The organism is Streptomyces sp. NPDC050997, assembly GCF_040660135.1.
Classification (GTDB): domain Bacteria; phylum Actinomycetota; class Actinomycetes; order Streptomycetales; family Streptomycetaceae; genus Streptomyces.
This window is the reverse complement of sequence record NZ_JBFAGK010000019.1, coordinates 114,376-171,922: the sequence shown is the minus strand read 5'-3', so window position 1 is coordinate 171,922 and position 57,547 is coordinate 114,376. Positions and strand designations below refer to the sequence as shown.

General features: G+C 71.3%; 49 protein-coding genes and 3 pseudogenes (2 of these 52 running past the window's edge). 38 read left to right on the top strand and 14 right to left on the bottom strand.

Annotation, left to right across the window (positions count from 1 at the left end; genetic code table 11):
• Both AB0H86_RS33685 and AB0H86_RS33680 read right to left on the bottom strand, forming a co-directional pair.
• Positions 1-280 carry the 5' portion of a YciI family protein gene (locus AB0H86_RS33685; protein WP_362447558.1) on the bottom strand. The gene continues 269 nt to the left of window position 1, outside the view, so only the first 280 of its 549 coding nucleotides appear in the window; its start codon is at positions 278-280; the stop codon falls past the left edge of the window.
• A gap of 85 nt (positions 281-365) precedes the next feature.
• Positions 366-552, bottom strand: a pseudogene (locus tag AB0H86_RS33680) (DUF397 domain-containing protein).
• 42 nt (positions 553-594) lie between these two features.
• Between AB0H86_RS33680 and AB0H86_RS33675 the strand changes: the two are divergent.
• A pseudogene (locus AB0H86_RS33675) lies at positions 595-690 on the top strand (ATP-binding protein); the annotation flags it as partial.
• Between the two features lie 17 nt (positions 691-707).
• Here the strand turns inward: AB0H86_RS33675 and AB0H86_RS33670 are convergent.
• A complete protein-coding gene (locus tag AB0H86_RS33670; protein WP_362447555.1) occupies positions 708-917 on the bottom strand; it encodes a hypothetical protein in 210 nt (69 codons plus the stop codon).
• Positions 918-1,475: 558 nt separating this feature from the next.
• Between AB0H86_RS33670 and AB0H86_RS33665 the strand changes: the two genes are divergently transcribed.
• The 8 genes from AB0H86_RS33665 to AB0H86_RS33630 all read left to right on the top strand — a co-directional run bounded on the left by AB0H86_RS33665 (position 1,476) and on the right by AB0H86_RS33630 (position 8,036).
• A complete protein-coding gene (locus AB0H86_RS33665) occupies positions 1,476-1,703 on the top strand; it encodes a hypothetical protein (protein ID WP_362447631.1) in 228 nt (75 codons plus the stop codon).
• On the top strand, positions 1,675-2,118 hold the full coding sequence (locus tag AB0H86_RS33660) for a hypothetical protein (RefSeq protein ID WP_362447552.1): 444 nt from the start codon (positions 1,675-1,677) through the stop codon (positions 2,116-2,118). Before AB0H86_RS33665 ends, AB0H86_RS33660 begins: the two co-directional genes overlap by 29 nt.
• A gap of 3 nt (positions 2,119-2,121) precedes the next feature.
• Complete coding sequence (locus AB0H86_RS33655; protein WP_362447549.1) at positions 2,122-2,601, top strand: hypothetical protein; 480 nt, start codon at positions 2,122-2,124, stop codon at positions 2,599-2,601.
• 231 nt (positions 2,602-2,832) lie between these two features.
• Entirely contained in the window at positions 2,833-4,272 is a 1,440-nt protein-coding gene (locus AB0H86_RS33650) for an NAD(P)H-hydrate dehydratase (protein WP_362447546.1), read from the top strand.
• A 316-nt stretch (positions 4,273-4,588) separates the two neighbouring features.
• Positions 4,589-5,752 carry an alanine racemase gene (alr, locus tag AB0H86_RS33645; protein WP_362447543.1) on the top strand — a complete coding sequence of 388 codons (1,164 nt, stop codon included), beginning with the start codon at positions 4,589-4,591 and terminating at the stop codon, positions 5,750-5,752.
• A gap of 159 nt (positions 5,753-5,911) precedes the next feature.
• Positions 5,912-7,165: an alpha/beta hydrolase gene (locus AB0H86_RS33640; protein ID WP_362447540.1), complete on the top strand. Its 1,254-nt coding sequence runs from the start codon at positions 5,912-5,914 to the stop codon at positions 7,163-7,165.
• Positions 7,131-7,676: a tRNA (adenosine(37)-N6)-threonylcarbamoyltransferase complex ATPase subunit type 1 TsaE gene (gene tsaE, locus AB0H86_RS33635; RefSeq protein ID WP_362447537.1), complete on the top strand. Its 546-nt coding sequence runs from the start codon at positions 7,131-7,133 to the stop codon at positions 7,674-7,676. Before AB0H86_RS33640 ends, tsaE begins: the two co-directional genes overlap by 35 nt.
• Before the next feature lie 186 nt (positions 7,677-7,862).
• Positions 7,863-8,036 (top strand): hypothetical protein, encoded by a 174-nt coding sequence (locus AB0H86_RS33630; RefSeq protein WP_362447534.1) that lies wholly within the window; start codon positions 7,863-7,865, stop codon positions 8,034-8,036.
• A gap of 14 nt (positions 8,037-8,050) precedes the next feature.
• Here AB0H86_RS33630 and AB0H86_RS33625 read toward each other — a convergent pair whose 3' ends face one another.
• On the bottom strand, positions 8,051-8,599 hold the full coding sequence (locus AB0H86_RS33625; RefSeq protein WP_362447531.1) for a hypothetical protein: 549 nt from the start codon (positions 8,597-8,599) through the stop codon (positions 8,051-8,053).
• A gap of 107 nt (positions 8,600-8,706) precedes the next feature.
• Here AB0H86_RS33625 and tsaB point away from each other — a divergent pair, with 107 nt between their 5' ends.
• The 4 genes from tsaB to AB0H86_RS33605 are packed head-to-tail and all read left to right on the top strand — an operon-like array spanning position 8,707 to position 11,228.
• The gene (tsaB, locus tag AB0H86_RS33620) at positions 8,707-9,363 is read left to right on the top strand and encodes a tRNA (adenosine(37)-N6)-threonylcarbamoyltransferase complex dimerization subunit type 1 TsaB (protein WP_362447528.1); all 657 of its coding nucleotides are present in this window, start codon (positions 8,707-8,709) and stop codon (positions 9,361-9,363) included.
• 32 nt (positions 9,364-9,395) lie between these two features.
• The gene (gene rimI, locus AB0H86_RS33615; RefSeq protein ID WP_362447628.1) at positions 9,396-9,896 is read left to right on the top strand and encodes a ribosomal protein S18-alanine N-acetyltransferase; all 501 of its coding nucleotides are present in this window, start codon (positions 9,396-9,398) and stop codon (positions 9,894-9,896) included.
• The gene (gene tsaD / locus AB0H86_RS33610; RefSeq protein WP_362447525.1) at positions 9,889-10,974 is read left to right on the top strand and encodes a tRNA (adenosine(37)-N6)-threonylcarbamoyltransferase complex transferase subunit TsaD; all 1,086 of its coding nucleotides are present in this window, start codon (positions 9,889-9,891) and stop codon (positions 10,972-10,974) included. Before rimI ends, tsaD begins: the two co-directional genes overlap by 8 nt.
• Positions 10,971-11,228 (top strand): hypothetical protein, encoded by a 258-nt coding sequence (locus AB0H86_RS33605; RefSeq protein ID WP_362447522.1) that lies wholly within the window; start codon positions 10,971-10,973, stop codon positions 11,226-11,228. Before tsaD ends, AB0H86_RS33605 begins: the two co-directional genes overlap by 4 nt.
• Here AB0H86_RS33605 and AB0H86_RS33600 read toward each other — a convergent pair.
• Entirely contained in the window at positions 11,179-11,745 is a 567-nt protein-coding gene (locus tag AB0H86_RS33600; RefSeq protein WP_362447519.1) for a hypothetical protein, read from the bottom strand. The genes AB0H86_RS33605 and AB0H86_RS33600 overlap by 50 nt on opposite strands.
• Positions 11,742-14,063, bottom strand: a complete 2,322-nt coding sequence (locus tag AB0H86_RS33595) for a glycoside hydrolase family 3 N-terminal domain-containing protein (protein WP_362447516.1) — start codon at positions 14,061-14,063, stop codon at positions 11,742-11,744. Before AB0H86_RS33595 ends, AB0H86_RS33600 begins: the two co-directional genes overlap by 4 nt.
• 122 nt (positions 14,064-14,185) lie before the next feature.
• Between AB0H86_RS33595 and AB0H86_RS33590 the strand changes: the two genes are divergently transcribed.
• From AB0H86_RS33590 to AB0H86_RS33575, 4 genes are all read left to right on the top strand, one after another.
• Entirely contained in the window at positions 14,186-15,250 is a 1,065-nt protein-coding gene (locus tag AB0H86_RS33590) for a LacI family DNA-binding transcriptional regulator (protein ID WP_362447513.1), read from the top strand.
• 158 nt (positions 15,251-15,408) lie between these two features.
• The gene (locus tag AB0H86_RS33585; RefSeq protein ID WP_362447510.1) at positions 15,409-16,470 is read left to right on the top strand and encodes an LCP family protein; all 1,062 of its coding nucleotides are present in this window, start codon (positions 15,409-15,411) and stop codon (positions 16,468-16,470) included.
• A gap of 113 nt (positions 16,471-16,583) precedes the next feature.
• A complete protein-coding gene (locus tag AB0H86_RS33580; protein ID WP_362447507.1) occupies positions 16,584-16,940 on the top strand; it encodes a YciI family protein in 357 nt (118 codons plus the stop codon).
• Between the two features lie 112 nt (positions 16,941-17,052).
• Positions 17,053-18,255 (top strand): RNA polymerase sigma factor, encoded by a 1,203-nt coding sequence (locus tag AB0H86_RS33575; protein WP_362447625.1) that lies wholly within the window; start codon positions 17,053-17,055, stop codon positions 18,253-18,255.
• Between the two features lie 6 nt (positions 18,256-18,261).
• Here AB0H86_RS33575 and AB0H86_RS33570 read toward each other — a convergent pair whose 3' ends face one another.
• Complete coding sequence (locus AB0H86_RS33570) at positions 18,262-19,428, bottom strand: methyltransferase domain-containing protein (protein ID WP_362447505.1); 1,167 nt, start codon at positions 19,426-19,428, stop codon at positions 18,262-18,264.
• Positions 19,429-19,635: 207 nt separating this feature from the next.
• On the opposite strand from AB0H86_RS33570, the gene AB0H86_RS33565 reads away from it, so the two are divergent.
• From AB0H86_RS33565 to groL, 4 genes are all read left to right on the top strand, one after another.
• Positions 19,636-20,493: a polysaccharide deacetylase family protein gene (locus AB0H86_RS33565; protein WP_362447502.1), complete on the top strand. Its 858-nt coding sequence runs from the start codon at positions 19,636-19,638 to the stop codon at positions 20,491-20,493.
• Positions 20,490-21,305, top strand: a complete 816-nt coding sequence (locus AB0H86_RS33560; protein WP_362447499.1) for a polysaccharide deacetylase family protein — start codon at positions 20,490-20,492, stop codon at positions 21,303-21,305. Before AB0H86_RS33565 ends, AB0H86_RS33560 begins: the two co-directional genes overlap by 4 nt.
• 566 nt (positions 21,306-21,871) lie before the next feature.
• Positions 21,872-22,180 (top strand): co-chaperone GroES, encoded by a 309-nt coding sequence (gene groES / locus AB0H86_RS33555; protein ID WP_003998759.1) that lies wholly within the window; start codon positions 21,872-21,874, stop codon positions 22,178-22,180.
• 131 nt (positions 22,181-22,311) lie between these two features.
• Positions 22,312-23,931 (top strand): chaperonin GroEL, encoded by a 1,620-nt coding sequence (gene groL / locus AB0H86_RS33550; protein ID WP_362447496.1) that lies wholly within the window; start codon positions 22,312-22,314, stop codon positions 23,929-23,931.
• A gap of 147 nt (positions 23,932-24,078) precedes the next feature.
• Here the strand turns inward: groL and AB0H86_RS33545 are convergent, their stop codons facing one another.
• The 3 genes from AB0H86_RS33545 to AB0H86_RS33535 form a co-directional block, all read right to left on the bottom strand.
• Positions 24,079-24,786 (bottom strand): ester cyclase, encoded by a 708-nt coding sequence (locus AB0H86_RS33545; RefSeq protein WP_362447493.1) that lies wholly within the window; start codon positions 24,784-24,786, stop codon positions 24,079-24,081.
• 77 nt (positions 24,787-24,863) lie between these two features.
• Positions 24,864-25,637, bottom strand: a complete 774-nt coding sequence (locus tag AB0H86_RS33540) for an SDR family oxidoreductase (protein ID WP_362447490.1) — start codon at positions 25,635-25,637, stop codon at positions 24,864-24,866.
• Between the two features lie 134 nt (positions 25,638-25,771).
• Positions 25,772-26,440 carry an MOSC domain-containing protein gene (locus AB0H86_RS33535; RefSeq protein ID WP_362447487.1) on the bottom strand — a complete coding sequence of 223 codons (669 nt, stop codon included), beginning with the start codon at positions 26,438-26,440 and terminating at the stop codon, positions 25,772-25,774.
• Positions 26,441-26,521: 81 nt separating this feature from the next.
• Between AB0H86_RS33535 and AB0H86_RS33530 the strand changes: the two genes are divergently transcribed.
• Positions 26,522-27,460 carry a LysR family transcriptional regulator gene (locus AB0H86_RS33530; protein ID WP_362447484.1) on the top strand — a complete coding sequence of 313 codons (939 nt, stop codon included), beginning with the start codon at positions 26,522-26,524 and terminating at the stop codon, positions 27,458-27,460.
• Positions 27,461-27,503: 43 nt separating this feature from the next.
• Here AB0H86_RS33530 and AB0H86_RS33525 read toward each other — a convergent pair whose 3' ends face one another.
• Positions 27,504-27,833, bottom strand: coding sequence for a WhiB family transcriptional regulator (locus tag AB0H86_RS33525; protein ID WP_362447481.1), 330 nt, complete (start codon positions 27,831-27,833; stop codon positions 27,504-27,506).
• Positions 27,834-28,224: 391 nt separating this feature from the next.
• Here AB0H86_RS33525 and AB0H86_RS33520 point away from each other — a divergent pair, with 391 nt between their 5' ends.
• From AB0H86_RS33520 to AB0H86_RS33505, 4 genes are all read left to right on the top strand, one after another.
• Complete coding sequence (locus tag AB0H86_RS33520; protein ID WP_003948568.1) at positions 28,225-28,836, top strand: response regulator transcription factor; 612 nt, start codon at positions 28,225-28,227, stop codon at positions 28,834-28,836.
• A 294-nt stretch (positions 28,837-29,130) separates the two neighbouring features.
• The gene (locus AB0H86_RS33515) at positions 29,131-29,718 is read left to right on the top strand and encodes a sigma-70 family RNA polymerase sigma factor (protein ID WP_362447478.1); all 588 of its coding nucleotides are present in this window, start codon (positions 29,131-29,133) and stop codon (positions 29,716-29,718) included.
• Positions 29,719-29,903: 185 nt separating this feature from the next.
• Entirely contained in the window at positions 29,904-31,409 is a 1,506-nt protein-coding gene (guaB, locus tag AB0H86_RS33510; protein WP_362447475.1) for an IMP dehydrogenase, read from the top strand.
• A 104-nt stretch (positions 31,410-31,513) separates the two neighbouring features.
• The gene (locus AB0H86_RS33505) at positions 31,514-32,638 is read left to right on the top strand and encodes a GuaB3 family IMP dehydrogenase-related protein (protein ID WP_362447472.1); all 1,125 of its coding nucleotides are present in this window, start codon (positions 31,514-31,516) and stop codon (positions 32,636-32,638) included.
• A 575-nt stretch (positions 32,639-33,213) separates the two neighbouring features.
• On the opposite strand, the gene AB0H86_RS33500 is transcribed toward AB0H86_RS33505, so the two are convergent.
• The gene (locus AB0H86_RS33500) at positions 33,214-34,425 is read right to left on the bottom strand and encodes a nucleotide sugar dehydrogenase (RefSeq protein WP_362447470.1); all 1,212 of its coding nucleotides are present in this window, start codon (positions 34,423-34,425) and stop codon (positions 33,214-33,216) included.
• Between the two features lie 293 nt (positions 34,426-34,718).
• Between AB0H86_RS33500 and AB0H86_RS33495 the strand changes: the two genes are divergently transcribed.
• The 10 genes and pseudogenes from AB0H86_RS33495 (at position 34,719) to AB0H86_RS33450 (ending at position 52,942) form a co-directional block, all read left to right on the top strand.
• Positions 34,719-36,425 carry a glycerol-3-phosphate dehydrogenase/oxidase gene (locus AB0H86_RS33495; protein ID WP_362447467.1) on the top strand — a complete coding sequence of 569 codons (1,707 nt, stop codon included), beginning with the start codon at positions 34,719-34,721 and terminating at the stop codon, positions 36,423-36,425.
• A 286-nt stretch (positions 36,426-36,711) separates the two neighbouring features.
• A complete protein-coding gene (locus AB0H86_RS33490; RefSeq protein WP_362447464.1) occupies positions 36,712-38,928 on the top strand; it encodes a serine/threonine-protein kinase in 2,217 nt (738 codons plus the stop codon).
• A gap of 187 nt (positions 38,929-39,115) precedes the next feature.
• Positions 39,116-42,100: a protein kinase gene (locus AB0H86_RS33485; protein WP_362447461.1), complete on the top strand. Its 2,985-nt coding sequence runs from the start codon at positions 39,116-39,118 to the stop codon at positions 42,098-42,100.
• A 184-nt stretch (positions 42,101-42,284) separates the two neighbouring features.
• Positions 42,285-44,123, top strand: a complete 1,839-nt coding sequence (locus AB0H86_RS33480) for a protein kinase (protein WP_362447458.1) — start codon at positions 42,285-42,287, stop codon at positions 44,121-44,123.
• A gap of 69 nt (positions 44,124-44,192) precedes the next feature.
• Entirely contained in the window at positions 44,193-45,905 is a 1,713-nt protein-coding gene (locus AB0H86_RS33475) for a serine/threonine-protein kinase (protein WP_362447455.1), read from the top strand.
• Positions 45,906-45,958: 53 nt separating this feature from the next.
• The gene (locus AB0H86_RS33470; RefSeq protein WP_362447452.1) at positions 45,959-47,704 is read left to right on the top strand and encodes a protein kinase; all 1,746 of its coding nucleotides are present in this window, start codon (positions 45,959-45,961) and stop codon (positions 47,702-47,704) included.
• 49 nt (positions 47,705-47,753) lie between these two features.
• A pseudogene (locus tag AB0H86_RS33465) lies at positions 47,754-48,575 on the top strand (serine/threonine-protein kinase); the annotation flags it as partial.
• A 31-nt stretch (positions 48,576-48,606) separates the two neighbouring features.
• Positions 48,607-49,029 (top strand): PT domain-containing protein, encoded by a 423-nt coding sequence (locus AB0H86_RS33460; protein WP_362447622.1) that lies wholly within the window; start codon positions 48,607-48,609, stop codon positions 49,027-49,029.
• A 491-nt stretch (positions 49,030-49,520) separates the two neighbouring features.
• Entirely contained in the window at positions 49,521-51,134 is a 1,614-nt protein-coding gene (locus AB0H86_RS33455) for a succinic semialdehyde dehydrogenase (RefSeq protein WP_362447449.1), read from the top strand.
• A gap of 29 nt (positions 51,135-51,163) precedes the next feature.
• Entirely contained in the window at positions 51,164-52,942 is a 1,779-nt protein-coding gene (locus AB0H86_RS33450; RefSeq protein ID WP_362447446.1) for a GMC family oxidoreductase, read from the top strand.
• Positions 52,943-53,032: 90 nt separating this feature from the next.
• Here AB0H86_RS33450 and AB0H86_RS33445 read toward each other — a convergent pair whose 3' ends face one another.
• Positions 53,033-54,085, bottom strand: a complete 1,053-nt coding sequence (locus AB0H86_RS33445; RefSeq protein ID WP_362447443.1) for an LAETG motif-containing sortase-dependent surface protein — start codon at positions 54,083-54,085, stop codon at positions 53,033-53,035.
• A gap of 219 nt (positions 54,086-54,304) precedes the next feature.
• Between AB0H86_RS33445 and AB0H86_RS33440 the strand changes: the two genes are divergently transcribed.
• Entirely contained in the window at positions 54,305-55,441 is a 1,137-nt protein-coding gene (locus tag AB0H86_RS33440; RefSeq protein ID WP_362447441.1) for a hypothetical protein, read from the top strand.
• Between the two features lie 610 nt (positions 55,442-56,051).
• Here AB0H86_RS33440 and AB0H86_RS33435 read toward each other — a convergent pair.
• A complete protein-coding gene (locus tag AB0H86_RS33435; protein WP_362447438.1) occupies positions 56,052-56,363 on the bottom strand; it encodes a chorismate mutase in 312 nt (103 codons plus the stop codon).
• Positions 56,364-56,651: 288 nt separating this feature from the next.
• Between AB0H86_RS33435 and guaA the strand changes: the two genes are divergently transcribed.
• Positions 56,652-57,547 carry the 5' portion of a glutamine-hydrolyzing GMP synthase gene (gene guaA, locus AB0H86_RS33430; RefSeq protein ID WP_362447435.1) on the top strand. It continues 676 nt past the right edge of the window, so 896 of the gene's 1,572 nt are visible here — the first part of the coding sequence; it begins with the start codon at positions 56,652-56,654; its stop codon lies off the right edge, out of view.

The window sequence follows — 57,547 nt, the reverse complement described above, 5'->3', positions numbered from 1 at the left end:
TGCGCCCCAGCAGGTTGCGCCACCGGCGTAGCAGGACGTCCCGGTACGCGCCGGCCTGGTAGTTGGGCTCGTCGAAGGCGAACGCGCGGGCGGCGGCGGGATCCGGCAGGTCGACGATGTGCACACTGCCGGTGGGTGTTTCGCCGTCATCGGCGAAGGTCGGGCCGCGAGCGATCAACTCCTTGGCGTACTGGTCCATGTAGGACCAGTGCTTCTCCCCCATCTCGTTGCGCAAATTGAGGGAGCCGGGTCGGTCGCGGTGGTAGCAGAAGAACTCCATGCCCGCAGACCCTGTCCGACGTACGGCGACATCTCAACAGGGTTTGGCGACGATGACCGCACGTGCCCTACACGACGACGTTCCGTCAGACAGCCGCCACGGCCTTCAGGGCTTCGACGAAGGCGCTGAAGGCTGCGGTGGGTAAGGGTGAGGGTTGCCCTGGCAGGGGTTTTCGTGTCGCGGACGGCTGTGTGGGTGGGGGAGGTCGCGATCTCCACGCAGTTGTTGCCGTCGTCCGGGCCTGAGTAGGACGACTTGCGCCAGTTGTCCATGGGTGCCTCAGAGCTCTTTCGTCAGCCGATGGATGAAGTCACGGGGTGCTGCGGATCGGGGCGTGGGACGCGGACCCGGAGTCGCCGGAGCCGCCGAGGGTGTTGGAGAAGCTCGGCGAGTCGGAAGAGGGGCGGGGCGGGGTAGGGCCCAGGGCTCAGGCGGCCTGATCCCACTCCGTGCGGACGTCCTCGTCGGTTCGCGGGTCGTCGTCGCCGCCGACGGGTGCGCCGGCGGACTTCTCGCGGGCGCGGAGCAGGGCCCAGGCGAGTGCGGACGCGCACACGGTGTACCAGGGCAGCGGCCAGAGGGTCTGCCACCAGGGGGAGTGCGGGGCGATGGTGATGTCGACGGCGTCTGTGGCCATGCCGGCGCCCAGGCTCCAGCACAGCAGGCGTCCGGCGTAGCGGACGCCTCGGGTCAGGGGGCCGACGGGTCCATCCGGCCTATCTGGCCCATCCGGTCTGTCGAGTCTGTCCGGATCGGTCATCGCGGGAAAGTCCTCCACGGAATGGGCGCCGGCCGCGGTTGCGGCTTGCGGCTGCGCTCGCCGAACGCCCTAAGTGTGCGTTTCGTGCAGCCGCCTGCCCAGGGGTGTTTTGTGGCGCACGGGGCATCTGAGACAACCCCAGGTCCGGGCATATGCCAGCAAGTCCGTGATTACCCCTGGTAAGCGCTTCACGCTTGGGTGCGGAACGGTGATGAATATGGCTGGAAGTTGTCGGGTGAGGCTCATGTTCGGCGTCCTGACCTGGAAGGAATTGAACTTCCGGACACCTCGACTGCCCGATAGCTGGCCTGAATTGATCATTCCGCACCTCTGGAGGGGGAGTGTGCGGATATTTATCCCGTTATTCGCCAGTAAAGAGGTAGGGCTGATTCCGGCTCGTATGCGGAACGACTTCAAGGGCAGGACACGACCAGGATCCGCACTCGTACCGACAACGCCACCGGGCGCAAGACGTCGTACACCTACGACAGTCAGGAGCGGCTGTCCTACGCGCTGGAGGCCGATGCGGCGGGCACGCGGACGGCGTCGTGGCTGTACTACCGCTGGGACCAGGCCGGCAACCTCACCTCCCAGGACGGCGGCGAAGAACCTCCCACTGGCCGTACTCTCCGCCTTGGCACACGCCCGCAGCGCCGACTGTGAGGCCATACTGAAGGCGATCATTACTGCCCTTCAGGAACTCCAGGAATCGGATCCCGAGACCGCTGGGTACTCCTTCGAGTTCCTGGAAATCAACCTGGGTAGCACCCCAGCTGGAGAGAAACTGAGGGAGATCATGTCGTTTGTCAGCTACTTCCCCGGCCGGGGAACGGTCCGTGAGACGGCCTACCTGGAGGGCAAGGCGGAAGGCAAGGCCAAGGGGGAGGCCAAGGGGATCCTGTTTGTGTTGGAGGTGCGCGGCATCTCCGTATCGGACAGTGTGCGTGAGCGCCTCACCGCCTGCACCGATCTCGACCGCATGGATGCCTGGCTGGAGCGCTCCCGCACGGTCGAGCGGGCCGAGGACCTGTTCGTCGAGGACCCGGAGGCTTCGGGGATCAGTCCGGAACAGGCCTGAGCGTTGGCCGACCAGCAGGACGAGCAGCCAGACGACCAGCAGGACGACCAGCAAGGCAGGTCGCCGGACGAGCCGCCGGAGTTGCTCGATCTCTACCGGTTCTCGACCACGTGTCTCGCGTTGGGCATCCCCGAGGACAGGGTGGCCGGTGACTTCCTGTTCGGGCTGGAGGGACTCAGGCAGCGCGGAATTCTTCGCGTCGAGGACGTGGCGCGGGTGCGCGCCTACGCGGTGGGGGAGGGCGACGCACCCGAACAGTGGGCCGCAGGCTTCGCCGCCGGGTATCTCTCGGCCTGGGCGGCAGCGGTACTGCGTGTTCTGGACACGCGCGGTGTCGGGTTCTCCAAGGAACTCCATCGCGGCGTCAATCTGTGCCATGACGCGCAGCAGCTGACCCGCTTCCTGGATCGTGCCCTCACCGCGACGCAGCAGGCCGACCTGGTCACGGGGGAGACGAGCCCGCGGTCGCCGGACAGATCATAGAGAGCCCGGATGAGCATCATCGGGTCGGTATCGACGTAGCCGCGATCGATCGCTTCGAGGCATCGAGACATCGCTGAAGCGGACGCCTGGATGGCGAAACGGCTGTTCATGGAGAGCGAGTTGCTGCTGCCCAGCGGGGAGCGGCGGCATGTCGCTCGCCGAAGCGCTGTTGCTTTCCGGGGCAGTGGTGGGGTCACCGCGGCGAAGCGTCTATGCGGCAGACTCGACCGCATGCGTACTGCGTACAGCGTGGAGACGGTAAGGGCGGCCGAGCGGGAGCTGATGGCGCGGCTTCCGGACGGGGCGTTGATGCAGCGGGCGGCGGCCGGGCTTGCCGCTGCCTGCGCGGATCTGCTGGGGCGGGTGTACGGCAGCCGGGTCGTGCTGCTGGTCGGCAGTGGCGACAACGGGGGTGACGGGCTGTATGCCGGGGCCCGGCTGGCCCGGCGCGGGGCCGGTGTCACGGCGGTGCTGCTCGCGCCCGAGCGGACCCACGCCGGGGGACTGGCGGCCCTGCGGCGAGCGGGTGGGAGCGTCGCGGGGACCGGTGCGGCCGAGGAGTTGATCGAGCGGGCCGACCTCGTCGTCGACGGCATCGTCGGGATCGGCGGCAAGGGCGGACTGCGGCCGGACGCCGTGCCGCTCGCCACCGCCGCCGAGCGGTCCCGGGCCGCCGTCGTCGCAGTCGACCTGCCGAGCGGGGTCGACGTCGACACGGGCCAGGTGACCGGGGTAGCGCTACGGGCCGACCTCACCGTCACCTTCGGGACGCACAAGCCGGGGCTGCTGGTCGATCCGGCGCGGGAGTACGCCGGGTCGGTGCGGCTGGTCGACATCGGGCTGGAACTGCCGGACGAGCCCGATCTGGTGGCCTTGCAGCACGCGGACGTGGCGCGGCTGTTGCCGGTACCGTCCGCGGAGAGCGACAAGTACCGGCGGGGTGTTGTCGGGATCGCCGCCGGGTCCGCGCGCTATCCGGGCGCGGCGGTGCTCGCCGTGTCGGGGGCGCTGCGGGGCGGCGCCGGGGCCGTGCGGTACGTGGGGCCCGCCGGGGACGCGGTGGTCGCCCGCTTCCCCGAGACGCTGGTGTCGGACCAGGGGCCGAAGAAGGCGGGGCGTGTGCAGGCATGGGTCGTCGGACCGGGCGCCGGGGACGACGCCGCGACGGTGGCGCAGGTGCTGGCGGCGGACGTACCGGTGCTGATCGACGCGGACGGGCTGCGGCTGGCGGAGGCCGGTGCGGTACGGGCCCGTACCGCGCCCACCCTGATGACCCCGCACGCCGGAGAGGCCGCCGCGCTGCTCGGTGTCGCGCGGGAGGAGGTCGAGTCGGCTCGGCTTGCCTCGGTGCGGGAGCTGGCGGGGCGGTACGGGGCGACGGTGTTGCTCAAGGGCTCGACCACGCTGGTCGCGGGGCCTTCGGGCGGGGCGGTGCGGGTGAACGCCACGGGGACGTCCTGGCTCGCCACGGCGGGCAGCGGTGACGTGTTGTCGGGGCTGACGGGGTCGCTGCTGGCGGCGGGGCTGTCCGCACTGGACGCGGGGAGTGTGGGGGCGTATCTGCACGGGCTGGCCGGTCGGTTCGCGGCGGACGGGGCGCCGATGGGGGCGCATGATGTGGCGGCGGCGATTCCGGGGGCTTGGCGGGATGTGCGGGACGTGGAGGGGTAGGTGCGGTCCGGTGGGAGTGCGCGTTGGCGGTTTTACGCCCCCGCCGCCCCTTCCCGTCCCGACTCTGGGGGCTGCCGCCCCCAGGCCCCCGCTCCGGCCCTGAACGGGCCTTGTCCTCAAACGCCGGACGGGCTGAAGGCGGGCTGAACAGGTGACCCCGCCGCGCGGCGCCCCCCACGCACACCACTCTCACGTTTCTCTGATCGCATGATCAGCGGCCCTGGCCCCCGCCGGACCCGCCCACGCCGACCTGACCTAGGACCTGTCCTGGGCGTCCCGAAGGTCTGTCCGACCCCTCTGAGACACTGGGGGCGCGATGAGTGAGACAGCAGCCCCGCGGAGCGCGCCCCTGCGTGCCCGCGCCGAGATCGACCTGGCCGCCCTGCGGACCAACGTGCGGACCCTGCGCGCCCATGCGCCGGACGCGGCCCTGATGGCCGTGGTGAAGTCCGACGCGTACGGCCACGGGGCGCTGCCGTGTGCCCGCGCCGCGGTCGAGGCGGGAGCGAACTGGCTGGGTACCGCGACGCCCGAGGAAGCCCTCGCGCTGCGGGCCGCCGGGCTGCCCGGCCGCGTGATGTGCTGGCTGTGGACGCCCGGCGGACCCTGGCGGGAGGCGATCGAGGCCGACCTCGACGTGTCCGTCAGCGCGATGTGGGCCCTTCAGGAGGTCACGGCGGCGGCCCGGCTGGCCGGCACGCCCGCGCGCGTACAGCTCAAGGCCGACACCGGGCTGGGGCGCAACGGATGCCAGCCCGGCGAGGACTGGACCGAACTGGTCGCGTCCGCCCTGCGTGCCGAGCGGGACGGGCTGGTGCGTATCACCGGGCTCTGGTCGCACTTCGCCTGCGCCGACGAACCCGGGCATCCCTCCATCGCCGCCCAGCTCAAACTGTTCCGGGAGATGGTGGCGCACGCCGAGGGGCAGGGGGTACGGCCCGAGGTGCGGCACATCGCCAACTCGCCGGCCACGCTCACGCTTCCCGAGTCCCACTTCGACCTCGTCCGGACCGGGATCGCGGTCTACGGGCTCTCGCCCAGCCCCGAATTGGGCAGTTCCGCCGACTTCGGGCTGCGTCCGGTGATGACGCTGTCGGCGTCCCTCGCGCTGGTGAAGCGCGTTCCGGGAGGCCATGGCGTCAGCTACGGGCATCACTACGTCACCCCGGGCGGGACGACCCTCGGCCTGGTGCCCGTCGGCTACGCGGACGGCATCCCGCGGCACGCCTCCGGGACCGGACCGGTGCTGGTCGACGGCAAGTGGCGGACGGTGGCCGGGCGGGTCGCCATGGACCAGTTCGTCGTGGACCTCGGCGGCGCCGAGCCCGCGGCCGGCACGGAAGCCGTGCTGTTCGGGCCCGGTGACCGCGGTGAGCCCACCGCCGAGGACTGGGCGCAGGCCGCGGGCACCATCGGGTACGAGATCGTCACCCGGATCGGAACGCGCGTCCCCCGCGTCTATGTGAATGCGTCTGTGTGAATGCGGCTGCCTGGATATGACCGCCTGGACGCGTTTTCCTGAACGGGTCGACGCGTCTGCCCGAACGGGTCTATGTAATGCGTCCATGTGAATGAGCAACAAGCGGGGTAAGCGCACAGAGCGCGCTACGACAGAGGGTCCGGCAAGGAGGAGCGGTACGTGAGCGAGAGCAGTGCGGAGGCCGTCGTGGACGCCGCCGCGGCCGTCGCCGCCGCCACGGGGGCGGCCGGAGCCGGAAGCTGGCGCAGGGCGACCGGCTTCGCGGGCGCGGCGATAGGAGTGGTCGCCGCGGGCGCGGCCGCGGGCGTCGCCATCGAGCGGCTCACCGTCGGCCGCGGCATGCGCAGGAAGGCACGCCTCGCGCTGGACTCGACCGGCCCGTACGGCGGTCTGCGCGGCACGCCCGGCAAGGCGTACGCCGACGACGACACCGAGCTGTACTACGAGGTCGACGACGTGGAGCCGGAGGGCGGCTCGGCACCCCGGCGGCGTCGGCTCTTCGGCCGCAAGGCGCCCGCACCCGTCACCGTCGTCTTCAGCCACGGCTACTGCCTCAACCAGGACTCCTGGCACTTCCAGCGGGCGGCGCTCAGGGGCGTCGTGCGGACCGTGCACTGGGACCAGCGCAGCCACGGGCGGTCCGGGCGGGGCGTGGCCCAGACGCAGGACGGGACGCCGGTCAGCATCGAGCAGCTCGGCCGCGATCTGAAGGCCGTCATCGACGCCGCCGTACCGGAGGGACCGATCGTGCTGGTCGGACACTCCATGGGCGGGATGACGGTCATGGCACTGGCCGACGAGTACCCCGAGCTGATCCGCGAGCGGGTGGTGGCGGTCGCGTTGGTCGGTACGTCGTCCGGGCGGCTCGGCGAGGTGCACTTCGGGCTGCCGGTGGCAGGCGTCAACGCCGTACGGCGGGTGCTGCCCGGCGTGCTGAAGGCGCTGGGGCAGCAGGCGGCCCTGGTGGAGAAGGGGCGGCGGGCCACCGCCGACCTGTTCGCCGGGATCATCAAGCGGTACTCCTTCGCGTCCCGGGACGTCGACCCGGCCATCGCCCGGTTCGCCGAGCGGATGATCGAGGGCACGCCCATCGACGTGGTCGCCGAGTACTACCCGGCGTTCAACGACCACGACAAGACCGAGGCGCTCGCCCACTTCGCGGACATCCCGGTGCTGGTGCTGGCCGGGGTCCAGGACCTCGTCACGCCCAGTGAGCACAGCGAGGCCATCGCCGACCTGCTGCCGGACGCCGAACTGGTGCTCGTCCCGGACGCCGGGCACCTGGTGATGCTGGAACACCCTGAGGTGGTCACCGACCGCCTCGCCGACCTGCTCACCCGCTCGGGTGCCGTCCCGGCAGGGGCTACCGTAAGTGGCTATGGAAGCACCAGCGGCGTCGCACGACCCGGTTGAGACCGAGCTGACCGTCACCTCTCCCGAGCAGATGCGGGAGTTGGGCCGACGGCTCGCCAAACTACTGCGCGCGGGCGACCTCGTGATGCTCACCGGGGAGCTCGGCGCCGGCAAGACGACGCTGACCCGGGGACTGGGTGAGGGGCTCGGGGTCCGGGGTGCCGTGACCTCCCCGACGTTCGTGATCGCCCGGGTGCATCCCTCCCTGGGCGACGGTCCGCCCCTCGTGCACGTCGACGCGTACCGGCTCGGTGGCGGGCTGGACGAGATGGAGGACCTGGACCTGGACGTCTCGCTGCCCGAGTCGGTGATGGTCGTGGAGTGGGGCGAGGGCAAGGTCGAGGAGCTGACCGACGACCGGCTGGAGGTCCTCATCCACCGGACTGTCGGGACCGCGCCGCATCACGGGGAGACCGCGGGGGCCCCGGAGGTGGACGAGGTGCGGCACGTGACGCTGGCCGGGCTCGGGGAGCGTTGGGCGAGGGTGGACCTGAGCGTGCTGTCCGCCTGACGTCAGAGATGCAGCGGCTGACGTCATGGACGCACCGCCTGACGTCATGGACGCAGCGACTTGATGAATGTTCCGACAAGACGTCGGCAAGATGTTGCGTTCGGTGTCTCGCACGTGGTCACATGGTATCCAGTCCGTAGTTAGGTCTACCTAACTACGCCCGCCCCCGAACTTCAGGAGGCGTCCATGTCGGCCACAGAGAGCAAGGCGCAGCCGCAGCCGCAGCCGAACGCGGTAGCCGGAGTGTCCATGCGTGACCTGCTGGCGTCGTGCGCCGCCGCGAACGCCGTCTCCACTCCGCCGCGCGTGCCCGACCCGCAGGCGGTGGAGCGACCCGCCGAGCACCGTAAGGCAGCCTGAACAACCCTGCGAGGTCAGCGGATGACGACGACCCTCTCGCCGATCGTCGCGAACCGCCACAGCGCGTCGCCGTCCGCGCGGGACTCGCGGATGCCACCCGTCCTGACCTTCGGAGCGGGGGCCGACTTCGGGGCGCCCACCGCCGCGCTGAAGCCGACCGTCACGCCGTCCACGCTGGTGAAGCGGACGACGTGCTCGATGGGGGTGCCGTCGGTGCCGGTGACCGAGTTGGAGCGGGACGTGACCGCGTAGGTGTCCGGCGCCGGGTCGAGGTCGCCCGGGGTGACCTTGAACGTACGCCTGACCTTGTTGTCCCCGCCCACCAGCCACACCTGGCCCTTGCCCAGCGAGTACACGACCCGCTTGCCCTTGCCGGAGGCGGCGGGCAGGTCGGCGGGGCTCCTCGTGGAGGTCTTCGCGGTGGCCGCTGAGGGCGTGCCGCTCGGGTGCGGTCCGGCGAGGTCGGCGGGGACGCTCGCGGAGGCCTGGTAGGCGAGGAAGCCGACGCCCGCGAGGGCCACCACCGTGAGCCCGGCCACGAACCCGGCGCTGCTGCTTGTCACGCTCGTCCACCTCTGTGTCGTACGCCAGCTTCGTGGCGAAGGTAGCAGCAGGTGACCGCCTGCCCCGGACGTCCGACACGGCGCCCGCGGAGCCGTAGGCTGTTTGCGTGCTCTTGCTCGCTCTGGATACCGCCACCCCCGCCGTCACCGTCGCGTTGCACGACGGTGCCGACGTCGTCGCCTCGTCGAGTCAGGTGGACGCGCGCCGGCACGGGGAACTGTTGCTGCCGGCCGTGGACCGGGTGCTCGCCGAGGCCGGTCTGAAGCTCGACGCGGTCACCGGGATCGTCGTCGGCACCGGTCCCGGCCCCTACACCGGACTGCGCGTCGGACTGATGACCGCCGACACCTTCGCACTCGCCCTCGGCGTCCCCGTGCACGGTGTGTGCACGCTGGACGGACTCGCCTACGCGGCCGACATCGAGAAGGGCCCCTTCGTCGTGGCGACCGACGCCCGGCGCAAGGAGGTCTACTGGGCGACGTACGCCGACTCCCGTACGCGGCTCACCGACCCCGCCGTCGACCGGCCCGCCGACATCGCCGACCGGGTCGCCGGGCTGCCCGCCGTCGGCGCGGGCGCGCTGCTGTACCCGGACACCTTCCCCAGCGTCCACGAACCCGAGCACGTCTCGGCCGCCGCCCTCGCCGCCTTGGCGGCCGAGAGGCTCGGCGCGGGCGAGGAACTCCCCGCGCCCCGGCCGCTGTACCTGCGCAGGCCCGACGCCCAGGTCCCCAAGAACTACAAGGTGGTCACCCCCAAGTGACCGAATCGACCGAGACCTCGCGACTGCGCGAGATGCGCTGGTGGGACATCGACGCCGTGCTGGAACTGGAGCGGGACCTCTTTCCCGAGGACGCCTGGTCGCGCGGGATGTTCTGGTCCGAGCTGGCCCACTCCCGGGGCTCCCGGGCGAACCGGCGGTATGTCGTCGCCGAGACCGCCGACGGCCGGATCGTCGGGTACGCGGGACTGGCCTCCGCCGGGGAGCTGGCCGACGTACAGACCATCGCCGTCGCCCGCGACCTCCAGGGCTCCGGGCTCGGCCGCGTGCTGCTGACCGAACTGCTGCGGGCCGCCACCGCCTTCGAGTGCGCCGAAGTGATGCTGGAGTGCCGGGTCGACAACCTCCCCGCCCAGAAGCTGTACGAACGCTTCGGCTTCGAGGCCATCGGCTTCCGGCGCGGCTACTACCAGCCCGGCAACGTGGACGCCCTGGTGATGCGTCTGACCCCGGCATCCGACAGCGGCGCCGCCGCGGGACCGACCTCTGTACAAGGAACCGAGACCCATGGCTGACGAACCGCTCGTCCTCGGCATCGAGACCTCCTGCGACGAGACCGGTGTCGGCATCGTCCGTGGCACCACCCTGCTGGCCGACGCGATCGCGTCCAGCGTCGACGAGCACGCCCGCTTCGGCGGGGTCGTGCCGGAGGTCGCCAGCCGGGCGCACCTGGAGGCGATGGTGCCGACCATCGAGCGCGCGCTGAAGGAAGCGGGGGTGAGCGCGAGAGACCTCGACGGCATCGCCGTGACCGCCGGCCCGGGGCTCGCCGGGGCGCTGCTGGTCGGTGTCTCCGCGGCGAAGGCGTACGCCTACGCGCTCGGCAAGCCCCTCTACGGCGTCAACCACCTCGCCTCCCACATCTGCGTGGACCAGCTGGAGCACGGGGCGCTGCCCGAGCCCACGATGGCGCTGCTGGTGTCCGGCGGCCACTCGTCGCTCCTGCTGTCGTCCGACATCACCTCCGACGTACGGCCGATGGGCGCGACCATCGACGACGCGGCCGGCGAGGCCTTCGACAAGATCGCCCGGGTGCTGAACCTGGGCTTCCCCGGCGGTCCGGTCATCGACCGGTACGCGAAGGAGGGCGACCCGTCGGCCATCGCGTTCCCGCGCGGTCTGACCGGGCCGCGCGACGCGGCGTACGACTTCTCCTTCTCCGGTCTGAAGACGGCCGTGGCCCGTTGGATCGAGGCCAGACGGGCGGCGGGGGAGGAGGTGCCGGTGCGGGACGTGGCGGCCTCCTTCCAGGAGGCGGTCGTGGACGTGCTGACCCGCAAGGCCGTGCGGGCCTGCAAGGACGAGGGCGTCGACCACCTGATGATCGGCGGCGGTGTCGCCGCCAACTCCCGGCTGCGGGTGCTTGCCCAGGAGCGCTGCGAGGCCGCCGGGATCCGGCTGCGGGTGCCCCGGCCCAAGCTGTGCACGGACAACGGGGCGATGGTGGCGGCGCTGGGCGCGGAGATGGTGGCGCGCAACCGGGCGGCGTCCGGCTGGGACCTCTCGGCGGACTCCTCGCTGCCGGTGACGGAGACGCATGTCCCCGGCCACGACCACGTTCACGAGGTCAGCAAGGAGAACCTGTACCCGTGACGGTCGCGTTGATGTGGGAGGCGCGGGCGGTCGACGGGCGGGGCGAGCAGCTGCTGGCCTGGGCGCGGGCGCAGGACCTCGCCCAGGAGCCGCTGCGCCGGGAGACCCTCCGGGCACCGGGGGACCGGGTGCTGGTCATCACGTGGTGGGACGCGGCGTACGACGCCGACCTGCCCGAACTGCCGGAGCCGGACGGGGAGTTGGTCACGCGGGCGGTGCACCGGTGGCGGTTCGAGTCGGTGGCGGCGGGCTGACCGGGGAGTACGCGAGCCGCCACGGTTCGTCCCTGGAGTCGTTGCGCCACAACAGGACCCCGTTCCGACGCTCCCAGCGGGCGGCGACCAGGCCGTCGCTCAGCCAGTCCAGCGCCATCCACCACAGGACCAGGATCACGACCGGGTCCCAGAAGAGGGACAGCGTCAGAGCCACCGTCAGGAAGCCGACGAAGGCCATCGGGCTGAAGGGGCGACGACGCAGGGTGTCGCCGTCCGCGGGCGGGTCCGCCAGAGGGACCGCCGCCTCGTAGGTCCGTGTCCTGCCGACCACCTTGAGCCGGGACGACCTCACCCCCGCCCACAGAGCCACGACGACGGTCACCACGGCGAAGGGGAGCAACCAGGTGCCGGACAGCTCCGGAAGTCCGCGGACCACGCACAGCACCACCGCCGTGACGGCCAGGGCGGCCGCCGCGCCGATGGCCGCCCTCAGCTCGAAGTGGACGTACCGGACCATCGCATCCCCCGTGTTCCCGATGCCCCGGTGCCGGATCACCCCACGTCCGACACCTCCGTCTCACAGCGCAGCCGACGGTCCGGGCCCAACTCCCGTACCGGACCTGTGAGGTTCAGCCGGGCGGTGTGCCGTACGTCCGCGCTGGACACTGCCAACCGTAGTTCGAGCGCGCCCGGTTCGACCACCCTTCGGCCGGAACGGTCGGTGAAGGCCGAATGATCCCCGTGGAAGCGGAAGGTGACACGGGCTGACTCGCCGGGTTCGAGGGACAGCCGCTGGTAGCCGATCAGCCGTACGTCCGGACGCGTGACGCTCGCCACCGGGTCGTGCAGATACAGCTGGACGACCTCGGCGCCCGTGCGGTCGCCCGTGTTGCGGACCGTCAGCGAGATGTCGTACGACCCGTCCGTGTCGAACCGCGCCGGCTCGGCGCCGCCCGTGAAGTCCTCCCACACGAACTCCGTGTAGGAACGGCCGTGTCCGAAGGGGTACAGCGGGGTCGGGTCCAGGTTGCTGACCTCGGCGCGCAGGCCCAGCGGGGGCTGGAGGTAGGTCCAGGGCTGGCCGCCGGGGATGTGCGGGACGCTCACCGGGAGGCGGCCGGAGGGGTTCACGCGGCCCGACAGCGCACCCGCGACCGCGGGGCCGCCCTCCTCCCCGGGGAAGAACGCCTGGACGACCGCGGCGAGTCTGCCCTGCCAGCGGCCGAGCGCGTAGGGGCGGCCGGTCAGCAGCACCAGCACCACCGGGACGCCGGTCGCCACCAGGGTGTCCAGCAACTCGGCCTGGACGCCCGGCAGTCGCAGGTCCGTCGCGTCGCAGCCCTCGCCGGAGGTGCCCCGGCCGAACAGTCCCGCCCGGTCGCCGAGCACCGCCACGCACACGTCCGCCTCGGCGGTCCTGGCTACCGCCTCCTCGAACCCCGTGGTGTCGGGGTCGGAGACCTCGCAGCCCTCCGCGAACGTGACCTTCGCGTCCGGGAGTTCGGCGCGCAGCGACTCCAGCAGGGTCGGGATCTCGATGCCCGTCGGTACGTCGGGGTGCTCCGTGAGGACGTGGGACGGGAAGGAGTAGCAGCCGAGCATGGCGAGGGAGTCCGCCGCGCGCGGTCCGACCACCGCGATCCGGGTGTCCGGGGCCAGGGGGAGCAGGCCGTCCGGGTTGTCCAGCAGAACCACGGACTCCTCGGCCAGGCGGCGGGCCAGGGCACGGTTCGCCGTCGAGTCCAGGTTGATCCGGCCGGTCGGCTCGGGCCGCCAGTCCTCGTCCAGGAGGCCCAGTTCGCACTTCTGGAGCAGGACACGGTGGGCCGCCCGGTCGATCAGGTCCTGCGGGACCTCGCCCGCCCGGACCGCGTCCAGGAGCGGAGTGCCGTAGCACTTCAGGGTGGGGAGCTCGACGTCGATGCCCGCGGTGAGCGCCACATGTGCCGCCTCCGCCTCGGTTCCGGCGACCCGGTGCAGGGTCTGCAGGAAGCCGATGCCGAAGTAGTCGGAGACCACGGTGCCGGTGAACCCCCAGCGTTCCCGCAGGAGTTCGGTCAGCAGGCCCGGGTCCGCCGACGCCGGGACGCCGTCCGTGTCGGTGTACGCGGCCATCACCGAGCGGGCGCCGCCCTCCCGCAGGGCCATCTCGAAGGGCGGGAGCGTCACGTCGGCGAGCTCCCGGATCCCGGCCCGCACGGGAGCCTGGTTGCGGGCGCCGGCCGAGGAGGCGTACCCGGCGAAGTGCTTGAGGGTGGCGATGATCCCGGCCGATTCGAGGCCGCGGACGTAGGCGGAGGCGACCGTGCCGACCAGGTACGGGTCCTCGCCGATGGTCTCCTCGACCCTGCCCCAGCGCGGATCCCGTACGACGTCCAGGACCGGTGCGAGGCCCTGGTGGACGCCGACCGAGCGCAGGTCGTCGCCGATGCGGCGGCCCAGCTCCTCGACCAGAGCGGGGTCGAAGGTCGCGCCCCAGGCCAGCGGCACCGGGTAGGCCGTGGCCTGCCAGGCGGTGAAGCCCGCCAGACACTCCTCGTGGGCGAGCGCGGGGATGCCGAAGCGACCGGCCTCGACGATACGGCGCTGGGCGCGGGCCAGTGCCTGCGCGCCCAGCGCCGGGTCCACGGGCGCCGTGCCGAAGGGGCGGGTGAGCTGGCCCAGGCCATGGGTGATCAGCTCGTCCCATTCATGGGCGGAGGAGCCGGCGGTCATCTCGCGTTGGAGGGGGGCGACCCCGTCGCCGTCCGTGCTGGCGCCCACCCAGACGCCGTACAGCTGGGCGGTCTTCTCCTCCAGGGTCATCCGGGAGAGGAGGTCGTCGACGCGGGCGGCGGCGGGCAGGGCGGGGTCACGCCAGGGGGCGGTGGTCATGAAACTCCTGTCGGGGTGGAAGGCCCTCTCGCGAATGTTTCGAGATGCAAGTCGAATGTTTTGGGAACCTAGGGCGGGGAGAAGGGTTCGTCAAGAGGTCGCGCAGGGATACGATCGCCGCCATGACACCCCCGGAGCCCGCTGAAACCCGGTCGACAGCCCCGACAGCCGGACGGTCCGCGCAGACCGCGACGCTCGCCGAGATCGCCCGGGAGGCCGGCGTTTCGGCGCCGACAGTTTCGAAGGTCCTCAACGGCCGCGCCGATGTGGCCCCGGCGACCCGCAGCCGTGTGGAGGATCTGCTGCGCGCCCACGGCTATCGGCGCCGTCGTGCCGAGGCGAGCCGTTCGCCCCTGATCGACCTGGTCTTCCACGAGTTGGAGAGCGCCTGGGCGATGGAGGTCATCCGGGGCGTGGAGAACGTGGCCCGGGAGGCCGGGCTGAGCGTGGTGCTGAGCGAGAGCGCCGGACGGCTCACCCCCGGACGGACCTGGGCCGACCAGGTCGCCGCCCGCCGCCCGCACGGCGTGATCCTGGTGCTGTCCGGCCTCGACGAGTCCCAGCGCGCCCTGCTCAACAGCCGGTCCATCCCGTTCGTCGTGATGGACCCGGCCGGCGATCCGGGGGCCGACGTGCCCTCGATCGGCGCCACCAACTGGCAGGGCGGGCTCGCCGCCACCCGGCATCTGGTCGAACTCGGGCACACCCGCGTCGGGGCGATCAGCGGGCCCTCCCGGATGATGTGCAGCCGCGCCCGGATCGACGGCTACCGGGCGGCCCTGGAGACCGCCGGGCTGCCCGTGGACCCGGAACTGATCGCGACCGGCGACTTCCACCACGAGGCCGGCTACCGGCAGGGACTGGAACTGCTGCGCCGCCCGGACCGGCCGACCGCCGTCTTCGCCGGCAACGACCTCCAGGCACTCGGGCTGTACGAGGCCGCGCGCGAGCTGGGGCTCAGGATCCCGGAGGACCTGAGCGTGGTCGGCTTCGACGACCTGCCGGTGGCGCCCTGGGTGGGGCCGCCGCTGACGACCGTACGACAGCCGCTGACCGAGATGGCGGAGGCGGCCGCGAAGCTGGTCCTCGACCTCGGGCGGGCGGAGGGCACTCCCGCGGCGACCCGGGTGGAGCTGGCGACGAGCCTGGTCGTGCGGGCCAGCACGGGGGCGCCCGCTGGGGCGTAGCCGCTCTCCACGCTGCTCCGAAGCCAGTCGGTTGTATGGTCGAAACTTTCGGAGATGGATGGCGGTCCGTGTTGAGAAGTGTGAGATTTTCCGAAGAAAACCGCCGCTCGCCGCCGTTCCTAACAATCCCCTAATAATTCGGACGTACGTTCTTCCCTGTGACGGCAGACGACGCGAACGACGGGGCTGGGAACGCGGGCAGACGAAGAGGCCGGCGGTCGACAGCGCTCAGGGCCGCCGGTCTCACCCTGACGGGAGCCCTTGTCCTGGGCATCGCGGCGGCGGGCTGGGCGTACTGGCATCTCAACAACAACATCCAGAGCGTCGACATCAACAGCGCGCTCGGCGACGACCGTCCGCCCAGGGCGGTGACGACCCCGTCCCCCTCCGCTTCCGCCGCCGCCCCGCTGCCCACCGGGTCCCTGAACATCCTGGTCCTGGGCTCGGACTCGCGCAGCGGCGAGGAGAACCAGGCGCTCGGCGGCGGGGACAGCGAGGGCGCCCGGTCCGACACCGCGATGGTCGTGCACCTGGACGCGGGCCGGACGAAGGCCACCGTGGTCAGCATCCCGCGCGACACGCTCGTCACCCGGCCCTCCTGTCCATTGTCGTCGGGCGGGTCGACGGCGGTGGCGTACAACGCGATGTTCAACAGCGCGTACTCGGTGGGCGGCCCGGTGTGCGCGGTGAAGACGGTCGAGTCCCTCACGGGCGTCCGCATGGACCACTACGTGGAGATCGACTTCTCGGGCTTCGCGAAGCTGGTGAACGCCCTCGGCGGCGTCACGGTCACGACGGACGAGGACATCGACGACGACGACAGTCATCTGACCCTGCGGGCGGGCACCCACCACCTCGACGGCGACCAGGCCCTCGCCCTCGCCCGCACCCGGCACGGCATCGGGGACGGCAGCGACCTCGGCCGCATAGGTCTCCAGCAGAAGCTGGTGAAGGCCCTGCTGGAGCAGATCGCCTCCACGAACCTGCTCACCGATCCCGCCGGGCTGTACGAGGTCGCCGACTCGTTCACCGGCAGCCTCACCACCGACACCGGCCTGGACTCGCTGACCGAGCTGATGCGCCTCGGCCAGAGCCTGAAAGGCCTGTCGTCCAGCCAGATGACGACGGTGACCATGCCGGTCGTGACCGCGCCCTCGAATCCCAACCGGGTGGTCGCAAAGGAGCCGGAGGCGAGCGACCTGTGGAAGTCGCTGCGGTGACCGGGAAAAAATCCTCGGAGAATTTCCGCGACGGTGTCGATCCAGGCGTCTCCCGATCGACGCAGGGGTGAGAGGCCGGGAACGACCCGGCCCGTACGGCACGAGGAGTCACCATGCCCCGTTACCTGTCGCTCGTGAAGACCGACGAGAACGCCGGACCCACCGAGGGACCGAGCCCCGAGCTGATGCAGCGGATGGGCGAGCTGATCGAGGAGATGACCAAGGCGGGGGTCATGCTCGACACCGCCGGGCTGACCCCGTCGGCGCAGGGGACCCGGGTGCACTGGGACGGACAGCGAACGACCGTGACCGACGGGCCCTTCACCGAGGCCAAGGAGGTCATCGGCGGCTACGCACTCATGCAGTGCAAGGACCGCGCCGAGGCACTCGAGTGGACCAAGCGGTTCCTGAAGATCCACGGGGAGCAGTGGCGGGTCACCTGCGAGGTGCGAGAGATCGTGGAGGGCTGAGTCTCCTTCCGAGTCTCCTTGGTCTCGGGCCTCGCGGGGTGTTGCATGGAGGGTTGTGACCACACAGCCCTCCGCCACCGACCCGCGCGCAACGGTGGAGACCGTCTTCCGCATGGAGTCCCCGCGCATCATCGCCGGTGTCGCCCGTATCGTCCGGGACATCGGCATCGCCGAGGAACTGGCCCAGGACGCGCTGGTCGCGGCCCTGGAGCAGTGGCCGCGGGAGGGCGTCCCCGACAACCCGGGCGCCTGGCTGACGGCCACCGCCCGGCGCCGGGCCGTCGACCTGATCCGCCGCCGGGAGAACTACGCCCGCAAGCTGGCCGAGATCGGCCGGGACCTGTCGTACGCGGCACCGCCCGAGGAGCCCGCCGACCCCGAAGACATCGACGACGACCTGCTCCGGCTGGTCTTCACCGCCTGCCACCCGGTCCTGTCCCCCGAGGCCCGCACCGCCCTCACGCTGCGGCTGCTCGGCGGTCTGACCACGCCCGAGATCGCCCGCGCGTTCCTGGTGCCGGAGGCGACGGTCGCGCAGCGCATCGTCCGGGCCAAGCGCACGCTCGCCACGAAGAACGTCGCCTTCGAGGTTCCGTACGGCCCCGACCGCGAGGCCCGCCTCGGCTCCGTCCTCGACGTCATCTACCTGATCTACAACGAGGGGTACGCGGCCACGGCCGGCGACGACTGGCTGCGCCCGGGCCTGTGCGAGGACGCCCTGCGGCTGGCCCGTGTGCTGTCCGGCCTGATGCCGAAGGAGCCCGAGGTGCACGGTCTGACCGCGCTGCTGGAGTTCCAGACGTCCCGCGCGGCCGCCCGCACCGGCCCGTCCGGCGCGCCCGTCCTCCTCAGGGACCAGAACCGCAGCCGCTGGAACCGTCTGCTCGTCGCCCGCGGCATCACCGCCCTCGGCCGCGCCGACGCCACCGGCGGCGCCCCCGGCCCTTACGCCCTCCAGGCCGCCATCGCCGCCTGCCACGCGATCGCGGGCTCCTACGAGGAGACCGACTGGCCCCGGATCGCCACCCTGTACGGTCTGCTCGCCGCCCGCGCGCCCTCCCCGGTCGTCGAACTCAACCGCGCGGTCGCCGTGTCGATGGCGGACGGTCCGGGCCCGGCCCTGGAGATCGTCGACGCCCTCGCCGCCGAACCCGCCCTGCGCGACTACCACTTGCTGCCGAGCGTGCGCGGTGATCTGCTGCTGCGGCTGGGCCGCCCGCAGGAGGCGCGGGCGGAGTTCGTACGGGCGGCGGAGCTGACGCGGAACGAACGGGAACGGGAGTTGCTGCTGAACCGGGCGGCCGAGGCGTCCTGAGCCTCGTCAGGCGGGGTGCCCAAGAAGCATCGTGGGGGCTCCCGCGACCCGGGTCAGGAACACGGTCGCCGAGTTCGGCCCGTGCTGCTTGGGGAGGGCCTTGCGGCGCAGTTCCTCCGGCTCCACCGCCGACCCCCGCTTCTTCACGGTCAGGACGCCGACCTCGCGTTCCCGCAACAGGGCCTTCAACTTCTTGACGTTGAACGGGAGTTGGTCGGTGATCTCGTACGCGGAGGCGTACGGGGTCACATGCCGCTCGTCGGCCGTGATGTAAGCGATCGTGGCGTCGAGCAGCCCGCCGTCGAGCTGTTCGGCGACCTCGGCGACCAGGTGGGCGCGGATGACGGCGCCGTCGGGCTCGTACAGGAACCGGCCGACCGGGCGGACCTCGGGGTCGGGGAGACCTCGGGAGAGCAGGGTGCGCGGTCCCGGCAGCAGGGTGGCCCGGACGGCGCCCGGCTCGGTGCCGAACCACAGCACGGCCTCCTTCACGTCCCCGCCGTCCGAGATCCACTCGGCCTCCGCCTCGGCGGGGACGGCCTCGTGCGGGATGCCCGGGGCGACCTTCAGGGCCGCGTGCGGGGCCTGGAGTGCGGCTCGGACGGCCCACGACAGGGGCGGCGAGTATGCCTCCGGATCGAAGATCCGGCCCCGGCCGCTCCGCCGCGCCGGGTCGACGAACACGGCGTCGTACGAAGCCGTGTCCACCTCGGTGACATCCGCCTCCCGCACCTCGACGAGGCCGGCGAGGCCCAGCGCGTCGGCGTTCGCCCGGGCCGTGTGGGCCGTCAGCGGATCCCGGTCCACGGCGAGCACCCTGATCCCCGCCCTGGCGAGCGCGATCGCGTCGCCGCCGATCCCGCAGCACAGGTCGGCCACGGAGCGCACACCGAGGGCCTTGAGCCGCTGCGCGCGGTACGTCGCCACGCTCGCCCGGGTCGACTGCTCGACCCCGTTCGGGGTGAAGAACATCCGCCCGGCGTCCTCGGCCCCGAACTTCGCCGCCGCCCGCTGCCGCAGCAGGGCCTGCCCGAGTGCCGCCGACACCAGGGCGGCGGGATGGTCGCGGCGCAGCCGGGTGGCGACGGCGAGTTCGTCGGCGGGGGCGGTGCCGCGCACTTCGTCGAGGAGGGCGCGGCCCTCGGGGGTGAGGAGGGGAGCGAGGTCGTTCACCGGCTCATTGTGGGCCAGTCGGTGGATGGTCCGCCTCCGGCGGCGGTGTCACCGAGGGTTCGCGGCGCTGGCCTGCGAGGATCCGGCACCATGCGGTCAGTAGGACAAAATTACAACAACAGGTCTTTGTGGCGTAATTGGTCTTCTCGGCGGCTCCGATCCGTTCAACCCCCGTGGTCCTCCCGGCAGCTTCGGTCCTCGCTGTGGGTGAAGGGCGGTATCGCCGTGCTGGCCACCGCCGCCATCGTCTCGGGCTGCGCGCAGGACGGCGACGTCGAGGCGCCGCCCGCTCCCGGCCCGGCCCGCGCCCTGGACCAGTACGCCGCCAGGCTGCGCGCCGCGCACCGGGCCCGGATGGCGGTGGCCGAGCGCTGGGGCCTCAAGAAGGTCCCGCTGATGGCACCGGCGCCCCCGGCGGTGAAGCCGAGGATCACCACCCGTGAGGGCTTCGAGGTCGACGGCCACCGGGAACTGAACCTGCCCCCCGTCTTCACCACGGTCCCCACCAAGGAGAAGGTCGTCTTCCTCACCATCGACGACGGGGCCGAGAAGGACCCGGAGTTCCTGCGGATGATGAGCGAGCTGCGGATCCCGTACACCGCCTTCCTCAGCGACTACCTGATCAAGGGCGACTACGGCTACTTCGGGAAGATGCGGGACCGGGGGGTCGTACTCAACAACCACACCCTCCACCACCCCTACCTGCGGGGGATGTCGTACGCCCGCCAGAAGTACGAGATCTGCGGCATGCAGGACGTGATCGAGGAGCGCTACGGCAAGCGGCCCAGGCTCTTCCGCCCGCCCTTCGGCAGCTACGACAGGGCCACCCTGCGCGCGGCGAAGAGCTGCGGGGTCCGGTACGCCCCGCTGTGGAACGAGGAGGTCTTCGTCGACCACTGGGACTACCGCGAGTGGGGCCGGGGCCTCCACCCCGGCGACATCGTGCTCACCCACTTCCGGGGCCGGGGCAGCTGGAAGGGCACGATGCCGGACATGGTCCGCCGGTTCCTGAACAAGGTCACGCGCGAGGGGTACGCCGTGGGCCGCCTGGAGGACTACCTGTGAGGCGGTGGGCGCCGGCGGCCGCGGTCCTGGCGCTGACTCTCCTCGCCGGCTGCGCGCAGTCCGTCGACCCCATCGAACGGCTGGGTGAGAAGGCGGCCGGGCGGGTGGGCTCGCTCGGCCCGTCCGGGGTGGGGGAGCCCGCGTACCGCCGCTGGGGCCTGGCAGGTCCACTGCCGCCCGCCCCGCGGCCTCCCGCCCGGCCCGCCGCCCCGCACACCGCGGGCCCGGGCCTGACGCCCGTGGTGGACCGTGTCCGTACGACCGACAAGGTCGTCTTCCTGACCTACGACGACGGCGCCGAGAGGGACCCCCGGTTCGTCGACCTGGTCCGTGAACTGCGGCTCCCGGTCAGCATGTTCCTCACGGACAGTGTCGTCGGACCGGGGTACGGCCACTTCGCGCGTCTGCAGGCGGTCGGCGCGAGCATCCAGAACCACACCCTCGACCACGCCGCCCTGCGCGGGCTGCCCTACGCCGGCCAGCGCGCCGAGATCTGCGGCCAGCAGGACAAACTCAGGTCCCGCTTCGGCATCCGCCCCCACCTCTTCCGCCCGCCCTACGGCGCGTACGACACGACGACCCTGCGCGCGGCCACCGACTGCTCAGTCGCGGCGGTCGTCCTGTGGCGGGCGTCCATGGAGGGCGAGCGGCTGACCTTCGCGAAGGGGGAGAGCCGGCTGCGGGCGGGGGACATCGTGTCGGTGGCGTCGGGCGAGTCCGCCGCCGAGCCGCTGCGGGAGCGGACGGTACGGCTGCTGAGGGAGATCCGGGAGGCGGGCCTGACGGTGGGGAGGCTGGAGGACTACCTTTGACGCCCTCTCCTGCCCAAAGGCAGGAGATTCCGGTCCGTACCTCCCCCAGCTCTCGGCTTCGCTCGAGCAGGGGGGACCCCCATCGCGGTACCACCATGGGTTCCTGTTTCACAGGCCACCGCCGACCGGTGAGGGTCGGTCTTACACGGCCTCCGCAGGCCTGACTTCCCGCCCGTCCGGCGGTAGGTCCGACAACTCCGTTGTCGGACAAGGCGATCTTAGCCATGCCGCTGCGCCCCTCCGGGCCACTACGGGCAGGATGCCCTACACCTCCACCCTGAAGGGTGGAGCACTGGGCAAGTGTTCGGTAGCGGGAGCCCGGGCGGCAGGCGCTCCGGCACCAGGCCCGTGGACGGTGAACACCGGACCAAAACCGCGCCGCGCGCCGCACGAATTGGCACTCCGCTTGACCGAGTGCTAATCGCGGTCATAGTCTCGGACCTGGCACTCCCCACTGGAGAGTGCCAACTAGCGACGGGCAGGTCCGGCACCCGCGACGACGGATCCACCTGGTCGCCACCTCAGACAGTTAACCCCGTGAGATCTCCGAAGGGGGAGGTCGGATCGTGACGACCACCAGCTCCAAGGTTGCCATCAAGCCGCTCGAGGACCGCATTGTGGTCCAGCCGCTCGACGCTGAGCAGACCACCGCCTCTGGCCTGGTCATTCCGGACACCGCCAAGGAGAAGCCCCAGGAGGGCGTCGTCCTGGCCGTCGGTCCGGGCCGCTTCGAGAACGGCGAGCGACTTCCGCTCGACGTAAAGACCGGCGACATCGTGCTGTACAGCAAGTACGGCGGTACCGAGGTGAAGTACAACGGCGAGGAGTACCTCGTCCTCTCGGCTCGCGACGTGCTCGCGATCATCGAGAAGTAGTTCACCTCGCTTCGCTTCACCGCGAAGCACATTGCATTGAGCTGCGCCCCTGGCCCCCCGCGATCACTAGTGAGCCGGGTGCCAGGGGCGCGGCTAATTTCACCTAGATTTCCGAGAGGGCTCACGCTCCCATGGCGAAGATCCTGAAGTTCGACGAGGACGCCCGTCGCGCCCTCGAGCGCGGCGTCAACAAGCTCGCCGACACGGTCAAGGTGACGATCGGCCCCCGCGGCCGCAACGTCGTCATCGACAAGAAGTTCGGCGCTCCCACCATCACCAACGACGGCGTCACCATCGCCCGTGAGGTCGAGGTCGAGGACCCGTTCGAGAACCTCGGCGCCCAGCTGGTGAAGGAGGTGGCGACCAAGACCAACGACATCGCGGGTGACGGCACCACCACCGCCACCGTGCTCGCCCAGGCGCTCGTACGCGAGGGCCTGAAGAACGTGGCCGCGGGCGCCTCCCCGGCCGCCCTGAAGAAGGGCATCGACGCCGCGGTCAAGGCCGTGTCCGAGGAACTCCTCGCGACCGCCCGACCGATCGACGAGAAGTCCGACATCGCCGCCGTCGCCGGCCTGTCCGCCCAGGACAGCCAGGTCGGCGAGCTCATCGCCGAGGCGATGGACAAGGTCGGCAAGGACGGTGTCATCACCGTCGAGGAGTCCAACACCTTCGGTCTGGAGCTGGACTTCACCGAGGGCATGGCCTTCGACAAGGGCTACCTGTCGCCGTACTTCGTGACGGACCAGGAGCGCATGGAGGCCGTCCTCGACGACCCGTACATCCTGATCACGCAGGGCAAGGTCTCCTCCATCCAGGACCTGCTGCCGCTGCTGGAGAAGGTCATCCAGACCAACTCCTCCAAGCCGCTGCTGATCATCGCCGAGGACGTCGAGGGCGAGGCCCTCTCCACCCTCGTCGTGAACAAGATCCGTGGCACCTTCAACGCGGTCGCGGTCAAGGCTCCCGGCTTCGGTGACCGGCGCAAGGCCATGCTCCAGGACATCTCGGTCCTGACCGGCGCCACCGTCGTCGCCGAGGAGGTCGGCCTCAAGCTCGACCAGGTCGGCCTCGAGGTGCTGGGCTCCGCCCGCCGCGTCACGATCACCAAGGACGACACGACGATCGTCGACGGCGCCGGCAAGACCGAGGACGTCCACGGTCGCGTCGCCCAGATCAAGTCCGAGATCGAGAACACCGACTCCGACTGGGACCGCGAGAAGCTCTCGGAGCGCCTCGCGAAGCTGGCCGGCGGCGTGTGCGTGATCAAGGTCGGCGCCGCCACCGAGGTGGAGCTGAAGGAGAAGAAGCACCGTCTGGAGGACGCCATCTCCGCGACCCGCGCCGCGGTCGAGGAGGGCATCGTCTCCGGTGGTGGCTCCGCGCTGGTCCACGCCGTCAAGGTCCTCGAGGGCAACCTCGGCAAGACCGGCGACGAGGCCACCGGTGTCGCGGTCGTCCGCAAGGCCGCCGTCGAGCCGCTGCGCTGGATCGCCGAGAACGCCGGCCTCGAGGGTTACGTCATCACGGCCAAGGTCGCCGAGCTCGACAAGGGCCAGGGCTTCAACGCCGCCACCGGTGAGTACGGCGACCTGGTCAAGGCCGGCGTCATCGACCCGGTGAAGGTCACCCGCTCCGCCCTGGAGAACGCCGCCTCCATCGCCTCCCTGCTCCTGACGACCGAGACCCTGGTCGTCGAGAAGAAGGAAGAGGAAGAGCCGGCTGCCGGGGGCCACGGTCACTCCCACTGAGGACCCCGCTCGCAGAGGGCCCCGTTCCGCACTCAGGTGCCGGAACGGGGCCCTTCCCCTTCGCGGGTCACGGTGCCCTGCCGGGACCGTCGTCCCTCGGCGGCGGTCCCCGAGTCTCCCTGCGGGGTGCAGGACCTTCGCGTCGAGCTACCTCTCCAATGCGTCCAGCGCACCCAGCTGCTGCATCAGGCCCAGCTGGTCGTGTTGCCACCAGGTCTCTGCGATCTTCCCGTCAGGCGCGAACCGGAACGTGGTCGTCCCGGTCATCGTGACCCGCTTTCCGGTGGCGGGAATCCCCATGAAGTCCGCCTTGTGGGTGGCGTTCCAGGTCCACCGTGCGCAGGCCCGGTCGCCCTGGGTGATCAGGTCGTCGACCGTGAACACGAAGTCGAAGGCGGCCCGCCACATCCGGAACTCGGCGCGGGCGGAGTCCAGCCCGATCATGTCCTGCGGGTTGATCGGATTGTGGCTGTGGATGTCCTCCCGGAGCAGGTCGTTCATCGGGGGCAGATCGCCGGCGGTCGCCAGCGCCTCGAAGAACCGCCGCGCGTTCGCCGCGTACAACTGCTCGTCCCGCACCACTTCCAGGTCCGTGAACGTCGGCCTCTCCTCGCACAGGGCGACCATCTCCCGGAAGATCCGGTCGGTCTCCGGCAGTCCGGAGTTCCGCATCGCCTCCTCGTAGGAGGGGAACTCCACGATCTCGATGAGGTGCGACGCGTCGGCGCGGTCCTTGCCGACCAGCGCGTGCGTCGCGGTCCGCTTCCCCTTGGTCTGCTCGACCCATGTGTCCAGCAGCCGGTCCACCTCGTCGAACCGGCTGGTCCTGCAATCGATGAGCTGTACGAACGTCATGACGTCGCCTCCGGCCCCCCTGGGCACGGTTTCCGTCCCGACAATTGTCCCACCGGAGGGGCGACGTCACCCGCCCGCTACTGAGGCCCGTACTTACGCCCCGTCTTCGAGGAGATCCCGCCCAGCAGCGAGCGCGGCGTCACCTTCACCAGCCCCATCAGCGCCTTGTACCTCGGGTCCGGAATCGACAACGACTTGCCGCGCGCCAGATCCGCCAGCGCCGCCGCCACCAGCTTGTCCGCGTCCAGCCACATCCAGCCCGGGATGTTGTCCGTCCCCATCCCGGCCCGCTCGTGGAACTCCGTGCGCACGAACCCCGGGCACAGCGCCATCAGCCGCACCCCGCTGCCCGCCATGTCCCTCGCCGCGCCCTGCGTGAACTGCACGACCCACGCCTTGGACGCCCCGTACGTCCCGCGCGGCACGAACGCCGCCACCGAGGCGACGTTGACGACACCCCCGCGCCCCCGCTCCCGCATCGCCTCGGTCGCCGCCGACGTCAGCCGCAGCACCGCCTCGCAGTGCACCTTGAGCATGGTCAGCTCTTCGGCCATGGGTACGTCGAGATAGCGGCCCTTGCTGCCGAAGCCCGCGTTGTTGATCAGCAGGTCGACAGGGTTCTTGCGGTCGCCGAGCCGGGCGGCCACCGCCTCGATGCCGTCGTCCGTCGCCAGGTCGGCGGTGAGGACCCCCGCCTCGATGCCGTGCCGGTCGTGCAGTTCGGTCGCCTGTTCCCGCAGTCGCTTGGTGTCCCGGGCGACCAGGACGAGGTTGTGCCCGTCCGATGCCAGCCGCCGTGCGAACGCGGCACCGATGCCCGCGGTCGATCCCGTGATGAGAGCCGTTGTCATGACGCAAGGTTAGTGACCCGGACTGTGCCCGTCCGCTCCCTGCACAGGGCCTCCCGGTGCGTGAAGACCGGGCCTACCGCCCTTTTGTGAGCGACCGTCGCGACAGCCTCGTATCGGATGTTCCTGAGTGACCGTCAGGAGCCTTGCGCCGCCGTGTACTTGAGGGCATCGGCCAGCACCTCCGGGTGCAGCGCCTCGCCCGCCGGAAGGAGCCGCGGCAGCAGTTCCCGCTCGGTCGTGACCGCGCGGAACTGCAGGGCCACCGTCACGTCGTGCTCCGGCCGGTGCACGACCTCTATCGGATCGCCGGCCCTGATCTCCCCGGGCCGGATCACCCGCAGATACGCACCCGGCGCGCCCTTCCGCGTGAACCGCTTCACCCAGCCCCGCTCACCCAGGTGCCCCTGGAAGGTGCGGCACGGTATCCGCCCGCAGGTCACCTCCAGCACCACCTCCGCCCCGATGCGCCAGCGCTCGCCGATCAGCGCGCCGGACACGTCGAGACCCTCGGTGGTGAGGTTCTCGCCGAACGAACCGTCGGGCAGCGCCCGCCCCAGCTCACGCTCCCAGCCGTCGAGGTCCTCGCGCGCCATCGCGTACACCGCCTGGTCGTCGCCGCCGTGGTGCTGTCGCTTGCACACCGCGTCCCCGGCCAGCCCACTCCCGGCGATGCCCTTGGGGCCGGGCGCCGCCACCCGCACCGCCTCCCGCACCGGCTGCTTGTCGATGCCGGTCACACCCTCCGGGTTATCCGTGTACGGCACGGCCTTCGCCCGGCCCAGGTTCACAGACAGAAGCTTCATGAGGGCACGGTACGAGGCGGTCGGCGAAAGCGGCCACGCATTATTCGGCATCACCTCCAAGGCCCGCTTATGCTCGGTCCCGTGATCGAGGCCCGTCATCTGCGTGTTCTGCGTGCCGTCGCCACCACCGGTTCCTTCTCGGCGGCGGGGCGTGAACTGGGCTGCACCCAGCCCGCAGTCAGTCAGCAGATGAAGGCCCTGGAGGCCTCCGTGGGCACGCCCCTGCTGATCCGCAGCGGACGCGAGATGCGGCTGACCCAGGCCGGCGAGGCCCTGGTCCGGCACGCCGCCGGGATCCTCTCCGGGCTCACCGCGGCCGAGGAGGAGGTCGCAGCGATCGCGGGGCTGCGCGCCGGGCGGGTCCGGCTGGTCTCCTTCCCCAGCGGCAGCTCCACCCTCGTCCCGATGGCCCTGGCCGCCCTGCGCGCCGAACACCCCGGCACCCGCGTCTCGTTGGAGGAGGCCGAGCCGCCCCGGTCCGTCGAGCTCCTGCGCGAGGGCGACTGCGACGTGGCCCTCGCCTTCCGCTACGAGGGGGCCGCGGGCGCGGAGGAGTGGCACGACCTCGTCGTACGGCCCCTGCTCACCGACCGGCTCGTCGCCCTCGTCCCGGAACGGCACCGGCTCGCGCGCGCCGGAACCTCGGGGTCCGTCGCCATCGGCGAGCTGGCCGAGGAGCCGTGGATCGCGGGCTGCCCGCGCTGCCGCGGTCAACTGGTCGAGGTGTGCGAGGGCGCCGGCTTCACGCCCCGCATCGACTTCGCGACCGACGACTATCCGGCGGTGGTGGGCCTGGTGGGCGCCGGCCTCGGCGTCGCCGTCCTGCCCCAGCTGGCCATCGAGTCCGTCCGGCCCCGAGGGGCACGCACCGTGACGCTGGAACCGGCGGTGCGGCGGGAGATCGTCGCGCTCACGCTGCCCGACCTGGCGCAGGTGCCGGCGGTGGCGGCGACGCTGGACCAGCTGACGCGGGCGGCGGCCCGCCAGCGAAACGTGGAAAAGCACGCCGGGGAACAGTAAGGGCACGCTGCGTGAGCGTGCCCGGGATAGCAGAAACGTTCCTTCAAGTGTTCGAGACACTGTCCCCGGCGGTCGCCGACGCCGACACCAGCCGGTGGCGTGCCCGCCCCATCAATTCCTCGCGCTCGTCCTCGGTCAGCCCGCCCCAGACGCCGTACGGCTCTCTCACCGCCAGTGCGTGCGCCGCGCACTGTGCGCGCACCGGGCACCTCATGCAGACCTCCTTGGCCGAGTTCTCGCGAGCGCTCCGGGCCGCCCCGCGCTCTCCCTCCGGGTGGAAGAAGAGCGAGCTGTCCACCCCTCGACAGGCGGCCAGGAGCTGCCAGTCCCACAGGTCTGCGTTCGGTCCGGGAAGTCGGGAGAAATCTGCCATTGCGTGACCCCTTGTAACCGATCTGGGAGGTTGTCGATCTCAGCGGTGTCCACGACCGTACATCTACGATCTAAGGAGATGAAAATATGACTCATTGCGAATCTAGCTCCAGACACCAGAAAATGGGAGGAAAAGGGTCTGAATGGGGCACGGGTTGTGATGAAACGCTGCGGGTCCGCCGCGCATGTCTGCACCGTGTCCGCGCCCTCACGTAGAGTGCCGAAGATGGCACACGGCCCCGTAACTCTTTCGAGTGACCGTCGTTAAGAGTGCGGAGGCGGTTGAAAACACAAACGCTCGGACAGGCGTCCGAGTCGGTCGACCGCACAGGTGACGATTTCGTACCAGCCTGGAGGCTCAAGGTGACGTGCATCAGCTGCGGAGGGCGGCCATGACATCCGTCCTCGTCTGCGACGACTCCCCGCTTGCCCGAGAGGCGCTCCGCCGCGCGGTCGCGACCGTGCCCGGCGTCGAGCGCGTGACGACCGCGGCCAACGGTGAGGAAGTCCTCCGCCGCTGGGGCGCCGACCGTTCGGACCTGATTCTGATGGACGTACGCATGCCCGGTCTGGGCGGCGTCGAGACCGTCCGGCGGCTGCTGTCCGCCGATCCCGGTGCGCGCATCATCATGCTCACGGTCGCCGAGGACCTCGACGGCGTGGCCCTCGCGGTCGCCGCCGGCGCCCGGGGATACCTCCACAAGGACGCCTCCCGCGCCGAGCTGCGCGCCACGGTGACGCAGGCGCTCGCCGACCCCACGTGGCGGCTCGCGCCGCGTCGGCTGCGGTCCGCCGAGATGGGGGCGGCGCCGACACTCACCGCGCGTGAGATCCAGGTGCTGGAGGGCATGAGCCACGGTCGCTCCAACGCGGAGATCGGTCGTGAGCTGTTCCTTTCCGAGGACACGGTCAAGACGCACGCGCGGCGGTTGTTCAAGAAGCTCGGTGCTTCGGACCGGGCTCACGCTGTGGCGCTCGGGTTCCGGTGGGGCCTGGTTCGCTGAGAGCTCGGTCATACAGGCAGTCGTATGGCTGCGGGTCGTTCATGCTGGTCGCGCAGTTTCCCGCGCCTCTTTGGGGGCGCGGTCGCGACGCTGTTCAAGCGGCCCATTCGGCGCCCGCTGCTCGTTTCGCCGCGGATGCCGCATCCTTGAGGTGTGGAGTTCCTCGGGAACAAGTCGGTCGAGCGGAAGGGGAGGGCGCAGGGAATGAGTTCCGGCGCACTTGCTCATAACGCTTCGGTGCACAACGACCAGCGCGATGTCACGGATCGCACGCCGCCAAGGCACCATGGACCGATGCGCGACGACGAGGCGGGCACTGCCCCAGGGGCGATCGGTGCGCTCGTCCACCGTGCCGTCGACGGGGACGAGCAGGCCACGCACGACCTGCTCGCCCATGTCCACCCCCTGGCCTTGCGCTACTGCCGCACCCGTCTGTCCCGCCTTCCTGGCGACGCTCGGCACTTCGTCGAGGACCTCGCCCAGGAGGTCTGTGTCGCGGTCCTGCTGGCCCTGCCGCGCTACCGGGACACCGGCAGGCCCTTCGAGGCGTTCGTCTTCGCCATCGCCGCGCACAAGGTCGCCGACCTCCAGCGGGCGGCGATGCGCCACCCCGGCTCGACGGCCGTCCCCTCGGACGAGATGCCCGAGCGGCCGGACGACTCGCTGGGCCCCGAGGAGCGGGCGCTGCTGAGCAGCGACGCCGAATGGGCCAAGAAACTCCTGGCCAACCTCCCCGACAACCAGCGCGAGCTGCTGCTGCTGAGGATCGCGGTGGGGTTGACGGCGGAGGAGACGGGTCAGATGTTGGGAATGTCACCCGGTGCGGTCCGAGTGGCCCAGCACCGGGCCCTGAGCAGGTTGCGGGCGCTGGCTGAGCAGTAGCGCCTTGTTCGCGCAGGCAGTGTGCGGTTTTCGTTCCTGGGGGCTGCTCCCTGCCTGAACGCTCGGTGCGGTGCTTCCGTACGAACACACGAGGCCCAGAGTCACTCGGAACCGTGGAATTCGGGACCCCTGCTTCCCGTTAGCATGGACATCCGCACCGATCAAGGCCATTTGGGGAAGGTGTCATGACTGCCAACGTCGACGGAGTGCCCGCTAAATTCGCGACTCTCGGGCTCACCTACGACGACGTGCTGCTGCTGCCGGGCGCATCCGAAGTACTCCCCGGCGCGGTCGACACCTCGTCCCGCATCTCCCGCAACGTACGGGTGAACATCCCCCTGCTCTCGGCGGCGATGGACAAGGTCACCGAGTCCCGGATGGCGATCGCGATGGCCCGTCAGGGCGGCGTCGGCGTCCTGCACCGCAACCTCTCCATCGAGGACCAGGTCAACCAGGTCGACCTCGTGAAGCGCTCCGAGTCCGGCATGGTCACCGACCCGATCACGGTCAACCCCGACGCGACGCTGGGCGAGGCCGACGCCCTGTGCGCCAAGTTCCGCATCAGCGGCGTGCCGGTCACCGACGGCGACGGCAGGCTGCTCGGCATCGTCACCAACCGTGACATGGCCTTCGAGACCGACCGCTCCCGTCAGGTGCGCGAGGTCATGACGCCGATGCCGCTGGTCACCGGCAAGGTCGGCATCTCCGGATCCGACGCCATGCAGCTGCTGCGCCGCCACAAGATCGAGAAGCTTCCCCTCGTCGACGAGGCGGGTGTCCTCAAGGGCCTCATCACGGTCAAGGACTTCGTGAAGGCCGAGCAGTACCCCAACGCCGCGAAGGACGCGGAGGGCCGTCTGATCGTCGGTGCCGCCGTGGGCGCCAGCCCCGAGGCCCTGGAGCGCGCCCAGGCGCTCGCCGAGGCCGGGGTGGACTTCCTGGTCGTCGACACCTCGCACGGTCACAACAGCAACGCCCTCAGCTGGATGGCGAAGATCAAGTCGGGTGTCGGCGTCGACGTGATCGGCGGCAACGTCGCCACGCGTGACGGTGCCCAGGCGCTGATCGACGCCGGCGTCGACGGCATCAAGGTGGGCGTCGGCCCCGGCTCGATCTGTACCACCCGGGTGGTCGCCGGTATCGGCGTCCCGCAGGTCACCGCCATCTACGAGGCCTCCCTCGCGGCCCGGCCGGCCGGTGTCCCGCTGATCGGTGACGGCGGTCTGCAGTACTCCGGCGACATCGGCAAGGCGCTGGCCGCCGGTGCCGACACGGTGATGCTGGGCAGCCTCCTCGCGGGCTGCGAGGAGTCGCCCGGCGAGCTGCAGTTCATCAACGGCAAGCAGTTCAAGTCGTACCGCGGCATGGGCTCGCTCGGCGCCATGCAGTCCCGGGGCCAGGCCAGGTCGTACTCCAAGGACCGCTACTTCCAGGCCGAGGTGGCGTCCGACGACAAGCTGGTGCCCGAGGGCATCGAGGGCCAGGTGCCCTACCGCGGCCCGCTGGGCAACGTGCTGCACCAGCTCGTCGGCGGTCTGCGCCAGACCATGGGCTATGTGGGCGCCGCCTCCATCGCGGAGATGGAAACCAAGGGCCGCTTCGTCCGGATCACGTCCGCGGGCCTCAAGGAGAGCCACCCGCACGACATCCAGATGACGGTCGAGGCCCCGAACTACAGTCGTAGCAAGTAGTCACCAGGCTTCCGAAGGGCGGCCCCGGGTACTCCGGGGCCGCCCTCGTCGTACCCGTCGGCGATACTGGAAGACGCTGAAACGCACAGGGAAAGGCCACTGACGTGACTGAGATCGAGATCGGGCGCGGCAAGCGCGGCCGCAGGGCGTACGCCTTCGACGACATCGCCGTCGTCCCCAGCCGCCGTACGCGGGACCCGAAGGAGGTCTCGATCGCCTGGCAGATCGACGCCTACCGCTTCGAGCTGCCCTTCCTGGCCGCCCCCATGGACTCGGTCGTCTCCCCGGCCACCGCGATCCGTATCGGTGAGCTCGGCGGCCTCGGCGTGCTGAACCTCGAGGGCCTGTGGACGCGGTACGAGGACCCGCAGCCGCTGCTCGACGAGATCGCCGAGCTGGACGTGGACGCCGCGACGCGCCGGCTCCAGGAGATCTACGCCGCTCCCATCAAGGAGGAGCTGATCGGGCAGCGCCTCAAGGAGGTGCGCGACTCGGGCGTGGTCACCGCGGCCGCGCTCTCCCCGCAGCGCACGGCCCAGTTCTCCAAGGCCGTGGTCGACGCGGGCGTGGACATCTTCGTCATCCGGGGTACGACGGTTTCCGCGGAGCACGTGTCGGGTTCGCACGAGCCGTTGAACCTGAAGCAGTTCATCTACGAGCTCGATGTCCCGGTGATCGTCGGCGGCTGTGCCACGTACACCGCGGCCCTGCACCTGATGCGTACCGGCGCGGCGGGTGTCCTGGTCGGTTTCGGCGGCGGCGCCGCGCACACCACGCGCAACGTGCTGGGCATCCAGGTCCCGATGGCGACCGCGGTCGCGGACGTGGCGGCGGCCCGCCGTGACTACATGGACGAGTCCGGCGGCCGGTATGTGCACGTGATCGCGGACGGCGGTGTCGGCTGGTCCGGCGATCTGCCCAAGGCGATCGCCTGCGGCGCCGACGCCGTGATGATGGGCTCCCCGCTCGCGCGCGCGACCGACGCGCCGGGCAAGGGCCACCACTGGGGCATGGAGGCGGTCAACGAGGAGCTGCCCCGGGGCAAGAAGGTCGACCTGGGCACGGTCGGCACCATCGAGGAGGTCCTCGCCGGCCCGTCCCACACCCCGGACGGCTCGATGAACTTCTTCGGGGCACTGCGCCGCGCGATGGCCACCACCGGATACAGCGAGCTGAAGGAGTTCCAGCGCGTCGAGGTGACGGTGGCGGACTCGGTGCACCGGCGGTAGTTCCGTAGTCCCCGTAGTCCCCGTAGTCCCCGTAGAACGTGAAGGGGCCGGTCGTCTCACTTGGGTGAGTGACCGGCCCCTTTCGCGTGTCCGGGCGAGCCTGCGGGGGCGGGTGACGCGGGGTGGGGGCGCACGGTTGCCTTCGGGGCGAATTCGGGCTGGTCAGCGGGGTCGCAGGCGATAGCGTCCGGTTCGGCGCCCCAGGTTTCTGGAGCGCCCCCTTCCAAGGACATGGTTCCGGACCCCGGCCGTCGGGGCCCGGCCCGAGTTCCAACGGACCGCCTACCGGGTCAATGGGCGGCGTCGTGGAAGGGGGCGCCCATGGGACGCCACCGCAAGCCCACTCGCTGGGATCGGATCCGTCTTCGGATGGTGAAGTGCCGGAGGAGGTGGATCTTGCGGATTTTCGGATGGTGAGCGGCCACCCCTATAAGACCTAGGGGTGGACACTCCGTGATCCATCCAGGAGCCTGCCGCAGTGACCCCTGCGGTGGGCTCCACCTGTTTCGTACGTTACCGGCGAGCTCTGCCGCTCGCCACCAGCCCCCGGGCTCGCGCACCCCGCGCGCCCCCTTTCACAACCGATGCGCCGCCCCCGTAGGCGTAGCCCCCCGCGTGTCCAGCAGCAGTTGGGCCTTCACCGACAGGCCCTGTAGGTCGTATGTCCGGTGCTGTTGGAGCAGGATCGTCAGATCGGCGTCGGCGGCGGCCTCGTAGAGGGAGTCCGCGCGCGGGACCGGGCGGTCCAGGACGCTCCAGGACGGGACGTGCGGGTCGTGGTAACTCACGGACGCGCCCAGCTCCATCAGCCGGACCGCGACCTCATGGGCGGGCGTGCCCTGCTGGTCGGCGAGGTCGGGCTTGTAGGTGACGCCGAGCAGCAGCACCCGGGCGCCGCGCGCGGACTTGCCGTGCTCGTTGAGGAGGGTCGCGGCGCGCTGGATGACGTAACGGGGCATCTGGCTGTTGACCTGCTGGGCGAGTTCGACCATGCGCAGGGTGCGGCCCGAGTGGCTGCCGGCCAGGTCCTGCGGGAGGGAGTGGCCGCCGACGCCGGGGCCCGGGCGGAAGGCCTGGAAGCCGAACGGTTTGGTCTCCGCGCAGCGGATGACGTCCCACAGGTCGACGCCGAGGTCGTGGCAGAGGACGGCCATCTCGTTGACGAGGGCGATGTTGACGTGCCGGTAGTTGGTCTCCAGGACCTGCACCGTCTCCGCCTCACGCGGGCCGCGCGCGCGTACCACCTTGTCGGTGAGGCGGCCGTAGAAGGCGGCGGCCGACTCGGTGCAGGCGGGGGTGAGGCCGCCGATCACCTTGGGGGTGTTGGCGGGAGTGAAGTCCCGGTTGCCGGGGTCGACGCGGCTGGGGGAGTAGGCGAGGTGGAAGTCGCGGCCCGCGCGCAGCCCGGACCCCTCTTCGAGGAGCGGACGCAGGACGTCCTCGGTGGTGCCGGGGCGCACGGGCGACTCCAGGATCACCGTGGTGTGCGGGCGCAACTGTGCGGCCAGGGTGCGGGCGGCCGACTCCACCTGGCCCAGGTCGAGCCCGCCGTCCGCGCCCCGCGGGGTGGGGGCGCAGATGACCGCGGTGCGCACCCGGCCGAGCTCGGCCGGGCTGGTCGCGTGCCGGAAGCCCCCCGATAGCATCCGGCGCAGTTCCGCGGGGCTGAGGGAGCCGGGCTCGGGTCCGGTCCGGTAGCCGAGGGTGGAGATGCCCGCGGCGACGGCGGCCTGGGCCAGGGGCAGTCCGTAGGGGCCGAGTCCGATGACGGCGAGATCTGCGGGCATGGCGTGGGCCGTCCTTCCCAGTAGCCGAAGTGGGACAGGTGCGCAAGTCCGGTGGACAGGATGGGCCAGCGCAATGTCAGACTAGGAGTAAATATGACCGATTTACGGGATTTATTACGTGTGTCTTCCCGCAGGTCTGCGGGTGTTGTCCCGGGTGTCCGTGAAAGTTGTCCACAGGCTGGGGGTGAGTGGTGGCTGGACTTGGGCAAGCCGGTCAGAATTTGGGCATGGGGGATGCGAACCGGGCCACTCCTCCAGGGTGAGACCGGCACGACCGACAGCGGGAGGCAACGGTGAGGACAACGACACTGGGGCCGGCGCAACGCGCCGAGTCACTGGCATCCATGGCCGAGCGCGAACTGGACGTGCTGGTGGTGGGGGCGGGCGTGGTCGGTGCGGGCACCGCTCTCGACGCTGTGACCCGCGGACTGTCCACGGGCCTGGTCGAGGCGCGTGACTGGGCCTCGGGCACGTCCAGCAGGTCCAGCAAGCTGATCCACGGCGGTTTGCGCTATCTGGAGATGCTCGACTTCGCACTGGTCCGGGAGGCGCTGAAGGAACGCGGTCTGCTGCTGGAGCGGCTCGCCCCGCACCTGGCGAAGCCGGTGCCGTTCCTCTATCCCCTCCAGCACAAGGGCTGGGAGCGGTTGTACGCAGGTTCGGGCGTCGCGCTCTACGACGCGATGTCGATGGCCCGCGGGCACGGCAGGGGCCTGCCCACGCACCGCCATCTGAGTCGCCGTCACGCCCTGCGAGTCGCACCCGCCTTGAAGAAGGACGCGCTGGTGGGCGCGTTGCAGTACTACGACGCACAGATGGACGACGCCCGTTTCGTGGCCACCCTCGTGCGCACGGCGGCGGCGTACGGCGCGAAGACCGCCAACCGCGCGCGGGTGACCGGCTTCCTGCGCGAGGGCGAGCGTGTGGTCGGCGCCCGGGTGCAGGACGTCGAGGCGGGCGGGGAGTACGAGATCCGCGCCAAGCAGATCGTCAACGCCACGGGGGTGTGGACCGACGACACCCAGGCGATGGTGGGCGAGCGCGGCCAGTTCCACGTCCGGGCGTCCAAGGGCATTCACCTGGTCGTCCCCAAGGACCGCATCCACTCCTCGACCGGGCTGATCCTGCGCACCGAGAAGTCCGTCCTGTTCGTCATACCCTGGGGCCGGCACTGGATCATCGGCACCACGGACACCGACTGGGACCTCGACAAGGCGCACCCGGCCGCGTCCAGCGCCGACATCGACTATCTCCTTGAGCATGTGAACTCCGTTCTCGCGGTCCCGCTGACCAGGGACGACGTCCAGGGTGTGTACGCCGGTCTCAGGCCCCTGCTGGCCGGCGAGTCGGACGCCACCAGCAAGCTGTCGCGCGAGCACACCGTGGCGCATCCGGTGCCGGGGCTCGTCGTCGTGGCGGGCGGCAAGTACACGACCTACCGGGTGATGGCCAAGGACGCGGTGGACGCGGCGGTGCACGGCCTCGACCTGCGGGTCGCCGAGTGCGTGACGGAGGATGTCCCGCTGCTCGGGGCGGAGGGGTATCGCGCCCTGTGGAACGCGCGGGCGCGGATCGCCGCTCGCACCGGTCTGCACGTGGTGCGCGTGGAACACCTGCTGAATCGGTACGGTGCGATGGCGGAGGAGCTCCTCGACCTGGTCGCCGCGGACACCTCGCTGGGCGACCCCCTGCAGGGTGCCGAGGACTATCTGCGCGCCGAGGTCGTGTACGCCGCCTCGCACGAGGGCGCGCGGCATCTGGACGACGTGCTGACCCGGCGCACCCGCATCTCCATCGAGACCTTCGACCGCGGCACCCGCTGCGCCCGCGAGGCCGCCCAGCTGATGGCCCCGGTGCTCGGCTGGGACAAGGACCACATCGAGCGGGAGGTCGAGCACTACGAGAAGCGGGTGGAGGCGGAGCGGGAGTCGCAGCGGCAGCCTGACGATCTGACGGCGGACGCGGCGCGGATCGGGGCGCCGGACATAGTGCCGTTGTAGGGCTTCTGGCGCGGGGACCGGTGGAGGGGATCTGAGCGGAGGGGCCCGTCAGGGGCCCATCATCTCCGGGTCCCTGGTGGGGGATCCGCAGCGGCTCCGGGGCGGCGGTCGGGTGGTGCCGGCGGGGTCGCCGGCGGCGTGCGGCGCCGTGGGCGGCGGGGCCGGGGGCCGGGCTGTCCCGGGCCGCACGGTGGGCCCGGTGCCCCCAGGGGCACCCTGGGCGTCGGGCACTTGTCGGGTGAGGGACAATGGAGGCTCTGTCAGGGCGGGTTGCATGAGGGGACGCATGTCGGAGCCGGAGCGGGCGGGGACATCCCGTCAGGACACTCGTCAGGACAACAACGGGCGTCTTCTTGCCGGGCGGTACCGGTTGGGAGACGTGCTCGGTCGCGGCGGCATGGGCACGGTGTGGCGTGCCGAGGACGAGACTCTGGGCCGCACGGTCGCCGTCAAGGAGCTGCGGTTCCCGACCAACATCGACGAGGAAGAGAAGCGGCGCCTGATCACGCGGACGCTGCGCGAGGCCAAGGCGATCGCGCGGATCCGCAACAACAGCGCGGTGACGGTCTACGACGTGGTCGAGGAAGACGACCGGCCGTGGATCGTGATGGAGCTCGTCGAGGGCAAATCGCTCGCCGAGGCCATCCGGGAGGACGGCCTCCTCGAACCCAGGCGCGCCGCCGAAGTGGGCCTGGCGATCCTGGACGTGCTGCGGTCCGCGCACCGCGAGGGCATCCTGCACCGTGATGTGAAGCCGTCCAACGTGCTCATCTCCGAGGACGGCCGGGTGGTGCTCACCGACTTCGGCATCGCCCAGGTCGAGGGCGACCCGTCCATCACGTCGACCGGCATGCTCGTCGGCGCGCCCTCCTACATCTCCCCGGAGCGGGCCCGTGGGCACAAGCCCGGTCCGGCGGCCGACCTGTGGTCGCTGGGCGGGCTGCTGTACGCGTCGGTGGAGGGTGCCCCGCCGTACGACAAGGGCTCGGCCATAGCGACGTTGACCGCGGTGATGACCGAGCAGTTGGAGGAGCCGAAGAACGCCGGTCCGCTGAAGGACGTCATCTACGGCCTGCTCACCAAGGATCCCGCCCAGCGGCTCGACGACGCGGGCGCGCGGAGGATGCTCAACGCCGTGCTCCACGCGCCGGAGCCGAAGGCCGAGCCGGAGCTCGCGTTGGACGCGACGAAGGTCGTGCCGCTGCCGCCGCAGCCCGACGAGGGCGCGGGCAAGAGGAGTTCGGGCGGAAGCGCGGGCAGGCGGGGCGAGGAGGCCGGCGAGCGGTTCCGCGGGGCGCTGCGTTCCGTGCGGAAGGCCGCCGGGGCGGCGGGAGCGGCGGCGACGTCCGCGGCCGCGGCGCGCACCAAGTCCGGGGGCGACACGGCGGGTTCCGGGACGGGGCCCGCGTCCGCGGCCGGTGCCGGTTCGGCAGGCTCGGGTTCCGGTGGTTCCGGCGGCGGTTCGGCCGGACCGGGGGCGAGCAGTGGTGCGGGCGCCTCGGGTTCTCGTGGTGGTACGGCTGTGTCGGGGGCGGCCGGGGTCTCCGCTTCGGGGAAGAGCACATCGAGTGGGCACGCCTCGGCTTCGGGGACTGCTCCGGCTTCGGGGGCTGGCTCTCGGTCGGGCGGGGTGCCCGGGCCTCGGGGCGGAAGTGCGCAGGGGGCGAACGGCGGTACCGGGGGCCAGAGTTCCGGGTGGCCGGTGATGACCCCGCCGGACCTGCCGCCGCGGCCCGTGCCGAGGGCGCCGCTCACCGATGTGGTGCCGCGCAGGACCCTGGTGATCATCGCCGTGGTCGTGGCGCTCGCCGTGATCGGTACCGTACTGGCGCTCACCATCGGTGGTGACGACGATTCGGATGGGGCCCAGGGCGGCGGCGCCAAGGTGACGGCCAGCGCGAGCGGGAGCGCCGACACCAAGGAGGACAAGGGCGGCGGTGCCCGTACGGAAGGCTCGGCCTCCAAGTCCGCGGCGGCGGAGTCGGACGCGCGGAGCACGCCCAGCAGCGAGGCGGGCGCGGGCGACGGCAGCGGGTCGGGATCCGACGGGTCCTCCGGCTCCGGCGACAACGCGGTGGCGTCGACGCACAAGGGGACTCAGGGGTACTCGATAGGGCTGCCCAAGGGCTGGAAGTACGGGTCGACGGACGCGGCGGGGGACCGGTTCACCGGGCCCGACGGGCAGAAGCTGCTCGTCGCCTGGACGTCCACCCCGAAGGGCGACCCGGTGACGGACTGGCAGAACCAGGAACGCTCCATGACGCGTTCCCAGTACCAGAGGGTCCGAATAGAGAAGGTGGACTACCGCGGCTGGAACACGGCCGACTGGGAGTTCACCTATGTCGACGGCGGGACGAAGTTCCGGACGATCGACCGGGGATTCGTCGTCAACGGCCAACTCGGATACGCGTTGATGTACACGGCGAAAGCCGCGAACTGGGACAGCGAGCTGCGCGAGACCACCTGGAAGACGCTGGCGAAGACGTTCACGCCCAAGTCATGAGGAGCGGTGCGGTGATCGATCTCCTGTTCGATCTCCGGTTTGGTGCGTGAGATCTGGCATCCACACTTTGCGGGTTGCCTCCGGCACGTATCGTGAATGCTCGCGGACCGTACGCATCCAGGAACAAGTGCGGAACGGGCCGCGAGGCGAACGGAATTGACCGACCGGGTGGCCGGGGGGAGGCAACGTGGAGGACTACGCGGGTCGGGTACTCGCTGACCGCTACCGCCTGCCGCTGCCGCCCACCGATGAGTACGAACTCACCGAGACCCGCGCCTTCGACACCTACAGCGGGCAGGAAGTCCTGGTCAGGCAGGTGCCGTTGCCTGAGGTCGTCGAGGCGGAGGTGCTCGACGCCGAAGGGCTGCCGGACGGTTTCACGGCCAGGGATCCGCGAGGAGCGCGGGAGCGCGGGGGACGGCGCGGGTCCGAGGGCGGGGGCGTGCGACGCCCGACGGAGCCAGCCGTACGGCGGGCGGTCGAGGCCGCGCAGGCCGCGGCGCGGATACCCGACCACCCGCGGCTCGACCAGGTCTTCGACGTGTTCGCCGAGGGCGGTTCGCTGTGGATAGTCAGCGAGTTGGTGCCCGCTCGGTCACTGGCGACGCTGCTCGTGGAGAAGCCGCTGTCGCCGTACCGGGCCGCCGAGGTGGCCGCCGACGTCCTCATGGCCCTGCGGGTCCTGCACGCCCACGGCTGGGTCCACCGCAATGTCACCGCGCGCACGGTGCTCATCTGCGACGACGGCCGCGTGATGCTGACCGGTCTGGCGGTGGGGGCGGCCGAGGAAGCGCTGTGCGGGTACGACCCGGTGCCGCCCGAGGACGCCGAATGGGACGCCGGGGGCGGTGAGACCGGTGCCGGACGAGGTCCTGCGGGGGGAGCCGCGGGTTCGGGCGGTGCCGCGTACGGCTCGCGTGGTCCTCTTGGACCAGGTGGTCCCGCTGGTGGCGCCCAGGGCCCGGTGAGTGCCGTAGGGCTGGAGGGGGCGGAGGCCGAGGCCGCTCGGCGGGCCGCGATCGAGGCGCGAGCTGCCGGGGCGCTGCCGGTTGCCGGGGCGGAGACGACGAACGGGGCGTCGACGGTACCGGCCCGCAGGGCTGTCGACACCGGCGCGGACATCCGGGCGGCGCGGGCCGGGGCGATCGCCGCGTATCGCGCGGGGGCCAGGGCCGCGGCCCGGGTCCAGGAGGCGCAGAGCGGCCGGGCGGCCCTGCCAGGAGCACGTTCCGCTCCCGAGGGCGACACCGCCGCCCAGGCCAACGGCTCCGCCCTGCACCCGCCGTACCCCACGGCCAACGGTGCCCAGCCGCCGTATCCCGGCGCGAACGGCGTTGAACAGCAGCCGTACCCCGAAGCGAACGGTGCTCAGCACCAGCCGTATCCCGGCGCGAACGGGATGGAGCAGCAGCCGTACTCCGGCGCGAACGGTGCTCAGCACCAGCCGTATCCCGGCGCGAACGGGATGGAGCAGCAGCCGTACTCCGGCGCGAACGGCGTTGAACAGCCGCCGTACCCCGAAGCGAACGGTGCTCAGCACCAGCCGTATCCCGGCGCGAACGGGATGGAGCAGCAGCCGTATCCCGGCGCGAACGGTGCCCAGGAGTCCTCCGGTTCCGGGCCGCCGGGGCAGATCGCCGACCCCTATGGCGTGGGGGGCGCCTCCTGGCACGGTGCCGCGCCCCGTGGCGGGAACGCCGGGGCGCCGGAGGTCGGAGGCGTCGGACAAGGCGGGCGGGGGCGTACGGCGCTGCCTTCCGCAGGAGTTGGAGGAACCGGCGGCCCCCGCCCCGGACTGGCGTCCGGCCCCGTTCCTGCCGGAGGCGTCGGCGTCGGCGGTGTGCACGCCGGCGGACCCTCGGCGCTGCCTCCCGGCCGTTGGGACGAGCCGGCCGCCGGCGCGCCCGCGCGGCGGGGGCCGACGACCGCGTTGGCGGCCGAGCGGGCCCGGCAGGCGCGGATGGCTGTCGTGGGGCCCGTGACCGAGCGATGGGCGCCGGAGCAGGCCGGACCCGTGCACGAGAACTGGCAGCTCGCGGCGCCGATCGGGCCCGCGACCGACCTGTGGGCGCTCGGCGCGCTGCTGTTCCGGGCCGTTCAGGGGCACGCGCCCTACCCGGAGGAGTCGACCGCCGAGCTGGTGCAGCTGGTGTGCGCGGAGCCGCCCGCCTTCGCCGAGGAGTGCGGACCGCTCAGGCCGGTCGTCGAGTCGCTGCTGCGGCAGGATCCGACCGAGCGGCTCGACTTCGAGGAACTGAGCGGCTGGCTGCGTTCACTGGTGCGTTCGGCGCCCGAGCCGGAGGCCGGCGCGCACGTCGTCGCCGCGCCGCCCGCCGACACCAGCCGACTGCCCGTCGTACGGCGGCGGGGCGAGCTGGTGCGCAGGCGGCGAGCCGGACTGCCCGCGCACCACGGGCGGCACAAGCGGGCGCGGGAGGGGGCCGGTTCACCCCGCAGGCTCGGCCGGACCCTGCTTCTGCTGATCCTGCTCCTGCTGGCCGGCGCGATCGCGTACGCCATGCTCTTCATGCCCAAGTCCGACTCCGGTACGGGGGGCACCGGGGACCGTACCGGGGCCGCCGGCGAGGTGAGTCCGGCGCCCGAGCCCTCCTCGGAGGCGAGCAGCGAGCCCCGGCCCGAACAGACCTCCCCGGGGTCCGAGGGCAGCCCCTCCTCGTCCGCCGGGTCCACCGAGACACAGACCACCGGGCCAGACGTCCCCGACGGCTTCGCCCTGCGCAAGGACGCCGAGGGCTTCCAGGTGGCCGTCGCCAACGGCTGGGACCGCACACCGGTCAACGGGCGCGGCCAGGTCGTGTACACGCACGGGAACTTCGAGCTCGTCGTCGTACCGGGACGGGACAGCGCGGCCGAGGACGGCAGCGACCCGATGGTGTACCAGCGGGAGAAGGAACCGGAACTGCAGCCCTACCGGGACTCCAGTTGGGCCACCGCGACCGGGCTGAAGACCATCCAGGTGGGCGGGCGGACCATGGCCGAGGGGCAGTTCACCTGGACCGGCGACGACGGGCGCGAACTGTATGTGCGCAACATCGCGATGCTGATCGGCGGGAAGTACCACGTGGTGCAGTTACGTGGCCCGGAGGCCGAGCGGGACGAGGTGAGCCGGCTGTACGAGCAGGCGTCGGCCACGTACCAGGTCACCGGCTGAGAAGAGGGCCCGCAGGGGACGTTCGGTGAGGGCCGGGCGCCGGTCAGGGCTGGAGGGTTCACCACCGCCTCCCGAAGCGACAACCGTCACAGTGCGGTCACCGTGACGCCCCCCTGGTTCCGTTCGACGAGGACGGGTCCCTACTCTGACACTGTCAAGAGCATTGCGGGGCAACGTGAATCAGATGCAGGGCCAGCTCCTCGCGGGGCGCTACCGGCTCGCCGACCCGATAGGCAAGGGCGGCATGGGCCGCGTGTGGCGTGCCCACGATGAAGTGCTGCACCGAGCCGTCGCGATCAAGGAGTTGACGGCCGCGTTGTACGTGTCCGAGGGCGACCAGGCCGTCCTCCTCGCCCGCACCCGGGCGGAGGCGCGCGCGGCCGCCAGGATCAACCACTCCGCCGTCGTCACCGTGCACGACGTGCTGGACCACGACGGCCGGCCGTGGATCGTGATGGAGTTGGTCGAGGGTCACTCGCTGGCCGACGCGGTCAGGGAACAGGGCCGCATCGAGCCCACCGAGGCCGCCCGCATCGGGCTGTGGGTGCTGCGGGCGCTGCGCGCGGCGCACACCGCGGGGGTGCTGCACCGCGATGTGAAACCCGGCAACGTGCTCATCGGCCGGGACGGCCGCGTCCTCCTCACCGACTTCGGCATCGCCCAGATCGAGGGCGACTCGACCATCACCCGTACCGGAGAGGTCGTCGGCTCGGTCGACTACCTCGCCCCGGAGCGGATCCGTGGCCACGACCCGGGAGCCTCCTCCGACCTGTGGGCGCTCGGCGCCACGCTGTACACGGCGGTCGAGGGCAGGTCGCCGTTCCGTCGGACGACACCGCTGACCACCATGCAGGCCGTCGTGGACGAGGAACCCTCGGAGCCGCGGTACGCCGGTGCGCTCGCGCCCGTCATCACCGCGCTGCTGTACAAGGACCCTGCCGTACGGCCCGACCTGGCCGCCGCGGAGCAGATGCTCGCGGAGGCGGCGGAGGGGCGACGGCCGAACGCGGCACAGGCGTATGTGCCCACGCAACATGTGAGTTCCCGGACCGTGGATTCCCACCCCATGGGTACGGGCCCTATGGGCGCCCACCCCATGGGTACCGGCGTCGGTCCTATGGGCGCCCAGCCCACAGGCCCCCAGCCCACAGGTCCCGGTCACACAGGTCCCGGCCACCCAGGTCCCGGTCACTCCGGCCCCCACTACGCCGGGTCCCACTACGCGGGGTCCCACCAGGAGGCGGAGGCCCGCGCCGGGGCGAACGCCCCGGTCTCCATGTCGGTCACCGGCACGCCGTACCCTCCGGCGACCGGCCCCACCGTGCTCGGTCCGCCGTATCTCGCCGACAACGCTGCCACCGGCGTCACGAGTCCGCCGAAGCGCCGCCGACTGCGGACGGCGGCTCTCGTCGTCGCCCTCGCCGCGGTCATCGGCGCGGGCGCGGCCGTGGGGATGCAGGCGTGGGACGAGTCGCGGCAGCAGGACGCCGACCTGTCCGCCTCGCCGGGTCCCACAAAGACCAGTAGCACGCCGCGCTCCGGCGGGGGCGTTCCGGCCTCCTGGGTCCGCCACGAGGACCCCGTGGGCTTCAGCGTCTACCTGCCCAAGGGCTGGGACCGGCAGGTCTTCGGCGTCGACGGCGACCTCACCCAGATCGACTACTCACCGGACGACGGCAAGCACTTCCTCCGTATCGCCATCGACACCTCGCCCGACTTCAGTGACCCGACAGCCCACCAGCTCGACCTGGAGCAGCAGTTGCTGCGGCTGCGCGACTACGAGCGCGTGTCCCTGCACGACAACCTCTACCGGGATCGCGATGGCGCCCGGTGGGAGTACACGTGGACCGCGCTGGCCAAGGACACGGACTACCCCGGGCCGCGCCGGGCCGTCGAGGAGACGTACATGTCCCGGGACGGCGTCGAGTACGCCATCTACATGTCCTCGCCCGCCAAGGACTGGGCCACCACCAGCAAGCAGTTCGCAGCGGTGCTGCAGGGCTGGGAGGAAAGGACCTCCTGAGGCCGACCCGGCGGATTTGGCCGGTCGCCGCCCCGGAAGGAGTCCGTCCGGTGCGGGATGATGAGGCGCATGGGGACCGAGGGGGACAGCGCCCGTGTGATCGCCGGCCGTTACCGGCTTGAGGCGCGGCTCGGTCGCGGCGGCATGGGGGTCGTCTGGCGGGCGACCGACCAACTGCTCGGCCGGAGCGTGGCGGTCAAGGAGCTCCCTCTCGACGAGACCCTCTCCGCCGAGGGGGCCCGGCGGCAGCGGGACCGCAGCCTGCGCGAGGCGCGTGCGGTCGCCCAGTTGAGCCATCCGCACATCATCGTGGTCCACGACGTCGTCGAGCACGACGAACGCCCGTACATCGTCATGGAGTTGATCGAGGGGGCCTCGCTCGCCGAGCGGATCGCCGCGCACGGCCCGGTGGACGCCGACGAGGCCGCCCGGATCGGCGTCGCCCTGCTGGGCGCGCTGCGCGCGGCGCACGAGGCCGGCGTCCTGCACCGCGACATCAAGCCCGCGAACGTGCTTGTGGAGGACGGCACCGATCGCGTCGTCCTCACCGACTTCGGCATCGCCCAGGTCGCGGGCGCCACCACGCTCACCGAGACCGGGTCCTTCGTCGGCTCGCCCGAGTACACCGCGCCCGAGCGGATGTCCGAGTCGAGAACCGGGCCCGCGTCCGACCTGTGGTCGCTGGGCGCGCTGCTGTGCACGGTCCTGAGCGGCGAGTCGCCGTTCCGTCGCGACTCGTTGGGTGGCATCCTGCACGCCGTCGTCTCCGCCGAGATCCGGCCGCCCGCCCAGGCCACACCGATCCTGCCCGTCGTACGCGGCCTCCTCGAACGCGATCCGGAGCGACGGCTCGACGCGGAGCGGGCCGAGCGGATGCTGCGGACCTTCCGGGACACCGGCCGCACACCGGCTCTGCCGCCCCGGCGCAGCCGCACCCTGTCACTCGGCCGCACCCGCGCCAAGGCACCCGGCCCTACGTCCACCGAGCCGTTCGATCCGCCGCCCCCTGCCGACCACTCGCCGGAGCCACCGCCGGACCGCCCGCCGGAGGGCCCGCCGGACCGGCCGTCCGGGTACGCCCCCGCGTCCGAGCGGGACGTGCCCGCCCTGCACCCGTCGGCTCCTCCCGGACGCTCCCCGCGAGGCGTGCTGGTCACCGCGCTGCTGGTCACCGCGATGGCCGGCGCGGGGGTGTCCGCGGCGGCGCTGCTCATGAACGGGGGCGGCGACGGGACGGGGACGCCGGCACTCTCTGCGCCCACGCACACCTCGGCGCCCCCGAACACCCCCACGAGCCCCGGTTCGAGCCCGAGTTCAGCCCCGAGCCCGCATCCCGCCGCCCCCTCCGGCTACCGCTTCGCCGACGACCCCGCCGGTTTCGCGCTGGCCGTGCCGGACGGCTTCACTCGCGTACCCCAGGGTGAGCGGATCTTCTACATGTCACCGGGGCGGATCTTCCGCCTCGGTATCAGGGTCGTCGACCCCGTGGCGGACGGTCCGCTGACCGTGCTGCGGCGGGCGGCCACCAAGGGCCCGGAGACCAACCCGGGTTACCGCGACAGCCGGGTCACCACGACCGCGCACCGTGGACGCCCCGCCGCGCTCTGGGAGTTCACCTGGGACGGCTTCAGCGCGGCGGAGGGCCCCCGGCACACGTACGACCTGTGCTGGGAGGAGCACGGGCGGCTGTACGACGTGTGGGTGTCGGCGCCGGTCGGGAAGGTGCGGGAGGCGAGGGACTACTTCGACGTCGCGGTCGACACCTTGGTCACGGGTCGGTGACCGGAAAGCGTTCGAGGTGGATTCCGGACCGCTTGGCGCGAAATGATGGACCCATGAGCAGCAACGGGGGAGCCCCTCACGGGTCCGACGAGCCAACGAGTTTCGGTCTGCAACCGCCGAACCCGCCGAACCCACAAGGTCACCTGGCCCCGCAGGGCCCGCCGGCTGCGGTGCCGCACCCGAACAACCCGTACGCTCTTCCCGCCCAGGCGGTGCCACCCCAGCCCCACTCCATGCCGGACCCCCGCCCCGCGCCGGGTGCCCAACCCGCGCCTGACCCCCGCCCCACGTCGGACTCCCCTCCCGCACCGGCCTCCGGCGTCGGACGCCTCATCGCGGACCGCTACCGGCTGCTCGCCAAGCTCGGGCACGGCGGCATGGGCACGGTGTGGCGGGCCAAGGACGAGACGGTGGACCGCGAGGTCGCCGTCAAGGAACCCCGCCTCCCGGACCACCTTCCCGAGCGCGAACGGGCCAACGCCTTCGAGCGCATGCGCCGCGAGGCACGTGCCGCGGCCCGGCTCGACCACCCCGCCGTCGTGAACGTCCATGACGTGGCGGTCGTGGACGGCCGCCCGTGGATCGTGATGGAGCTGGTGCAGGGGCGTTCGCTGGGCGACGCGTTGCAGGAGGGCACCCTCGGGGTGCGCGAGGCGGCGAGAATCGGCCTCGAGGTGCTGGGCGCGCTGGAGGCCGCGCACGCGGCGGGCATCCTGCACCGGGACGTCAAACCGGACAACGTGCTCCTCGGCCGTCACGACCGGGTCGTCCTCACCGACTTCGGTATCGCGCAGATCGAGGGCGAGACCAACCTGACCGACACCGGCGGCTTCGTCGGCTCGCCCGAGTACATAGCGCCGGAACGGGTGCTGGGCCAGCGCCCCGGCCCGGCGAGCGACCTCTGGTCCCTCGGTGTGGTCCTGTACGCGGCGACGGAGGGCGTCTCCCCGTTCCGTCGCAGCAACACCCCCGCCACCCTCCAGTCCGTCCTCAACGCCACTCCCGCGCCGCCCGCCTCAGCGCAGGGCCCGCTCGCCGACGCCATCAACGGCCTGCTCCAGAAGGACCCGGCGCGCCGCCCCAACGCCGCCCAGGTCCGGGCCATGCTGGGGGCGGCCGTGAACCCGCCGGCGCCGGCCCGCACCACCCAGTTCGTGCGGACGGACTCCCCGCCGCGCCGCCTCCGGCTCGGCCGCAAGGCCTGGATCGGAACCGGTGCCGTGCTCGTCGCGGCGGCGGTGACGGCGTACCTGGTGATCGCGGACCCGTTCGCGGGCCCGCTGCCCGACGGCTGGACGACCAAGCACGAGAAGGACGTCGCCGCGGCCCTGGCGGTGCCCGTCGACTACCAGCGCTCCTTGCCCGACCGGGAGACCGACAAGGGGCACTGGGTCACGTACACCGACTGGAGCGGCAGCATCTCGATCGGCCTGACCCTGGACCGGAAGGCCGAGGACACCAGCCACACCATCGCGAACTCCGCGGCCGCCGAGATGTACGACGACGACACCGAGTTCAAGGAGACCGGCAGCTACGCCCTCCACATGTCCGAGAAGGCGAAGACCTCTCCCGACGACGCGACCTACGAGGGCAACAAGGCCGCCCAGAACACGGTCGTCTACACCACCGACGACACCGAGAACCCTCGTCTCCGGGAGATGAGGATCCTCTACTACAAGACCAAGGGCGGCGACATGTACAAACTCACCGTCAGCTATCCGGGCAGGGGCGACTTCACCGAACGCGGACGCGCGGTGGCGAAGACGGCGCTCGCCAACCTGGACGTCGACACGTTGTGACCGGGAGGCCGCGTCGACAAGGAGACGTCGAGCACGGTACTCATGGGGCATGAGCAACGGCGGGGACGACGCGGACCCCAGGGATGACGCGGACCCCAGGGACGCGCTGCTCGGCGGGCGGTACCGTCTGGTCGAGCGCATAGGCAGCGGCGGTATGGGGACCGTCTGGCGGGCGCGCGACGAGCTCGTGGAGCGCGAAGTCGCCGTGAAGCAGCCGCGGTTGCCGGGCGATCCGGAGGACGAGGAACACCGCCGCGCCGCCCACCGGCTCTACCGCGAGGCCCGTGCCGCCGCCCGGGTCGACCATCCCGCCGCCGTCTCCATCCATGACGTGGTCGTCGAGGAGGAGGACGGACTCCCCTGGATCGTCATGGAGTTGGTCCGCGGCGAGTCCCTGCACCAGGCTCTGCGCCGTGGCCCGATGCCACCGCCCGAAGCCGCCCGCATCGGCCTCGCGGTCCTCGGCGCCCTGCGCGCCGCGCACGCCGTCGGCATCGTGCACCGGGACGTGAAGCCCGCCAACGTCCTGCTCGGCCCCCATCACCGCGTCGTCCTCACCGACTTCGGCATCGCCCACGTCCAGGGCGAGGAATCCCTCACCGCCACCGGCGACTTCGTGGGCTCGCTGGAGTACGTCGCCCCCGAGCGGATGTCCGGCACCGGCGCCGGCCCTCCCTCCGACCTGTGGTCCCTGGGCGTCCTGCTGTACACCACCGTCGAGGGCGGCTCCCCGTTCCGCCGTACGACACCGGAGACCACCCTCGCCGCGATCCTCGCCGCCGACCCGCCCGAGCCGGAGGGCGCCGGACCCCTCCGGCCGCTCATAGCAGGGCTGTTGGCGAAGGACCCCGAGCAGCGTCCGGACGCGGAGGAGGTCGCACGGTTACTGGAGTCCGTGGCGGGTGAGCGACGGCCGGACCCGGAGGCGGGGGACGCGGAGAAGGACGTACAGGTCATCGAGCCGAACCCGCAGCCGCCCCCGCTCCCTGGCCCGGACCCACAGCCGCCCACGCACCCGGACCCGCCCCCACAGCCGCCCCCCGGACACCGCCCCCTGGCCCGCACCGCCGGTGCCCTCCTCGGCGTCCTGCTCGCGGGCGCCATATGGCTCGGCACGTCGTTCGCCGACGGAACAGCTGACGGGGCAGCCGACCGGGCAACCGACCGGACAACCGACCGGGCAACCAATGGAACAGCCGACGGAACAGCCCCGCAGGACGGCTGGGTGGCCCACCGTGACCAGGGGACGAACGCTGTCCTCTTTCTCCCCGGCCGGTACCAGCGGACGCCCGAAGTGGGCGGGGCGGAGGACGACTTCCGTATGACCGCCTACAGCGACGAAACCATCCAGGTCCGGCTCATCGAGCGGGACACGTCGCCCGGCTCCCCTCTGACGGAGGCGAGGAAGACGGCGCTCGCCTGGGAGGGGCACGAACGGTCCCCCGGCCAGTACACCGCCACCAGCTTCCACGGCGACGAGGCCGCACTGTCCGACGTCACCTACGATCCGCGCGGCAGGCCGACCCGCGTCCTGCAACTGATCGTCCGCACGGACGACGGCCGTATGTACCAGCTGCGGGTGGACATGCCGAAGGGCACACCGGACGAGGCGAAGGGCACGGCCCTCTTCAAGGAGGCCCGCACCCGGCTGGAGATCGGAAGCAATCCGACACCGGGTGTTCGCCGGTGATCGTCGCTGCACTACGCCCTGATCAGCGCATTCTTTGCCAGTGATCACTGGCGTCGTGTGAGCACTCGGTGAATCCCGATTACTGACGGGTACCCAAAGCCTCCGCCGCGGAATACCCTGCGGCACATGACGGACGCGCAGGCCCCGGCCAAGACCGGCACGAACCCCATCGCCCCCGCCCCGGCGGGCGCCCGTACCGCCGCCGACGTGGTCACTCCCGAGCTGATCGCCCAGCTCACCAAGGGCGTGGTCGGCTCGGGCCGGACCGCCAACCACACGCCGTTCACCGGCGAGAAGCTGGCGGACCTGCCCGAGTCCACCCCCGAGGACGTGGAGAAGGCCTTCGACGCGGCCCGCAGGGCACAGGCCGTGTGGGAGAGGACTCCGGTACGGCAGCGGGCCGCCGTACTGCTCCGCTTCCACGACCTGGTGCTGGAGCGTCAGGCGGAGGTCCTCGACCTGATCCAGCTGGAGACCGGCAAGGCCCGTCTGCACGCCCACGAGGAGGTCCAGGCCGTCGCCGTCGCGGCCCGCCACTACGGCCGCAAGGCGCCCGCCTATCTCGGGCCGAAGCGGCACGCCGGTGCCGTCCCCACACTCACCAAGGTCACCGAGCTGCGTCACCCGCGCGGTGTCGTCGGCCAGATCGCCCCCTGGAACTACCCGCTGGAACTGTCGGTGGGCGACGCGATCCCCGCCTTCGTCGCGGGCAACGCCGTCGTGATGAAGCCCGACACGGAGACCTGCCTCACCGCGCTCTGGGCCCGTGACCTGCTCATCGAGGCCGGTCTGCCGGCCGACGTCTTCCAGGTCGTCCTCGGCGAGGGCCCGGTGGTCGGCCCCGAGGTGGTCAAGCACGCCGACTACGTCTCCTTCACGGGCTCCACCCGTACCGGCCGCGAGGTCGCGCGGGGCGCCGCCGCCCGGCTGATCGGCGTCTCCCTCGAACTCGGCGGCAAGAACGCGATGCTCGTCCTCGAGGACGCAGACATAGACAAAGCGGCCGCCGGCGCCGTCCGTGCCTGCTTCTCCTCCGCCGGCCAACTCTGCATCTCCATCGAGCGGTTGTACGTCCACGAGTCCATCGCCGACGCCTTCCTCGAGCGTTTCGCCGCCCGCACCAGGGCGATGCGCCTCGGTACGTCCCTCGCGTACGGCGCCGACATGGGATCCCTGGTCGGCGAACGCCAACTGGAGACCGTCACCCGCCATGTGGACGAAGCCGTCGCCAAGGGCGCGAAGCTCGTCGCCGGCGGGGTGGCCCGCCCCGACATCGGCCCGTACTTCTTCGAGCCGACCATCCTCGACGGGGTGACCGAGCCGATGTCGGTGTGCACGGAGGAGACCTTCGGCCCGGTCGTCTCCATCTACCGCTTCGGGACCGACGACGAGGCGGTCGAGCAGGCCAACTCCACGCCGTACGGCCTGAACTCCTCGGTCTGGACGAAGGACGGCCGCCGTGGCCGCGAGGTCGCCGCCCGCCTGCGCACCGGCACCGTGAACGTCAACGAGGGCTACGCCCCCGCCTACGGCAGCGTCCAGTCCCCGATGGGCGGCATGAAGGACTCCGGCCTCGGCCGCCGCCACGGCTCCGAGGGCATCCTCAAGTACACGGAGGCCCAGACGGTGGCCCAGCAGCGACTGCTGCCGATGGCGCCCTCGCTGGGCATGGACGACGAGAAGTACGCGCAGTTCATGAGCCGGAGCCTCCGCCTGATGAAGGCATTCCGGTTCCGCTAGACCGCACCCGTTCTCAACGAGGAGAGCACGTGTCCCAGGACGCCTACGACTACGACGTCATCGTCGTCGGATCCGGCTTCGGCGGTTCCGTAACCGCCCTGCGCCTCAGCGAAAAGGGCTACACCGTAGGCGTCCTGGAAGCCGGCCGCCGCTTCACCCGCGAGTCCCTCCCCAAGAACTCCTGGGACCTGAAGAACTACCTCTGGGCCCCCAAGCTCGGCCTCTACGGCATCCAGCGCATCCATCTGCTGGGCAACGTCATGGTCCTGGCCGGCGCGGGCGTGGGCGGCGGCTCCCTCAACTACGCCAACACCCTCTACGTACCGCCGAAGCCCTTCTTCGAGGATCCCCAGTGGCGTGACATCACGGACTGGCAGGAGGAGTTGGCGCCGTACTACGACCAGGCGCGCCGCATGCTCGGCGTCCGGCTGAACCCGACGATGACCCCGTCCGACGTGCACCTCAAGGCCGCCGCCGAGCGGATGGGCGTCGGCGACAGCTTCCACATGGCCCCGGTCGGCGTGTTCTTCGGGGACGGTGAGGACGCCGACGGCGCCACCAGGGCCAAGCCCGGCGAGCAGGTGGACGACCCCTACTTCGGTGGCGCCGGCCCGGACCGCAAGGCCTGCAACGAGTGCGGCGAGTGCATGACCGGCTGCCGGCACGGCGCGAAGAACACCCTCAACGAGAACTATCTGTACCTCGCCGAGAAGGCGGGCGCGGTCGTGCACCCGCTGACGACGGTCGTCTCGGTCACGGACGACTCGCAGGGCGGCTACGCGATCACCACCCTCCCCACCGACGACCGCCGCAAGACGAAGGGCCGGACCTTCAAGGCCCGCCGGGTCGTCCTCGCGGCCGGCACCTACGGCACCCAGACCCTGCTGCACCGGATGAAGTCGGGCGGCCAACTGCCGTACGTGTCCGAGAGGTTGGGCGAGCTGACCCGCACCAACTCGGAGGCGCTGGTCGGCGCCCAGACCAACAACCGCCGCTACCGCAGGGCGACGGGGGAGCGGAAGGTCGACTTCACGCGCGGAGTGGCCATCACCTCGTCCATCCACCCGGACGACAACACCCACATCGAGCCGGTCCGCTACGGCAAGGGCTCCAACTCGATGGGCGGCCTGTCGATCCTCCAGGTGCCGTACGCCGAGGGCTCCTCCCGGGCGCTGGCCTGGCTGCGGAACGCGGCCCGCCATCCCGTCCTCGTCCTGCGCTCCCTCTCCAACCACCGCTGGTCGGAGCGGACCATCATCGGCCTGGTGATGCAGTCGCTGGACAACTCCCTGACGACGTACCTGAAACCGGACGGCGTCGGCAAGGGCCTGCTGACCGCCCGCCAGGGCCACGGCTCCCCGAACCCCAAGCAGATCAAGGCGGCCTCTCAGGGCGCGTCCGCCATCGCCGCCGAGATCAACGGCTTCGCCGGCTCCAACGTCGGTGAGCTGATGGGCACCCCGCTCACCGCCCACTTCCTCGGCGGCTGCCCGATCGGCTCCTCCCGCGAGAGCGGCGTCATCGACCCGTACCACCGCCTCTACGGCCACCCCGGCATCTCGGTCGTCGACGGCGCCGCGGTCTCCGCCAACCTGGGCGTCAACCCGTCCCTGACCATCACGGCCCAGGCGGAGCGGGCGATGTCGTACTGGCCCAACAAGGGCGAGGCGGACCCGCGTCCGGCGCAGGGTCACTCCTACGAACGCCTCAAGCCGGTCGAGCCGCTGGCACCGGCCGTCCCGGCGGACGCGTTCGGCGCGCTGAAACTGCCGTTCCTGGGGATGCCGGCGCTGCCGCCGAAGAAGTAAGGCACCCAGGGCAAGGAGAAGGACCTGCACCCCCCTCCGAGCGCAGGTCCTTCTCTGTCTTGCGGTCAGCCTCGCGGAGCCACCGGGGGCTTACGCAGCCGCGCCCGCCTTGCGGCGACGCACCACGAACACCGCGCCCGCACCGGCGACGACGGCGACCCCGCCGACGAGGCCGATCATCGGCAGCGCCGAGCTCGAGCCGGTCTCGGCGAGAGAGCCGGTGGCGGAGAGCTCGTTGACGTCGGTCAGCTCCGTCTTGCCGCCCTGCGGCTTGGCGTCGTTCGGGTCACCGGCGTCGGAGCCGGCGGCCAGGATGTCGAAGAAGTACAGCCAGCCGTTCGGGTCGTCGGCGATCCAGCAGCCCTCGTCGTCCGCGTACTCGGCGAAGCCGCCGGTCAGACCGAGGGAGTCCGGCACCTGGCCGCTGACGCTCAGCCGCAGCTGGTACGAGACCGACCGACCGGCGTCGAGCGAGAACGCGGGGAACGTGCCGCCCTCGCCGGCCGCGTTCGCGATGGTCTGCCAGGTGCGGGAGGACTTGTCGAAGACCTGGACCGTGATCTTGCCCGAGTAGTCCTCGGCGTCGTTCCAGCCGATCGCGGCGACGCCGATCAGCGGCTTGATGTCCTTGATCTCGTCGTCACCGCGGTTGGACACGTTGAACGAGAACGCGGTCCAGCCGCTGCCGGCGACGATCGTCTCGGGCAGGTTGGACAGGCCGCTGTGCAGGTCGGCGCTGAGCTCGGCGGTGCTGCCGCCGTCCTCGTCGGTGCAGAGCTCGGGGTCGTCGGTGGGCGTGCTCTCGCTGGCGCTCGGCGACGGGGAGACGGTCGGGGAGCTCTCGTCGCCGGCCGGGGTGCTCTCGTCGGCGGCGGGCGTGCTCTCGTCGGACGCGGGGGTGCTGTCCTCGGCCGCCGGGGTGCTCTCGTCCGCGGCGGGCGTGGTCTCGTCCGCGGCCGGGGTGCTGTCCTCGGCGGCGGGGGTGCTCTCGTCGGCGGCGGGCGTGGTGTCCTCGGCCGCCGGGGTGCTCGTCGAGGTGGTCGGCGTCTCGTCCGTCGCGAACGCGACCGGAGCGGAGAGCAGGGTGAGCGGGGCTATGACGGCGGTTGCGGCCGCTGCCACCATGGCACGACGAAGCTTCATGAAGACCTCGGAAATCCGATGTGCCGCGAACTCGCGGCACGTGTGGGAGAGGCCTCCGCGTGTGGGGCGCGGGAGTGGCCCTTGGTTCGCCGTGTTGGATCCGTGAAGCGTGTGAATGGTTGCCTCCGCATTCACAGAATTTTTATGTGGGCTGAGTCACACCCCGGATCTCCGGATCGCCTTGTGAATGCGCTTTCACACGGTCTAGAACTGTCCGTCGTGTCTGACAAGCCGTCCGAGGAGCCGTCCTCGACACCGGAGATCCCCGACGAAGTCTGGGAACAGTTCGCCCGCGACACCGAACGGGACATTCGCGGCTCAGCGCCGAAGGAGCCCTCCGCGCGGGCCCGCCTCGTGACCGAGCGACTGCGGCAGCAGGAGGCGCGGGGTGAACTGCCCGAGGGCTGGCGCACGAACCCGGCCCAGGGAGCGAAGGATCGCGCCGGCCGGCGTCGCAGGCTCTGGGCCGTCATCGGCGTACCCCTCGCCGTAGCCGTGGCCCTCGTCGCGCTGAAACCGTCGCTGCTGCCGGGCGACCCCTTCGGCTCGGAGTCGGACACCGCCGCGGCTTCGCCGCTGCCCGACGAAACCGCGGCTCCGACCGGGGCCCCCGCCGCCACGGACCCCGAAACCCCCACCCTGGATGAGCCGTTCGCGGGTTCCCCGGCTCTGCGGTGGGCCGACGGGGCGTCCGGCATCGTCCCGCCGAAGGCGACCGCTGTCGGCGGGATATCCGAGGACCGGGTCGAAACGGCGCTCGAGCTGACCAAGAAGCTGCTGGTCGGATCCAACCTGGACCCGAAGACGGTAGGCGGCGAACGCCCCGCGGCCGCCCTCGCCGTACTCGACCCGAAGCAGCCGGAGTTGCTCGACGACCTGAACCGGTCCCTGCGCACGCCCGACCAGGACCACGACCCACTGAGCATGTTCAGCCGCTTCGACCCCGCCGACGTACGGCTCGTCGGTGACGTGATCAAGACACGCGGCCGGATGACGTTCAAGAAGGGGGATCAGGGAGGTGTGGACGTGCGCGCCGACTACACCTTCGTCTACCCGGTCGTCCGCACCGACGGTTCGCCCGAGGTCACCCGCACCATCGTGCGCCGCGTCCTGGAGGTCGAACTCCTCGACCCCGCCCGCTATGTGGCCACTCCCGGCCGCCTGAACGTCCTGCACCACGACCGGGACGTCGGCAACACGGCCTGCGGGATCTACGACGGCTACCTGCACCCGCGGTTCCCGTCGGCCGAACCCTCGGGCAGCCCGGCGACCGGCCCGACCACGGATCCGTACGACCGCAGCCAGGAGCTGGGGGCCGACGGGTCGGAGCCGTGCGGAACGGTGTCGCGGACCTGACGCGCGGCCCGCGCACGGGCCCGGAGTTCGGGCACGCGAACGGCTGCATGAGAAGGGCCCCGCGGGACGGAGCCGCGGGGCCCTTCTTCGGTCAGCACCGACGTCAGGGCAGCGCCGGTGCCTCGCAGCGGCGCCGGGGGGTTGCGCCGCTTGTCCGAATGCCCTGGTGGTCCGAGTGCGCCGGGTCGGCGACCCGGCGCGTGCGGAGCGCGTGAATGGTCTCGACCTTTGGCAGTGGGGCACTGCAGTTAAGGCGGTTGTGGACGGCGGGACTTGGGGGCTTTCTACGCATCGTGCTGGATGGCAGCGGCCGTCGCAACCGTTTGACCCGGTCTTACTGCTTCTTCAGTACTTCTCTGGTACTTCCGTCGGTCGGCTCCGGGCGTCCCCGGAGCCGACCGATCTCTTGGGTGACCGGGCTGCTGTCCCCTGCCGTCCGGTCACTTACCTGGAGCGAGGTCCCACGACGCACAGCACGATCCGTACGTCTCATCGCTCCAGTGAGCCACGCGTGGTTCTTTCGGACCCGCCCCTGGCTGGCGCGGACACCACACCAACGAAGCGCCGCGCGCCCCGGTCACGCGCCGTACGGGTGAGAGCGGGCCCGAACTCAGATGCGACCCCGGCACAGTTCGAGGAGGGTCATGGCGAGGGAGGTGCCGGGCCTGCCCAGCGCCTCGCTGTAGTGGTTGAGGATGTCCATCTCGCGGGACAGGTTCACGCGCCGGCCGCCGGAGGTGATCCGGGCCTCCTGGACGACCGCGGACACGGCCATCCGTTCCTGGATCAACCCGATGATCCGGTCGTCGAGGGCGTCGATGCGTTCACGGGCGCCGGTGATCACCTCGACGGCCTCGCTGGTGTGGGCGCCGGTCTTCTCCGCGGCGGCGGCGGCGGCGGTGGTGGTGGCGGTGGCGGTCATGTCGGGGGCTCCTCGTCGGACGGGGCGATGCGGTGCCCCGGAGCGGCAGGACCCGGGAAACGACAGACGCCCCGGGCCTTGTCGGCCCGGGGCGCCTGGGAAGTCGCTTGTCAGTTGCTCAAGCAGCACGACCATGGCAGCCGGCGGGCCGGTTGCCATAGGTAAAGAGGAAGGTCGGGTGCGTGAGCATGGGCGCCAGTATGCCATGGCACATCCGGGCGGTGTCCCCCGCACACCCCGTTAGAATCGGTAACCACAGACCCCCGCCCGACCGCCGGAAGGCACCCCGTGTCATCAGCGACCCCCGCCCCCGACACCGTCCTGGTCGTCGACTTCGGCGCGCAGTACGCCCAGCTCATCGCCCGTCGTGTCCGCGAGGCCCGGGTCTACAGCGAGATCGTGCCGAGCACCATGCCGGTCGCTCAGATGCTCGCCAAGAACCCGGCGGCGATCATCCTCTCCGGCGGCCCCTCCTCGGTGTACGCCGAGAACGCCCCCCGCCTCGACCGCGAGCTCTTCGAGTCCGGCGTCCCCGTCTTCGGCATGTGCTACGGCTTCCAGCTGATGGCCACGACCCTCGGCGGCACCGTCGACAACACCGGCGCCCGCGAGTACGGCCGTACGCCCCTGCACGTCTCGAAGTCCGGCTCGACCCTGTTCGAGGGCACCCCGGACGAGCAGTCGGTGTGGATGTCGCACGGCGACGCCTGCTCCGCCGCCCCCGAGGGCTTCACCGTCACCGCGTCCACGGACGTGGTCCCGGTCGCCGCCTTCGAGAACGACGAGAAGAAGCTGTACGGCGTCCAGTACCACCCGGAGGTCATGCACTCGACGCACGGCCAGCAGGTGCTGGAGCACTTCCTGTACCGGGGCGCGGGCCTGACCCCGAACTGGACCACGGGCAACGTGATCGAGGAGCAGGTCGCCGCGATCCGCGAACAGGTCGGCGACAAGCGGGCGATCTGTGGTCTGTCCGGCGGAGTGGACTCGGCGGTCGCCGCCGCCCTCGTCCAGAAGGCCATCGGCGCCCAGCTGACCTGCGTGTACGTCGACCACGGCCTGATGCGCAAGAACGAGACCGAGCAGGTCGAGAAGGACTTCGTGGCCGCGACCGGCGTGCAGCTGAAGGTCGTCGACGCGGAGGAGCGTTTCCTCACCGCGCTCAAGGGGGTCAGTGACCCCGA

Excerpts from the sequence above, each read along its gene's own strand:
- AB0H86_RS33670 (WP_362447555.1), bottom strand. The coding sequence starts at position 917 with ATGGCCACAGACGCCGTCGACATCACCATCGCCCCGCACTCCCCCTGG.
- AB0H86_RS33650 (WP_362447546.1), top strand. The coding sequence starts at position 2,833 with ATGCGTACTGCGTACAGCGTGGAGACGGTAAGGGCGGCCGAGCGGGAG.
- alr (WP_362447543.1), top strand. The coding sequence starts at position 4,589 with ATGAGTGAGACAGCAGCCCCGCGGAGCGCGCCCCTGCGTGCCCGCGCC.
- tsaE (WP_362447537.1), top strand. The coding sequence starts at position 7,131 with ATGGAAGCACCAGCGGCGTCGCACGACCCGGTTGAGACCGAGCTGACC.
- AB0H86_RS33630 (WP_362447534.1), top strand. The coding sequence starts at position 7,863 with ATGTCGGCCACAGAGAGCAAGGCGCAGCCGCAGCCGCAGCCGAACGCG.
- rimI (WP_362447628.1), top strand. The coding sequence starts at position 9,396 with ATGCGCTGGTGGGACATCGACGCCGTGCTGGAACTGGAGCGGGACCTC.
- tsaD (WP_362447525.1), top strand. The coding sequence starts at position 9,889 with ATGGCTGACGAACCGCTCGTCCTCGGCATCGAGACCTCCTGCGACGAG.
- AB0H86_RS33595 (WP_362447516.1), bottom strand. The coding sequence starts at position 14,063 with ATGACCACCGCCCCCTGGCGTGACCCCGCCCTGCCCGCCGCCGCCCGC.
- AB0H86_RS33590 (WP_362447513.1), top strand. The coding sequence starts at position 14,186 with ATGACACCCCCGGAGCCCGCTGAAACCCGGTCGACAGCCCCGACAGCC.
- AB0H86_RS33580 (WP_362447507.1), top strand. The coding sequence starts at position 16,584 with ATGCCCCGTTACCTGTCGCTCGTGAAGACCGACGAGAACGCCGGACCC.
- AB0H86_RS33575 (WP_362447625.1), top strand. The coding sequence starts at position 17,053 with ATGGAGTCCCCGCGCATCATCGCCGGTGTCGCCCGTATCGTCCGGGAC.
- groL (WP_362447496.1), top strand. The coding sequence starts at position 22,312 with ATGGCGAAGATCCTGAAGTTCGACGAGGACGCCCGTCGCGCCCTCGAG.
- AB0H86_RS33545 (WP_362447493.1), bottom strand. The coding sequence starts at position 24,786 with ATGACGTTCGTACAGCTCATCGATTGCAGGACCAGCCGGTTCGACGAG.
- AB0H86_RS33540 (WP_362447490.1), bottom strand. The coding sequence starts at position 25,637 with ATGACAACGGCTCTCATCACGGGATCGACCGCGGGCATCGGTGCCGCG.
- AB0H86_RS33535 (WP_362447487.1), bottom strand. The coding sequence starts at position 26,440 with ATGAAGCTTCTGTCTGTGAACCTGGGCCGGGCGAAGGCCGTGCCGTAC.
- AB0H86_RS33525 (WP_362447481.1), bottom strand. The coding sequence starts at position 27,833 with ATGGCAGATTTCTCCCGACTTCCCGGACCGAACGCAGACCTGTGGGAC.
- AB0H86_RS33520 (WP_003948568.1), top strand. The coding sequence starts at position 28,225 with ATGACATCCGTCCTCGTCTGCGACGACTCCCCGCTTGCCCGAGAGGCG.
- AB0H86_RS33515 (WP_362447478.1), top strand. The coding sequence starts at position 29,131 with ATGCGCGACGACGAGGCGGGCACTGCCCCAGGGGCGATCGGTGCGCTC.
- guaB (WP_362447475.1), top strand. The coding sequence starts at position 29,904 with ATGACTGCCAACGTCGACGGAGTGCCCGCTAAATTCGCGACTCTCGGG.
- AB0H86_RS33500 (WP_362447470.1), bottom strand. The coding sequence starts at position 34,425 with ATGCCCGCAGATCTCGCCGTCATCGGACTCGGCCCCTACGGACTGCCC.
- AB0H86_RS33490 (WP_362447464.1), top strand. The coding sequence starts at position 36,712 with ATGTCGGAGCCGGAGCGGGCGGGGACATCCCGTCAGGACACTCGTCAG.
- AB0H86_RS33480 (WP_362447458.1), top strand. The coding sequence starts at position 42,285 with ATGCAGGGCCAGCTCCTCGCGGGGCGCTACCGGCTCGCCGACCCGATA.
- AB0H86_RS33475 (WP_362447455.1), top strand. The coding sequence starts at position 44,193 with ATGGGGACCGAGGGGGACAGCGCCCGTGTGATCGCCGGCCGTTACCGG.
- AB0H86_RS33470 (WP_362447452.1), top strand. The coding sequence starts at position 45,959 with ATGAGCAGCAACGGGGGAGCCCCTCACGGGTCCGACGAGCCAACGAGT.
- AB0H86_RS33455 (WP_362447449.1), top strand. The coding sequence starts at position 49,521 with ATGACGGACGCGCAGGCCCCGGCCAAGACCGGCACGAACCCCATCGCC.
- AB0H86_RS33445 (WP_362447443.1), bottom strand. The coding sequence starts at position 54,085 with ATGAAGCTTCGTCGTGCCATGGTGGCAGCGGCCGCAACCGCCGTCATA.
- AB0H86_RS33435 (WP_362447438.1), bottom strand. The coding sequence starts at position 56,363 with ATGACCGCCACCGCCACCACCACCGCCGCCGCCGCCGCCGCGGAGAAG.